Below are 56039 nucleotides of genomic sequence, written 5' to 3'. Positions count from 1 at the left end.
TGAAGGCCGCGCCATCTGCGGTGCGCTCACCGCAATCATGACCGGCGTTTCCTACGCGACCTCGGCCGAGATCGCCTCCGAACTCGGTCCGTTCCCGGGCTATGCGCCGAACCGCGACAACATGCTGCGCGTCATCCGCAACCATCGCCGGGCCGCCCATGGCGAAACCTCGGGCTATGAAGGCCTGTCGGTTGATCCGGTCGCGCTCATCCACGCCGATTGCTCCGATCCGGCCCTGATCGCCCATGCAACGGCTGCTTGGGACAAGGCGCTGGAACTCGGCGAGAAGCACGGCTACCGCAACGCGCAGGTCTCGGTTATCGCCCCGACCGGCACGATCGGTCTGGTCATGGATTGCGACACGACCGGCATCGAGCCCGATTTCGCTCTGGTGAAGTTCAAGAAGCTCGCCGGCGGCGGCTACTTCAAGATCATCAACGCTGCCGTTCCGGAAGCGCTGCGCACCCTCGGCTACACCGAGAGCCAGATCGCCGAGATCGACGCCTATGCCGTCGGCCATGGCAACCTGAACCAGGCGCCGGCCATCAATCCGTCGACGCTGAAGGCCAAGGGCTTCACCGACGAGAAGATCGAAGCCGTCAACGGCGCGCTGAAGGCCGCCTTCGACATCAAGTTCGTGTTCAACCAGTGGACGCTCGGCGCCGACTTCCTGAAGGGTACGCTCAAGGTTTCCGACGAGCAGCTCTCCGACATGAGCTTCAACCTGCTTGAGCATGTCGGCTTCACGAAGAAGGAAATCGAGGCTGCGAACATCCACGTCTGCGGTGCGATGACGCTGGAAGGCGCTCCCTTCCTCAAGCCAGAGCATCTGGCCGTGTTCGATTGCGCCAATCCCTGCGGCAAGATCGGCAAGCGCTACCTCTCGGTCGAAAGCCATATCCGCATGATGGCAGCGGCCCAGCCGTTCATCTCGGGTGCGATCTCCAAGACGATCAACATGCCGAACGAGGCAACGGTCGAGGATTGCGGTGCAGCCTACATGCTGTCGTGGCGTCTGGCGCTCAAGGCCAACGCGCTCTATCGCGACGGCTCCAAGCTCTCCCAGCCGCTCAACGCCGCGCTGATCGAGGACGAGGATGAAGAAGATGCACTCGAAGACCTGATCCAGCAGCCGGTTGCCGCGCAGGCGGTCACCGTCACCGAGAAGATCATCGAACGGGTGATCGAGCGGGTCGTGCGCGAGCGGGAAAAGCTTCCGAACCGCCGTCAGGGTTACACCCAGAAGGCCACCGTCGGCGGTCACAAGGTTTATCTCCGCACCGGCGAATTCGGCGACGGTCGCCTCGGCGAAATCTTCATCGACATGCACAAGGAAGGCGCTGCCTTCCGTGCGATGATGAATAACTTCGCCATCGCCATCTCGCTCGGCCTGCAATACGGCGTTCCGCTCGAGGAATATGTGGAGGCCTTCACCTTCACCAAGTTCGAGCCGGCCGGCATGGTTCAGGGCAATGACGCAATCAAGAACGCCACGTCGATCCTCGACTACGTGTTCCGCGAACTCGCCGTCTCTTATCTCGGCCGTCACGACCTCGCTCATGTCGATACGTCGGACTTCTCCAACACCGCGCTCGGCAAGGGCATCCAGGAGGGCAAGACCAACCTGATCTCCACCGGCTGGACCCGCGGCTACAAGCCGACGCTGGTTTCCAACGGCAATGTCGACCGCTCGCTGGCCGAGCCGAAGGGTGCGGCGACCGCCTCCCCCGCCAAGGCTTCCGGCGGCGCGACGGTGACGGCATTTTCCGGCAACGCAGCCCGCAAGCTGGAAGTGACGACCGCCATCTCGACCTCTGAAATCGTCGCCTTCAAGCGTGATTACGAGGAACGTGCAGTGGAACTGGCCGAGGAGATCGCCGAGGACGTGGCGGACGAGAAGGCTCAGGACAAGACCGCGCTCTTCTCCGACAAGGCCGCCGCCGACGCCGCTGCCGCCAAGGCGGAAGCCAAGAAGCTCGAGGCCGACCGCCGCATGCGCTCGATCGCCCAGGGCTACACCGGCAACATGTGCTCCGAGTGCCAGAACTTCACCATGGTCCGCAACGGCACCTGCGAGAAGTGCGACACCTGCGGCGCAACGAGCGGGTGCAGCTGATCTCTAGGTTCGATTGAGCAGATTTCGACTGACAAAGCCCGGAAACATGGTTTCCGGGCTTTGTTCTATCTACCTCTTTGTAAGAACGCGTCGACGGTTTCGCTATCTCTCCGTCATTCCTGTGCTTGTCACAGGAATCCAGCCGGCGAGCGTCGGCGAGCCGAGAAGACAATAGCCTTCATCCAGCCATATCTTGAGGTGTCTTTCACGCGATGGACATCGCGCTGCTGGATCCCGGAACAAGTCCGGGATGACGGGAAACGTTGGCACGGCAGACACTGCCTTTGCGTATTCGGCCGGTCGTGCCATCGTGCCCGCATGCGTCAGGGCTATGTCTATATCCTTGCTTCCAGACGGAACGGCACGCTCTACACCGGCGTGACGAGCGACCTCGCGCGCCGCCTTTACGAACACAAGCATGACCTCACGCCGGGCTTCACGAGCCGATATGGCGTCAAGACGCTTGTCTGGTTCGAGGTCCATGACCTGATTACCTCAGCCCTGACGCGGGAAAAGACCATCAAGAAATGGCCAAGGGCATGGAAACTCAATCTGATCGAGAGCGTGAATCCCGACTGGGATGACATCTCCCACTATCTGCTGTGATCCAGTTTCCGCGATAACAGCCGAAGTCGAACGGGACAATGAGGGGGTGCCGGAAATCAGTGCAGATCCGACAATAGCGGAGTTCCATACGTCATCGCCGTTAGCCGCGTGCGAAAATCCGCCACGAATTCGTCGGTGTCGGTTATGCGAAGATCGCCTCCACAACCGTCATTCCTGTGCTCGTCACAGGAATCCAGCCGGCGAGCGTCTGCGAGCCGAGAAGACAACTGTCCCGTCGCTACGAGCGGCCAAACATTCTCCAACGCGATGGACATCGCGTTGCTGGATCCCGGAACAAGTCCCAGATGACGGGGAAACGTGAGCTCATGTCCTTACCGGGTTCCCCCTCGCCACCCCCTCCGCAAAGGAGGTGGCGCTTGGCTCCCATCACCCCGGCGTCATGCGACGTTGCGGGATGCTTCCATCTTGTGGATGGCCTTCTTGATTTCCTGGCGGAATGCGGGGGTGTCGTGTTCGCCATGAACGGAGACGGCATGCTGCACGGCGGCGTTGACGAGTTCCTCCGTGGTGTCTGCCGAGATGGCGACGGTGCATTTCATTTCGCTCGGGAATTCACGGCAATCGATGTATTGGCGTGACATTTTTTCCTCCTCACGAAGCTCCGGTCGGAGCGGCCGGAAGGTGGAAATTATACGCCCGTTATCGGAGACCGGCAAACGACAAACGCTGCCCGCCGGCCCCGCCAAGCCTTTCGCAATCGGGAGAAAAGCCCCTCAGCCGAAGGTCACATTCAGGCTGATCGGCACGGCGGCGAGCGCCTTGGAGACAGGGCAGCCGGCCTTGGCCTTTTCGGCAATGCCCCGGAAGGTCGCCTCGTCCGTACCGGGTACCTTGCCACGCAGGCTGAGTTCGATCGCGGTGATCGCAAAGCCGCCGCCAACCTGATCGAGCGTCACCTTGGCCGTGGTATCAAGGGCTTCCGCGGTGAAGCCGGCATCCCCGAGTTCCTTGGAGAGCGCCATGGTGAAGCAGGCAGCGTGCGCCGCGCCGATCAGTTCTTCCGGATTGCTGCCCGGAACGCCCTCGAAACGGGTCTTGAAGCCATAGGGGTGTTCCTTCAATGCGCCGCTTTCGGTGGAAACCGTTCCGCGCCCGTCCCTCAATCCGCCGCTCCAGTGGGCGGAACCACGCTTTTCAATCGCCATTCTCTCTCTCCTCAGGGGCCGATCAGCATTTTGACCCACAAGGTAATGCGCGAAAACGACATCTGTTCCGACAGTAGTGATTATTTCGGCATCTCGTCCTCGGTCGCGTAGCCGCGCTCTGGTCTTTGCCGCAGAGGACCAATGTGTCTGCACCATCCGCCAGCTTCCGCCCTTTCGAGATAGACTTAAAATCGATGAGAGAAGCCCACAGGGCCGGTTCGCTCGGCTTTTCCGCCGGGGAACATATCGCACAAAGGTGTGCGACGGTTTGCGGCAACGGCATGAGAGGAAACAGGGACCAAAGCGTATGGAGCGATCCTGAAAGATCGCGACACCCTCCACCCGCGCCCTTCCCCGTTTTTCCTCCGAATCCCCGCCCCTTGCGTCCGTGCCTACAATCCATCCGTCCCGTCGCGGTTACACCGGTTTGCGTTGCCGGCGAGGCGGGACCGGTGATCCGGGTGTCTGTTCGAAACGCGGAACAGGCTCCGGGGGCTGGATGAGAATGGTCTCCCTCTCGCCTGAAACAGGGCGGGGCGTGCCTGCAGGGCACACATGACTGGACCGGCGACTGGCCGCCAAAACGGCCTTTCGTGGCGTCACGAACGAAAATGTTCGCGAGCGCAACCCTGGAAGGGTGCCGTCATCCGCGCAGAGAGATCGAGTTCGTCCGGAAAAATACACCGAACGGGGCGCCGGAAGGTGTCACTTATTTTTATTTTACGAGGCAGCTTCCAGCGCCCCGACCGACCCTTCCGCAGGGGGGGACATCGAAATCCAGCACGACACGGGGCCTCCGGCTCGCGTGAAGGAGAAGTCATGCCCACGGAAACACGACCGGATATGCCGGAGCCGCCAGACGGCGAAGGCGGACGAGCCGGCCGGAAGCCCGTGCTACAGCATCGAACCACCCTGCGCGGCGAACCGTTCCTTAACCCGGATGCGGCATATTGCGGAGTTGAATTGAAGGGCATGGAGAATACGAGGAGCCGAATGTCCAAGCCGAGCTTCCGCTTTAGCCACTACGATCTGCAGGAATTGCGCGCCGGGACGATCATCGAAGTGACGCTTTCCGCAGTCAACAACGTGCGGCTGATGACACCGGGCAATTTTCAGCGCTTCAAGGAAACGCTCGATTTCAAGTATCTCGGCGGCGTGGCGAAAAAATCTCCGATCAAGCTCACCATTCCGGAAAGCGGCCACTGGCATCTGATCGTCGACATGGAAGGCCATCACGGTCTTGCCGATTCCTCGGTGAAGACGATCGTTGCCCCGCATGCGCCGAGGATGAGCAAGGCGTCCTGAGGTTCAGGCTTCAGCCGCCGCTGCCGCGCTCGCGACGCAGCTTGGACCACCAGTCCAGCCGCTTGCGGATCTCCCGCTCGAAACCGCGCTCCGGCGGGTCGTAGAAGGTCTTGCGCCCCATCTTCTCGGGAAAATAGTCCTGACCGGAAAAGGCGTCCGGCTCGTCATGGTCGTAGCGGTAGCCTTCGTTATAGCCCTCGGCCTTCATCAGCTTGGTCGGCGCGTTGAGGATATGCTTCGGCGGCAGCAGCGAGCCGTTCTCCTTGGCCGCCCGCATCGCCGCCTTGTAGGCGACATAGACGCCATTCGATTTCGGTGCGGTGGCGAGATAGACGCAGGCCTGCGCCAGCGCCAGTTCCCCCTCGGGCGAACCGAGATAGTCGTAGGCATCCTTGGCGGCATTGCAGATGACCAGCGCCTGAGGATCGGCGAGGCCGATATCCTCGACCGCCATCCTGACCAGCCGGCGTCCGAGATAAAGCGGATCTTCGCCGGCATCGAACATGCGGCAGAGGTAATAGAGCGCAGCATCGGGATCGGAGCCGCGCACGGATTTATGCAGGGCCGAGATCAGGTTGTAATGGCCGTCCTGCCCCTTGTCATAGACCGGCGCCCGGCGCTGGACGATCCGCGCCAGGCCGTCAGTGTCGAAAACCTCGTCCTTGCGGGCGGCGCGCCAGACTTCTTCGGCAAGCGTCAGCGCGGCGCGACCGTCGCCATCCGCCATGCGGATCAGGGCCGCACGAGCATCCTCATCCAGCGGCAACGGCCGGTGCTCCGTTTCCTCCGCCCGGTTCAGCAGCGTGCCGAGGCTCTGTTCGTCATGGGACTTGAAGGTCAGCACCCTCGCCCGGGACAGAAGAGCGGCATTGAGTTCGAAGGACGGGTTTTCTGTGGTGGCGCCCACCAGGATCACCGTGCCGTCTTCCATCACGGGAAGGAAACTGTCCTGCTGGGCGCGGTTGAAACGATGGATCTCGTCGACGAAAAGCAGCGTCTGACGTCCCTCCATCCGGCGCAGGCGCGCGGTCTCGAACACCTTCTTCAGGTCCGCGACGCCGGAAAAAATCGCCGAGATCTGCTCGAAAGCAAGCCCGGCCTGCCCGGAGAGCAGCCGGGCAATCGTAGTCTTGCCGGTGCCGGGAGGGCCCCAGAAGATCATGGAGCCGAGCGAGCCTGAATCGATCATGCGGGCGAGGACACCATCCTCGCCCGTCAGATGTTCCTGGCCCGTCACCTCGGCGAGCGTCTTCGGCCGCAGGCGGTCGGCCAGCGGTCGGCGGGCCTCCACTTCCTGCGGGACCTGCGGCGCGAAGAGATCGCTCATCTGAAAACCTGTCTTATGCGCTGACCGTCACGCTCGATTTCGACGCGCCAGAAGCCGGGATCTCCAGCCGCGATTTTGGCCATGTCCGCGCTAGAGCTGACCGCAACCCCATTGACGGAAATGATGATGTCGTGGGGCGCAAAGCCGAGGCGTGCGGCAGGCGAGCCTTGAACGACATCGGTGATGACCACGCCCATGACTTCCGACGGCATCTGCAGCTCATAGGCCAGCTTCGGAGAAAGGTTGGCGACCTTGACGCCGGCGAAGGGATTACGGCCCTCGATCAACCGTTCGTCGCGCGGTGTTGTCTCGGGCGCACCGGCCAGCGTGATGGAGATCTGCTTCTCGGCACCGTTTTCACGAACCGTCAGCTTGACCACCTTGCCGAGGCCTGCCGTGGTAAGACGATAACCGAGTGCATCCGGATGTTCGACTGGAACGCCATCGACAGCCGTCACCACCTGCCCGGCTTTCAGACCGGCCTTGGCGGCGGGGCCTCCATCGACGACGCGAACGACCAGTGCTCCGCGCACCTTGTCGAGACCGAGCGCTTCGGCCACGTCGGAGGTCACCGGGTCGAAGCTTGCGCCGACATAGGGACGCTCGAAGCTGGTCGCACCACGGTCCGCGGCACCGAGGAACACCTTGACCAGATTGGCGGGAATGGCAAAGCCAACGCCGTTCGAGCCGCCACCCTTGGAAAAGATGGCCGAATTGATGCCGATCAGCTCGCCCTTCATGTTCATCAGCGCGCCGCCCGAATTGCCGGGATTGATCGCAGCATCCGTCTGGATGAAAAAGCCGAAATCGCCTTCGGTTACCTGATTGCGCGCCAGCGCGGAAACGATGCCCGAGGTGACCGTCTGGCCGACACCGAAGGGATTGCCGATCGCCAGCACGAGATCGCCGACCTCGATCGCATCCGAATTGCCGATCGGCAGGGTCGGCAGCTTTTCATGGGCGTCGATGCGCAGCACCGCCAGATCGAGCCGCTCGTCCTTCAGCACGACCTTGACCGGAAATTCGCGACCATCGGCCAGCGCCACCTTGATGTCGTCAGCGCCTTCGATGACATGATTATTGGTGACGACGGTGCCGTTTTCCTCGACGATCACGCCGGAGCCGAGCGACGACTGCTTCTCGGTACGGTTCGGCATCTGCTGGCCGAAAAACTGTTCGAAGAAGGGGTCGCCGGCAAAGGGTGATGCGCGCCTCTGCACGATCCGCTCGGCATAGACATTCACCACAGCGCCATGAGTCTGCTTGACCAGCGGCGCAAAGGACGTCTGCATCTCAAGCTGCGTCTGCGGAACGGTCTTGGCATCCTGGGCAAATGCCACGCCAGGCCCGGCCAAAGACAGCGCCAGCAGCGTAGTCGCCGCGTACCGAACAATCCCTTGCATGAAAGTCTCCTGATGTTCTCGATCGTGTTTTAGTGCGGCCGACGGACGAATGGAATTGAAATATGGCCGCATGTGTCCTGCGCTGATGATTTAGACGTGAATCGAACAAAACCAAGGCATTGACCGTTACAAGTCGGTAATGTCCAAAGCCCTGCCAGGAGAAAAGAGATGCGCCCTGTTACCGCCGCCATGATCCTGACTATTGCAGCCAGTTTCCTGACCGCCACCACCGCAAGCCTTGCTGCCAGCTTCGACTGCGACCGCAAGGACCTTGCCGCCGACGAACGCGCCATCTGCGATAACCGTGCACTCAACGATCTCGACGTGAAGATGGCGACGAGCTTCGAGCTGATTGCAGGACTGCTCGCCATGGGCAATCGCGGGGAACTGCAGGACCAGCAGTCCGCATGGCTGAAGAAACGGCAGGCCTGTGAGGGCGATACGCTATGCCTGCGCAACGCCTATGACGAGCGGATGAAGCAGCTCGAAAACACCTACAACAATCTCGGCAGACCTCTGTAAGTACGAATACATCTACATATGGACGAAATATTGGAAACATGGCGCAATAGGTAGATTGTCGAGTCAAAATTAACCCTTACTTAACATTTGACCATCGTGATGGAGAGTATGGGGTTCAGGGGCTGTGCAACATCGAGGCCAGACCATGACTGATACGATCTATCTGCCGGAAAATGCCACCGACAAGGACATCGCGACAGCCATCGCGAGCCTGACATCGGGAGGAACCGTGGTCCTCCCCGAAAATGCCGACATAACCGTCACGACACCCATCGTTGTGCGCATTGATGCGCAGGACATCACAATCGACCTCAACGGCAGTACGTTGACGACAACCGGCAACTTTGCCGCCATCGATGTGTACGGGCAGGAAAGATCACTCGACGGCGTGACGCTCGGAACAGACACTGCCGGGAATGCGACCATTACCTATGATAGCCTGCCGGAAGGGGTTGAGGTCGGGAGTTGGCTGAAGGTCGTCTCGGACGATGCGCTTCCCGGCGACCATGTCGATGGCAGTGACAACGGCCTTTACACCAATCTCGGTCAGGCAGCCCAGGTCATCGCCATCGACGGAAATACGGTTGTCCTCGACGGCTCGCTGCTAGAGCAGGAACTCTACACGACAAACGTCCGGGCAGGCCTCTATGCGGAAGGCAGCATCTCGATCACGAACGGTCATGTGGCCGGACAATTTGCCGAAGTCACCACGGGTCAACCCCTGCTTCGGGTGCGATCACTAACCGACACGTCGATTAGCGATATCAGCGTGCAAAATGCCGGAAACGGCATAACGCTGGTCAACAACGTCAATGCCGAGGTGACGGATGTTTCCGGCTCATATGTCCATTCCGTCGTCCAGTCGGCCACCTCGCTGAACACCTCGATCAACGGCCTCTTCGCCGAACACGTCAATCACGGCGTACTCGTTCATACGACGGGCACCGCGACAAACGCGGCATCGACCTCGAACTACGGGGCGGACATCCAGCTCGTTGCGACGAACTCCGTGGTTTATGATGCAGCGCTCGCGGCCTACGACTTCCACTCGGAAAGCCGCAACGGGACCTATACCGATGTGCTCGCCTTCGAATCCCGGATGTTCGGAGACCTTCGGGGCATCGGCAACACATTTTCAGACAGCGCAGGCGCCGGCAACACGTACGGCGTACAGTTCTACGAGTATGGTGACGGCGACGGACGCAATGCGACGGTCGACAATCTGACGCTGCGTGAGACGACCAAATACAGCTTCATCATCAGCGGCAAGCCTCTCGGCAATGTCGTGACTGACAGCAGCTTCGAAAGCTACGGCAAGGGTTACAGTATCTCACCCAGCGCGGTCGAGTTCATCAATACGACACTCAAGGAGAACGTCGTCGGAGACGACGACACGCTCACCGGAACCAGCCAAGATGACAAGCTTCTCGGCGGAGATGGTCTCGACTCCCTCTTTGGTGGAGGCGGCAACGACTATCTCTGGGGCGGCACCGGTGCGGATACCCTCGAGGGCGGCGACGGGCGCGACCGGTTCGCCTATAACGCGCTTAATGAAGGCGGAGATCTGATCGCCGACTTCAAGACCGGTGACGGCGGCGACGTGATAGACGTTTCCGTGCTCGGTCTCCGGCTTGGGTGGGATCAGGGCGATTATCTTGCCGGAGGTCTGATACAGGTGGTGCAATCAGGCACGGACGCGTTGGTTCAGGCCCGCGATGGCGACAATGGCTGGACGACACTCGCAACACTCGACAACGTGTTGGCCAGCTCCTTCACCGCGGCAAATCTGCAGGTAAAGTTGTCCGATCCGTTGCCGGAGGTCGAAACGCCTTCGACACACGTCTACGGCACATCCGCCGCCGAATGGCTCTATGGATCAGCCGGAGCGGATATCTTTCACGGGTCCGCGGGCAACGACTCCTACGTTTTCAACAATGAAATGGATCGAGTGGCAGGCGACACGGACGACGGGATCGATTCCGTCTGGGCTTACGTCGGCGTCGATTTGCGCGGCTATAACGAGATCGAGAACATACGTCTCAAGGAAGAGGCGGGAGAGGCAACGGTGTTCGGCAACGACGCGGCAAACCTCATCACCGGGAACAGCCATTCCAACACCATCGTCGGCGGTCTCGGCGTGGATAGTCTCTACGGCAAGGGCGGAGCCGATACCTTCGTCTTCGCGGAAGCCGGCAAGGACAATGCCGACAGTGTCTGGGACTACAGCGACGACGACCGCATAGCACTCGAAAGCCGCTTCTTCACCGGGCTGGACAAGGATGGCGACGGAGTGCTGGACCAGGATGCCTTCACATTCGGCACGACAGCCACGATCGATGGCCCCCAGATGATCTACAACAACACAACCGGCAAGCTCTATTACGACAGTGATGGCACCGGCGGAAACGCCCCCGAGTTGGTGGTCAATCTGCCTACCGCCAAGAGCTACTTCGATATCGGGCACATCATATTGCTGTAGGCCTGCCCTACCCGATCCGGCATGACAAGGCCCTCCGGATCGGGAACAAAACGACCTGCCACAACACCAAGCAAGCGGTTCGTCACCTCTTCGAGAGAGGCACGCCACAGCCCATACGCCGGCAAGAAGCAACTGATTCTTATTCAGTAGGTCGAGGGTTCGAAACTCAGAAAACACGAACGCCGGCAACACTGGTTACCGGCGTTCTTAATTTCAGCGGTATTTGCGCTCGTCTTATTCCGGCAGGATGCGCACAGCGCCGTTGTCGGCCGAGCTTGCAAAGGCTGCGTAGGCCTTGAGCGCGGTGGTGACGTTGCGCTTGCGGGGATGTTCCGGCTTCCAGCCGGCCTTGTCCTGAGCTGCGCGACGGTTTGCCAGTTCGCCCTCTTCCACCATCAGCTTGATCGTCCGGTTCGGGATATCGATCTCGATAGTATCGCCCGCGCGGACGAGGCCGATGGTGCCGCCGTTTGCGGCTTCCGGCGAAACGTGGCCGATGGAGAGACCCGAGGTGCCGCCGGAGAAGCGGCCGTCGGTGATCAGCGCGCAGGCCTTGCCGAGGCCCTTCGACTTCAGGTAGCTCGTCGGATAGAGCATTTCCTGCATGCCGGGGCCGCCCTTCGGACCTTCGTAGCGAATGACCACGACGTCGCCGGCCTTGACCTCGTTGTTGAGGATGCCCTTGACGGCAGCGTCCTGGCTCTCGAACACGACGGCCGGGCCAGTGAACTTCAGGATCGACTCGTCAACGCCAGCCGTCTTCACGATGCAGCCGTCGACCGCGATGTTGCCCCGCAGGACAGCGAGACCGCCATCCTTGGAGAAGGGATGCTCGACCGAACGGATGACACCGGTTTCGCCATCGATATCCAGATCTTCCCAGCGGGCATTCTGCGAGAAGGCGACCTGGGTCGGAACACCGCCGGGCGCCGCCTTGAAGAAATCGCGGACAGCCTCGGAATTGGTGCGGGTGATGTCCCAACGGTCGATAGCATCGCCAAGCGTTGCAGCATGAACCGTCGGGCAATCGCGATTGATGAGGTTGCCGCGGTCGAGTTCGCCAAGGATGCGCATGATGCCGCCGGCGCGATGCACGTCTTCCATGTGAACATCGTTCTTGGCAGGAGCGACCTTCGACAGGCACGGAACCTTGCGCGAGAGACGATCGATATCGTCAAGAGTGAAATCGACTTCCGCTTCATGAGCGGCGGCCAGAATATGCAGCACCGTATTGGTGGAACCGCCCATGGCGATGTCGAGCGCCATGGCGTTCTCGAAGGCAGCCTTGGAAGCGATGGTGCGCGGCAGCGCGTTGACGTCATCCTGCTCGTAATAGCGGCGAGCGAGATCAACGATCAGGTGGCCTGCCTCAACGAAAAGCCGTTTGCGATCGCCATGGGTGGCGAGCGTGGAGCCGTTGCCCGGCAGCGAGAGACCGAGTGCTTCAGTCAGACAGTTCATGGAATTGGCTGTGAACATGCCCGAGCAGGAGCCGCAGGTCGGGCAGGCCGAACGTTCGATGGCCTGAACGTCTTCGTCGGACACCTTGTCATCGGCCGCGGCGACCATGGCGTCGACGAGATCGAGCGCATGCTTCTTGCCGTGCAGCACGACCTTACCGGCTTCCATCGGACCACCGGAAACGAAGACCACAGGGATATTGAGGCGCAGTGCCGCCATCAGCATGCCGGGAGTGATCTTGTCGCAATTGGAAATGCAGACCATGGCGTCGGCGCAATGGGCATTGACCATGTACTCGACAGAATCGGCAATGAGTTCGCGCGAGGGCAGCGAATAGAGCATGCCGTCATGACCCATGGCGATGCCGTCGTCCACAGCGATCGTGTTGAATTCCTTGGCAACGCCACCGGCGGCCTCAATCTCGCGGGCTACGAGCTGGCCGAGGTCCTTCAGGTGCACGTGACCCGGAACGAACTGGGTGAACGAATTCACCACGGCAATGATCGGCTTGCCGAAATCGCCGTCCTTCATGCCCGTGGCGCGCCAAAGGCCGCGCGCACCGGCCATGTTGCGGCCATGGGTCGTGGTTCTTGAACGATAGGCTGGCATCTTGTGGTCTCTTGCTTGTTTCTATGAAAAACTGCCACCGGCAGGACTTTGGGCGTCTCTTCTAGCCGATTTCCCGCGGAACGACACTATCACAAGCCGAAAAAGTGGTACGGTTCACTTCCAACACTCGCGCAAGCGTTTCCCCGCCTGCGACCGCAGGCACGGAACTTGAACTGCCCATATTCACATTATCAAATTTATCCCGGCCGGAGAAGTTATCCTCATGACAGGTATCAGGAAACCGATTGCTCTTTGCCTCGCCGCCGTTCTTGGCGCGGGCGCCGCACTTGCCGAAGACCTCCCGAAAGATCCCGTAGCCATCAAGAATGGCGCCAGCGGATTGTGCCTCGACATATCGCAGGAAAGTCAGGCGGAGGGAGCGGGCATCGTCCAGTCGGAATGCAAGGACGGCGACAGCCGGCTCTGGCGCATCGAGCAGACCGATAACGGCTACCGCATCGTCAACAAGAACAGCAGCATGTGCCTAGACGTTCGCGGCGGCAGTCGCGCAAACGGCACCCCGGTCATTCAGGCCACCTGCAACGACACCGCTGACCAGCTCTGGCGCATCGCGCCGTCGAGCAGCGGCAATTCTCTCGCCAATGTGAAGAGCAATCTTTGCCTGAACGTTCCCAATTCCGTCCGCCGCCCTGGCATCGCGATCGTGCAGTGGCCCTGCCGCACGAGCGCCGGACAGAGCTGGAGCTGGTAACCTCCCGCCCCCATCAGCATTCCACATAGCACCCGAAGGTCATCCCCAGCGGCGGCGACAAAACATGAAGCCGCGGGGCCTCCAGTCACGGGGCGAACACGAAAATGTGCCGAGCGAGATTATTTTCAGTCACATGAAACTCTAATGCGCGGCGCAACGTAGTGCTAAAATGAACGCCGATGGTCAAAGCGAAGGACCCGCATCATGCCAAGCTACCGCCCCCCGCACATTGCAAGCTCCGAAATCACGCCCCAGAAACTCTACCTGAACCGACGCACCTTCCTCGGCGCTACCGCGGCAGGGCTGGCGATGGCCGCAGCGCCTGAAGCTTACGCGGCCGCGCTCGAAGCCAAGCCGGGCAAATACACGCTGACCGAGAAACTGACCACCAAGCAGGACGCCACGACCTACAACAACTTCTATGAATTCGGGACGGGCAAGGCCGATCCCGCCGCCAACTCCGGCGACTTCAAGCCGCATCCATGGACGGTCGAGATCGGCGGGCTTGTCGCCAAGCCGCAAACCATCGACATCGAAACGATCATGAAGGACTTCGTCATGGAAGAGCGCGTCTACCGGATGCGCTGCGTCGAGGCGTGGTCGATGGTGATCCCGTGGATCGGCTTCCCACTTTCCGCCCTGCTGGACCGGGTCGAGCCGCTTGGCAGCGCGAAATATGTCGCCTTCGAAACCGTGGTCAGGCCGAAGGAAATGCCGGGACAGAGCGGTTTCTTCCAGCCCCTGCCGTGGCCCTATGTCGATGGCTTGCGCCTCGACGAAGCGCGTCATCCGCTGGCGATCCTCGCCACCGGTCTTTACGGCGAGACGCTGCCCAATCAGAACGGCGCGCCGCTGAGGCTCGTCACGCCGTGGAAGTACGGCTTCAAGGGCATCAAGTCGATCGTGAAGATCACCCTGACGGAGAAGCAACCACCCTGCACCTGGAACCTCGCCGCCTCCAACGAATATGGCTTCTACGCCAATGTGAATCCTGAGGTCGACCACCCGCGCTGGAGCCAGGCGACTGAACGCCGGATCGGGGAGGCTGAAGGCCTGTTCGGTGGCGCGAGGATCAACACCCTGCCCTTCAACGGCTATGCCGATGAGGTCGCCGGTCTCTATTCCGGCATGGACCTGACGAAGTTCTTCTGACATGGCCACATCGGTAGTTTCCGCCCGGTTGAAACCGGCGTCCGTCTGGGCGCTTTATGCCATCGGCCTTGTTCCCGGTCTCTATGCCTTCTATCTCGGCATCTATGGCGGGCTGGGAGCCGACCCGGTACGCGCCTTCGAACACATGCTCGGCCTCTGGGCCCTGCGCTTCCTCTGCCTCGGCCTTCTGGTCACACCAGTTCGCGACCTATTAGGCATTAACCTAATTAGCTACAGGCGAGCACTGGGGTTGCTAGCCTTCTATTATGTGCTGGCCCACTTCACCGTCTACCTGACGCTCGACCGGGGATTGATCTTCTCATCGATCCTCGGCGACATCGCCAAGCGACCCTACATCATGCTCGGCATGGCGGCGCTTCTCATGATCATCCCGCTGGCGCTAACCTCGAACAAATGGTCGATCCGCAGGCTCGGAAGCCGCTGGAACACACTGCATAAACTTGTCTACGTAATCGCGGCCGCGGCCGTTTTGCATTACGCCCTGTCGTTGAAGGCTATTACGGCCGAACCGGCCCTCTATCTTGGCGCAGTAACGCTGCTGCTAGCCTATCGCATCATCCGACGGCACATCATGGACTGGAAACGGAGCAGGAAGGGCGCCGGCGTACGCCCGCCGCGTTCCGCCGGCGCCTGACAGAACCTCGACAACGGAAAAGGGCTTGTCCTTGCGGACAAGCCCCAAACCATCCCTCTCAGGCAGCGCAGATCAGAATTGCTTCTTGAGGAGCAAGCGATCCAGCGACAGATAACCACCGCCGAAAGCGGCATAGAGAAATGCGCCGCCCATCCAGTAAAGAGAAGCATATTCGGCTTTTCCCTGAACCAACTCCAGAAACTTCACGCCACCATCGGCCAGGCGAACCTTGGCGGGATCGGTGAAGAAGGTACTGCCGGCCTTCAGCGCTTCAATGCCCTCAGGTGTCAGGAACGCATGCCCGAACGGATGACTGATGTGAAAATAGAGCGTCACGCCCAGCATGACCGCATTCGCCAATGCCGCCGGCCTGGTGAAAAGGCCGACAACCAGCAGCATCCCCCCGAAGAACTGCATGACCGCCAGCATCGGCGACCACAGCCAGCCGGGATAAAAGCCCAGATTTTCAACGAAACCGACCTGCCCCAAGGGCGCCGTGATCTTTGGCCAGCCTTCCAGAACCAGGATACCGCCGACGGCGATCCGGAATATGGCCCAAGCCATTGGCTGGGCTACCTTGTCATAGAACGGCCCCAGCGCCGAAATAAATAGCCTTTCTTTTTTATTATCAAAGACTTCAATAGACATTTCAAGCCTCATATTTTGCTCGTTGCAATGGTTGGAAGGTAGGCTCGGCTGGCGAAAAACGCTTGACTCAGGTCAAGTTCAAAGCGCTAAAATCGCCCTTGAAATTGAACAGTCCGTTCAATCTCCAGCATTCACATCTGCGTGATTCCGCCTTTTGTCAGCCCTGGAGAAACGTTGTATTGCGAGGCGTGAAGATTATTTGCTTCGCCAAACCGCCGGAATTGCTCCCTCGCGGACCGGTTGCCAACAGCTTCCAGGCAGATGTTTCGATGCATGACGAAAGAAATTTCATGCCCTTGTCGATTCCGTCGTCTTTCATTCGTCGTAAGATCACGCACCCGGGTGGAAGAAGCCGTGTGCAACTCACAAGAGGAGAATGAACGATGCGTGTAGTGGTATTCGTCAAGGCAACGGAAGATAGCGAAGCGGGCATCATGCCTTCCAACGAGCTGGGCGAGGCGATGGGGAAGTTCAATGAGGAACTGGTCAGTGCCGGCATCATGCTCGGTGGCGATGGGTTGAAGCCCTCGTCCAAGGGCAAACGGATCGCGTTCGATGGCGCAAGCCGCCGGGTGATCGACGGCCCCTTTGCCGAAACGAGGGAACTCGTCGCCGGTTACTGGCTCTGGGAGGTCAAAGACATGGACGAAGCCGTCGAATGGGTGAAGCGCTGTCCGAACCCGATGCCCGGGCCGAGCGAGATCGAGATCCGCCCCGTCTACGAGCTTTCCGATTTCGCTGATGCCTTGACGCCAGATGTCATCGCGCTGCACGAACGCACGGGCGAGAAGCTTGCAGAAAGAAACGGCAAGGAAGACTGAGACCGCGTAACGACAAGGGAGGAACGACCTTGACCAAAATGATCTTCATCAACCTGCCGGTGCGCAATCTTGCGGCGGCGGAGGGGTTCTATCACGCCATCGGCGGTACGAAGAATCCGAACTTCTCCGACGAGCGGGCAAGCTGCATGCTGTTCTCCGATGCGATCGGCGTGATGTTGCTGACCCATGATCGCTATTCCGGCTTCACCAGCCGAAAGATCGGCGACGCCCGCAAGGAGAGCCAGGCCTTGATTGCACTCAGCGTCGAGACCCGCGACGATGTGGACCGGACACTGGAAAAAGCCGTCGCGGCTGGCGGTCAGGCTGATCCCAATCCCGTTCAGGAGCATGGCTTCATGTACAGTCGCAGTGTCGAGGATCCGGATGGATATGTCTGGGAGATCATGTGGATGGATCCGGCATTCGTCGCCGGTGAGAAGCCGACATCCTGACGATCATCTCACAATGACTGCCACCAGAGCGCCTTCATAGTCCTACCGATGAAGGCTTCCGAGACACACAGGACGGTCGAAACCGTCTACCGCATGGAGCGTGCCCGGTTGATTGCCGGGCTCGCAGCAATGTTGCGCGATATTGGGCTGGCCGAGGAATTGGCGCAGGACGCGCTTGTCAGCGCACTTGCCATCTGGCCGAAGAGCGGAGTTCCCGCCAAACCCGGCGCGTGGCTGATGGCCACAGCCAAGCGGCGCGCCATCGATCTCTTTCGCCGCCGCCGGATGATGGAGCGTAAACATTCGGAAATCGAGCGCGAGCTTGAGAGCGAGCACATCGATGCGGTCGCGGAGATCGAAGCACGGATGGACAACGATATAGGCGACGAACGCCTGAGCCTTATCTTCACGGCCTGCCATCCCGTTCTCTCCACCGATGCACGGGTGGCGCTGACCCTGCGCCTGATCGGCGGCCTGACCACCGGAGAAATCGCCCGCGCCTTTCTGACCAGCGAACAGACGATCGCCCAACGCATCGTCCGGGCCAAGAAGACGCTGGGCAATTCAGGCGTTGGCTATGAGGTGCCGCGCGGCAGCGAACGGGAGCCAAGGCTCGGTTCCGTTCTGGAAGTGATCTATCTCATCTTCAACGAAGGCTATGCGGCAAGCGCAGGCGACCACGCCATCCGACCGCAGCTATGTCACGAGGCCATGCGCCTTGGCCGCATTCTGGCAGCGCTGATGTCGGACGAGCCGGAAGTACACGGGTTGCTTGCCCTGATGGAGATCCAGGCGTCGCGCTTTGCGGCGCGCACCGCGGCGGACGGCACTCCGATCCCCCTCACCCACCAGAACCGCGCACGCTGGGACCGGCTGCTGATCCAGCGCGGACTTGCAAATCTTGAGCGCGCTGTGAGCCTTGGCGGCATGAATGGCGTCTACGTTCTGCAGGCCGCGCTCGCCGCCTGCCATGCCCGGGCCATGCATTACGAGGATACGGACTGGAATCAGATCGCAAAACTCTACGACAGCTTGCTCGCGACATGGCCTTCTCCGATCGTCGCCCTCAACCGAGCCATCGCACATTCCATGGCCAACGGCCCGGAAGCCGGTTTGGCTCTGCTCGCCGAACTGGAGGATGAAACGTCTCTGGAAGAGTACGCGCCATTTCATGCGGCAAGAGGCGACTTCCTGCAGCGCGCGGGAAGAAGGGCCGAGGCACGCACTGCCTTCCAACGGGCAGCGGCGCTTTCGGGAAATGCGCAGGAAAAGGCATTTCTTTCAGCACGCGCCGCCGAGGCGACCGATGCTCCGACGGTTTCGTCACCCAGGCAATAAACCTCAACTCTCGGCTCCACTACGGGAACGTCATAAGCCTTGGTTGCTTATTGCCTTAACGCTCCCGTTCCGCGCGCCGCCATAATTTCCTCCACGTCTTTCCCCTAGCTCACGTCGAACGTAGACATGTGTAACGCGGCCCCTCGAGCATTGCCCGCGTTTGAAGTTCCTATTTGCATTCATTTCGTTTCCGCCGATCGCCACGAGTTTCAGGCAGCGCATTTCCATAAGGCTTCAGACAACGATGACCATCTTGCGACCCGACAGGACCGGACCGGTCCTTAGTTCCCTCGACCGACATCTGACAGCAGTTCCATATGCGCCCGCCCTTACCGGAGCCGCTCGCTTCGCCGTCGAATTTCTGTATTTCGGAGTGAAAGAAGCCCGAGCCTGCCTGTTCGCCGGCTTGTTCTTCCTTGCTATATTCATCGTGCCGCGCGGCGGCGCGCTCGGCATTCCACGCTACGACCTTCTTCTGATCATTGCGCTGGCTATCCAGTGCTGGATGCTCTGGGCTAAGCTCGAGACGCTCGATGAGCTGAAGGCGATATGCCTGTTTCATGCTGTCGGCTTCGCCCTCGAGCTTTTCAAGACATCGGGTAGCATCCAGTCATGGTCCTATCCAGACTTTGCCTACACGAAACTCTATGGCGTGCCGTTGTTCTCGGGCTTCATGTACGCCGCTGTCGGAAGCTACATCATTCAGGCTTGGCGGCTGTTCGATCTCAGGATCAGGCATCACCCGCCCTACTGGATGGCAACGGGTGTCGCGCTTGCGATCTATATCAACTTTTTCACCCACCACTATATCGGGGACTATCGCTGGTATATCGCAGCGCTGGTTGTGGGGCTCTATGCCCGCGCATCGGTGGTTTACCGACCTTACGACCGCGAAAGGGAAATGCCGCTGACGCTCGCCTTCGTGCTCATCGGCTTCTTCATCTGGCTCGCCGAGAACATCAGCACATTCTTCGGCGTATGGCAGTACCCGAATCAGATCGGGGCATGGTCGACGGTCCATCTGGGAAAATGGAGTTCGTGGTGCCTTCTGGTCATAATGACCTTCACCATCGTTGCTCACCTGAAGCACATCCGCCACCATATCGATGTGCCGAAATGATCGACAGGGAACGGGCTCCGAGCCGCCAACACATGGAACGCAAAAAGCCGGGTGATCGCTCACCCGGCTTTTTCGATTCTGCCCCTGTCGGGAAGAAATTATGCGGCTTCGGCAGCTTCGGCTTCGGCGGCGACGCGAGCCTTATCGGCTGCGCCCTTGGCATCGACGTCGCGCTCGACGAATTCAATGACAGCCATGGCAGCGTTGTCGCCCTGACGGAAACCAGCCTTCATGATGCGCAGGTAGCCACCGTTACGGTTGGCATAACGCGAAGCGATGGCGTCGAAGAGCTTCTTGACGGCATCCTGGTCCTGGATCTGCGAGATCGCCTGACGACGAGCGTGCAGGTCGCCGCGCTTGCCGAGGGTGACGAGCTTTTCGACGATCGGGCGAATTTCCTTCGCCTTCGGCAGGGTAGTTACGATCTGCTCATGGGTGATGAGCGAAGCAGCCATGTTGGCGAACATCGCCTTGCGGTGGCTGGCGGTACGGTTCAGCTTGCGACCGGCTTTCTGGTGGCGCATTGCTATTCTCCTTTAATGCAGGCTTCGCTTCGCACTTCGAGCGGCCCGCCGTTTCCTGACACATACAGGCATCCGCCTGCAGTTTGACTGGAAAGGCAGAGGTTGAGCCTGCCTTTTTATGACGCTTAGTACTGGTCTTCGTAGCGCTTGGCGAGATCTTCGATGTTCTCGGGCGGCCATGCCGGCACTTCCATGCCGAGGTGCAGGCCCATGGAAGCGAGAACCTCCTTGATTTCGTTCAGCGACTTGCGACCAAAGTTCGGAGTACGGAGCATCTCTGCTTCCGTCTTCTGAATGAGGTCGCCGATGTAGACGATGTTGTCGTTCTTCAGGCAGTTGGCCGAACGGACCGAAAGTTCGAGTTCGTCGACCTTCTTGAGAAGAGCCGGGTTGAACGCGAGTTCGGTAACGGCTTCCTCTTGGACTTCCTTCTGCGGCTCGTCGAAGTTGACGAAGACCGAGAGCTGGTCCTGAAGGATACGGGCAGCGAAAGCGACCGCGTCTTCACCGGTAACCGAACCATCGGTTTCGATGGTCATCGTCAGCTTGTCGTAGTCGAGAACCTGTCCTTCGCGGGTGTTTTCCACCTTGTAGGACACCTTCTTGACCGGCGAGTAAAGGCTGTCGACCGGGATGAGGCCGATCGGCGCATCTTCCGCGCGGTTACGCTCGGCCGGGACATAGCCCTTACCGTTGTTGACCGTGAACTCCATGCGGATCTCGGCGCCCTCGTCGAGGGTGCAGATCACATGAGCGGGGTTCAGGATCTCGATGTCGCCAACCGTCTGGATGTCTCCGGCGGTGACAACGCCCGGGCCCTGCTTGCGCACGACCATACGCTTTGCGTCGTCGCCATCCATCTTGATGGCGATTTCCTTGATGTTGAGCACGATGTCGGTCACGTCTTCCCGGACGCCCGGGATGGACGAGAACTCATGCAGCACGCCATCGATCTGCACAGCCGTGACGGCCGCACCGCGAAGCGAAGACAAAAGAACGCGACGAAGCGCGTTGCCGAGTGTCAGACCGAAGCCACGTTCCAGCGGCTCTGCAACAAGCGTTGCCTTGGTGCGGCCCGACGAGGTGAACTCCACCTTGTTCGGCTTGATCAGTTCCTGCCAATTCTTCTGGATCATGATTTTACCTTCCGTTCGTCGCCACCATCCAATCGTGACGACCGAGCATTAGAAGCACCAAAACGAGCGCATGCGCACTCGTTGGCGGGGTGAAAGATGATCAGACGCGGCGCTTCTTGCGCGGACGGCAGCCATTGTGCGGGATCGGGGTCACATCGCGGATCGAGGTGATCATGAAGCCGGCAGCCTGGAGAGCACGAAGAGCGGACTCACGACCGGAACCCGGACCGCAAACTTCCACTTCCAGAGACTTCATGCCATGTTCCTGAGCCTTCTTGGCGCAATCTTCAGCAGCGATCTGGGCAGCAAACGGGGTCGACTTGCGCGAACCCTTGAAGCCCTTTGCGCCAGCCGACGACCAGGCAATGGCGTTGCCCTGTGCGTCGGTGATGGTGATCATCGTGTTGTTGAACGTCGAGTTGACGTGAGCAACGCCCGACGAAATGTTTTTGCGCTCGCGACGGCGAACGCGGGTGGCTTCCTTGGCCATAACTTCCCTTTCATTGATCTTGACACCGCCGTAACACCAGCGGCTACACCCAGGAAGGGCCAGAGACAGCCCTTGCCAAACTCAAAGAAGGCCGGCACTGATGCGCCAGCCTTCCCTCCGGACAATGCCGGAAAATTACTTCTTCTTACCGGCGATAGCCTTTGCCGGACCCTTGCGGGTACGAGCATTGGTGTGCGTGCGCTGACCACGAACCGGAAGACCGCGGCGATGACGCAGGCCACGATAGCAGCCGAGGTCCATCAGACGCTTGATGTTCATTGCGGTTTCGCGACGCAGATCGCCCTCAACCTGATAATCACGGTCGATGGTTTCGCGGATTGCGAGGATTTCCGCATCCGTAAGCTGATGAACGCGGCGATCAGCCGGAATACCGACCTTTTCGATGATCTCCTGCGCAAATTTCGGACCGATCCCGTGAATGTAACGGAGCGCGATTACTACGCGCTTCGCGGTCGGGATGTTGACGCCAGCGATACGTGCCACGCCTATTCTCCTTGCTTCCAGTTGCCATCCGGCAAGTGGTGTCTCGTTACACGGCCCTTATGGGCCGCAATTACAAATCAGGTTCTCAACAAGTCAAAACGATCGAACCCGGTCTTCCACTATGGAAGAACGCGCCGACCGCTTAAATGTCGCGAGTTGGCGCGCTGTTTAACGGAATCAGCTGCCAAAAGCAACCGGCTCCGTAAAGATTCTTGCACCCGCCAGACTCAGAGTCCGGCGAGAATAGCCTCGATATCCGACGTAACGTTATCAATCTCGCCCATGCCGTCGACGGAATGCAGCTTACCCTTGGCATAGTAGTAGCCGATGAGCGGCGAGGTTTCCTTATAGTAGGCCTGCAGGCGGGTACGAACCGTATCCCGATTGTCATCCGGACGACGCTTGAAATGAGTCGAACCGCACTTGTCGCACACGCCTTCAACCTTGGGCTTCAGGTTCGTGTCGTGATAGCCGGTGCCGCAGTTGGCACAGGTGTAACGACCGGCGATTCGATCCGCCAGGATCTCGTCATCAACCCGGATCTCGATAACCGCCGAAAGATCGAGCCCCTTGTCGGAGAGCATCTTTTCGGTCGCGTCGGCCTGAACCAGCGTACGCGGAAAGCCATCAAGGATGAACCCGTTGGCACAGTCCGGCGCGTCGATTCGCTCCGAGACGATGGCAATCACGATCTCGTCGGAAACCAGCTTGCCGGCGTCCATGACGGCCTTAGCTCGCTTGCCTACCTCCGTGCCGGCACTTACTGCCGCACGAAGCATATCCCCGGTCGAAAGCTGCGGAATGCCATGCTTCTCAACGATTCTCTGGGCCTGCGTCCCCTTGCCCGCTCCGGGCGGACCCAAAAGGATAAGTCTCATCGTCCCCTCTTTCCTCCACGCAATTTCGACTTCTTGATCAGGCCCTCATACTGCTGCGCGATCAGATGACCTTGAATCTGTGCTACAGTATCGAGGGTAACGCTGACAACAATCAAAAGCGACGTACCACCAAGGGATAATGGCACACCAGTCTGGGAAACCAGAATCTCGGGAAGGATGCAGACGAAGACGAGGTAAATTGCGCCGATAACCGTGATTCGGGTCAGCACGTAATCGATGTATTCCGCAGTACGCTCGCCGGGACGAATGCCCGGAATGAAGCCGCCGTGCTTCTTCAGGTTATCGGCCGTGTCCTTCGGATTGAAGACGATAGCCGTATAGAAGAAGGCGAAGAAGGCGATCAGCGCGGCATAGAGCACCATATATAGCGGCTGGCCGTGGCCAAGCGCGGAAATGATGGACGTCGCCCAGGCCGGAAGCGTGGTAGTTCCTGCAAAACCCGCAGCCGTAGCCGGCAGAAGCAGCAGCGAGGACGCGAAAATTGCCGGAATAACGCCTGAGGTGTTGAGCTTCAGCGGCAGGTGCGAGGTGTCGCCCTGGAACATGCGGTTGCCGACCTGGCGCTTGGGATACTGGATCAACAGACGACGCTGGGCGCGCTCGACGAAGACGATCAGGGCGATAACGCCAATAGCAACGACGATAACGGTCAGGATCAGCGCAGTCGAAAGCGCGCCGGTGCGGCCGAGGTCGAGAGTGTGGGCCAGTGCCGTCGGAAGACCGGCGGCGATACCAGCGAAGATAATCAGCGAGATACCGTTGCCGATGCCGCGCGAGGTGATCTGCTCACCGAGCCACATCAGGAACATCGTGCCGCCAAGCAGGGTGATGACGGTCGAAATACGGAAGAACCAGCCCGGATCGATCACAAGGCCGTTGCCGCTTTCGAGGCCCACCGCAATGCCATAGGCCTGCAGCGTGCCGAGCAGCACGGTACCGTAACGGGTGTACTGGTTGATGATCTTGCGGCCCTGCTCACCCTCTTTCTTGAGGTTTTCAAGAGCTGGCACGACCGAGGTCATGAGCTGCACGATGATCGAGGCGGAAATGTACGGCATGATGCCGAGGGCGAAGATCGCCATGCGCTCAACGGCGCCACCCGAAAACATGTTGAACAGGCCGAGGATACCTCCGGACTGCCCCTGGAAAGCGGCGGCATAGGCCTCCGGGTTGAGGCCGGGCAGCGGAATGTGAGTGCCCAGGCGATAGACCAGCAAGGCGGCCAGAGTGAACCACAGGCGCTTCTTCAGATCCTCCGCCTTGGCGAAGGTCGAGAAGTTGAGGTTCGAGGCCAATTGTTCCGCTGCAGAAGCCATGAAATTCTCCGCAAAAACCAAATCCGGCTGAGCTTTGTCAGACCGGAGGTCATTCGTCCAATTGTTTTAAAGAAAACCGGGCGTGGGAGAGATTGCGGTGCAATCGCATGCCTCACCCTTGTTTTCCAGAATGTCCCGGAAGACGGACGAAAGCCCGCCCATGGGCAGTGAGGCTCACATATGGGAGCAACATCGCCCGGTGTGAAGCACCCCGGGCGATCTGTCTATCACTTATTCAGCGGTTTCCGCAGCAGCCTCGAGCAACTTGATGGTGCCGCCGGCCTTTTCGATCTTCTCGACGGCTGCCTTGGAGGCACCGGCGACTTCGATCGTCAGCTTCACCTTCAGTTCGCCGTCGGACAGGACGCGAACGCCGTCCTTCGGGCGACGGATCACGCCGGCTGCCTTGAGAGCCGCAGCGTCGACAGTTGCCTTTGCGTCGAGCTTGCCAGCATCAATCGCGGTCTGAATCCGGCCGAGCGAAACGGTAACGTATTCAGATGCGAAGATGTTGTTGAAGCCGCGCTTCGGCAGGCGACGATAGATCGGCATCTGACCGCCTTCGAAGCCGTTGATCGCAACGCCCGAACGAGCCTTCTGACCCTTGACGCCACGACCGCCGGTCTTGCCCTTACCGGAACCGATACCGCGTCCTACGCGGATACGGTCCTTGGAGGCGCCTTCGTTGTCCTTGATTTCATTCAGTTTCATGATGACTTCCTCCGTCTCACTTCTCGTCGACGACGCGAACGAGATGCTGGACAGCACGGATCATGCCGCGAACCGAAGGAGTATCCTCCAGGGTGCGGACCCGGTGCATCTTGTTGAGGCCCAGACCAACCAGCGTTGCACGCTGAACTGCCGGACGGCGAATAGGCGAACCGATCTGCTCGACCGTGATCGTCTTTGCTTCAGTCTTCTTCGTAGCCTTAGCCATGGATCAGACTCCTCTTATTCTTCAGACGCGTTGCCGGAAGCGGCACGGCGAGCCTGCAGCGTTGCATACTTGATGCCGCGCTGAGCTGCGATGTCCTTCGGATGCACCTGATGCTTCAGGGCGTCGAACGTGGCGCGAACCATGTTGTAGGGGTTCGACGAACCAGTCGACTTGGCGACAACGTCGTGCATGCCGAGCGTTTCGAAGACAGCGCGCATCGGACCACCGGCGATGATACCGGTACCGGCCTTGGCGGAGCGCAGCAGAACCTTGCCGGCGCCATGACGGCCGTTGACGTCGTGATGCAGCGTACGACCGTCACGCAGCGGAACGAAAATCAGTTCGCGCTTGGCGGCTTCGGTTGCCTTGCGGATAGCTTCCGGCACTTCGCGAGCCTTGCCATGGCCGAAACCGACCCGGCCCTTCTGGTCACCAACGACGACGAGAGCAGCAAAGCCGAAACGACGGCCGCCCTTCACCACCTTGGCGACGCGATTGATGGCGACCAGCTTGTCAACAAACTCGCTGTCGCGCTCTTCACGGTTCTGGCGATCTTCGCGAGAACCACGCTTTTCCTGTGCCATTGTCCTTTTCCTTTTTCTTTTCCGGGTGCAATCGGCAGATTACGAAAAATTCCGCCCTGCCCTTTTAAGGGGTCAGCGGCGAAATCCGGGAAACCGGCAAACGCCGGAAATCCGCCCGGGAGTAAGCCCGGACGGATATTCGAGATCAGAAGTTCAGACCGCCTTCGCGAGCTGCTTCCGCCAGGGCCTTGATACGGCCGTGATAGATGAAGGCACCACGGTCGAATACGACTTCCTTGACGCCAGCCTTCACAGCGCGTTCTGCAACGAGCTTGCCGACGGCTGCTGCGGCTGCAATGTCCGCACCGGTCTTCAGCGACGAGCGCAGATCCGAATCGAGGGTCGATGCGGCAGCGAGCGTGCGACCAGCGACATCGTCGATGACCTGAACGTAGATGTTCTTCGACGAGCGATGTACCGACAGACGCGGACGACCATTGGCCACCGCCTTGATCTGACGCCGTACGCGATTGGCACGACGTACAAGTGCTTCTTTCCTGCTTGCCATTTCGCGCGTTCCTTACTTCTTCTTGCCTTCTTTGCGGACAATCCGCTCTTCGGCATACTTGACGCCCTTGCCCTTGTAGGGCTCGGGGCCGCGATATTCGCGGATCTCAGCAGCGACCTGACCGACCTGCTGCTTGTTGATACCGGATACCACGATTTCCGTCGGCTTCGGAACGGCAATGGTGATGCCGACCGGCGGCTCATAAACCACGTCGTGGCTGAAGCCGAGTGCGAGCTGCAGGTTCTTGCCCTGCATGGCAGCGCGATAACCGACGCCGTTGATTTCGAGCTTACGCTCATAGCCGTCCTTCACACCCTTGAAGATGTTCTCGACCATCGTGCGGGACATGCCCCACTTGGAACGAGCATCCTTGGTTGCGCTGCGCGGCTGGACGACAACGGCGTTGTCTTCGAGCGTTACGGAGATCTCGTCATTCGCGACGAAGAAAAGTTCACCCTTGGGGCCCTTGGCAGTAACCTTCTGGCCATCAACAGTGGCCGTGATCCCTGCAGGAACCTGAACGGGCTTTTTACCGATACGAGACATTGTTTAATCCTGTCTGTTCGTTCTGGAGATCCCTACCCTGTCTTAGAAGACAGAGCAGAGAACCTCGCCACCAACGTTCTGTTCGCGAGCCTGGTGATCGGCCATCACGCCCTTCGGAGTCGAAAGGATGGTGATGCCGAGGCCGTTCGCGACCTGCGGGATGGACTTGACCGAGACATAAACCCGGCGGCCCGGCTTGGAGACACGGCCGATTTCGCGGATCACCGAAGCACCTTCGTAGTACTTCAGTTCGATCTGCAGTTCGGACTTGCCATTGTCATAATCGACCTGGGAATAGCCGCGGATATAACCTTCGGCTTGCAGGACATCGAGAACGCGTGCGCGCAGCTTGGAAGCCGGAGTGGATACCGAGCTCTTGCGGCGGGCGGCGCCGTTACGGATACGGGTGAGCATATCGCCCAACGGATCAGTCATCGTCATTTGCCCGTCTCCTTACCAGCTCGACTTCACAACGCCCGGCACCTTGCCGAGGTTGCCCAGCTCGCGAAGCGCGATACGCGACATCTTGAGCTTGCGGTAGAATGCGCGCGGACGACCGGTGACTTCGCAACGGTTGCGAATACGGGTCTTGGATCCATCGCGCGGCAGATCTGCCAGCTTCAGGGTTGCCTTGAACCGCTCCTCGATCGAAAGGGACTGGTTCATGATCACTGCCTTCAGCGCGGCGCGCTTGGCGGCCTGCTGGGCAACTGTCTTGCGGCGGCGCTTGTTCTTTTCAACTGCGCTTGTCTTCGCCATATCGAAGTTCCTCTTCTACGCTCGTCGTTACGGTTACGTACGGAACGGGAAGTTGAACTCTTTCAGAAGAGCCCGAGCTTCGTCGTCCGTGTTTGCCGTCGTGCAAACGATGATGTCCATGCCCCACATCTGATCAACCTTGTCGTAGTTGATCTCAGGGAACACAATGTGCTCCTTGATGCCCATAGCAAAGTTGCCACGGCCGTCAAAGCTCTTCGGGTTCAGGCCACGAAAGTCGCGAACGCGCGGAAGCGCGATGTAGACCAGGCGATCCAGGAATTCATACATCCGGGCGCCACGCAGAGTGACCTTTGCGCCGATCGGCATACCTTCGCGGACCTTGAAGCCAGCGATGGAGTTACGTGCACGGGTGATGACCGGCTTCTGGCCAGCAATGGCAGCCAGGTCGGCGGCAGCAACGGTAGGCTTCTTCGAATCAGCCGTCGCTTCGCCAACACCCATGTTGATCACGATCTTTTCAAGCTTCGGGATCTGCATCTCGTTAGCGTAGGAGAACTGCTCCTGCATAGCGGCGCGAATCCGGGAAACGTAGTCTTTCTTGAGCCGCGGCTCATACTTTGCCTCAGCCATCGATCACATCTCCCGAACGCTTGGCCACACGAACCTTCTTGCCGTCAACGACCTTGAAACCGACGCGGGTCGGCTTGCCGTCCTTGTCAGCAACAGCAAGGTTCGAAAGATGAATCGAAGCTTCCTTGTTGATGATGCCGGCTTCCTGGGTCTGCGTCTGGCGCTGGTGGCGCTTCACGACGTTGATGCCACGGACGACAGCACGGTCTTCCTTCGGCATAACCTGGATAACTTCACCGGAACGACCCTTGTCCTTGCCGGTCAGTACGACGACCTTGTCGCCCTTACGAATCTTTTGCATCGTCGTCGCTCCCTTACAGAACTTCCGGAGCCAGCGAGATGATCTTCATGTGGTTCTTGGCGCGAAGTTCGCGCGGAACCGGTCCGAAGATACGGGTGCCGATCGGCTCTTTCTTGTTATCGATAAGAACGGCTGCGTTGTTATCGAAGCGGATGACGCTGCCGTCCGGACGACGGATGTCCTTAGCGGTACGCACAACAACCGCCTTCATAACATCGCCCTTCTTGACGCGGCCGCGCGGAATGGCTTCCTTGATCGAGACGACGATGATGTCGCCGATTGAAGCGTACTTGCGCTTGGAGCCGCCCAGCACCTTGATGCACATGACACGACGTGCGCCGGAATTATCCGCCACGTCGAGGTTAGTCTGCATCTGAATCATGTCAGGTCGCCTTCTTGTTGTAACCGGAACGGTTGGGCACTACGGCCCCCTATCCCGGCTTATGATAAATTTCGATTGTCGCGCGGAAGGATGTTGTCAGGGTGGTTTCCCGTGGAGGGACCTTCCGTGCGCTCAAAGCAAAAGAACGCCCGTTACCCGAGCGTTCTTGCGCCAATGGCCTGCTTCATACAGATTTCTGCGCAAGGTGCAAGCCCTCGCGCAAAACTCTATGAAAATTAAGCCTGGGCGGCGATAACCGTCCAGCGCTTGTCCTTGGAGATCGGTGCGCATTCCTCGATGGAAACAACATCACCAACCTTGTACTGGTTGTTTTCGTCGTGAGCCTTGTACTTCTTGGAACGACGAACGGTCTTCTGAAGAAGCGGGTGGGCGAAACGGCGCTCGACGCGTACAACGACGGTCTTTTCGTTCTTGTCGCTAACGACAACGCCCTGCAGAATGCGTTTAGGCATGTTCTTCTGGTCCTTAGGCCTTGGCTTCTGCCGCCTTCTGGCGGGCGATTGTTTTGACGCGAGCGATATCCTTGCGGACTTCGTTGATTCGCGAAGACTTCTCGAGCTGGCCGGTAGCCTTCTGGAAGCGCAGGTTGAACTGCTCCTTCTTCAGCTTGGCAAGCTCGTCATTCAGCTGATCGGCGCTCATGGCGCGAACGTCTGCGGCTTTCATGGGCGTGATCCTTACTCTGCAATGCGCTGAACGAAGCGCGTCTTGACCGAGAGCTTGGCCGAGCCGAGACGAAGCGCCTCACGGGCGATCTCCTCAGAAACACCGTCGATCTCGAACATCATACGGCCGGGCTTGACCTTGCATGCCCAGTATTCGACGGAGCCCTTACCCTTACCCATACGGACTTCGGTAGGCTTTGCCGTTACCGGAACATCGGGGAACACCCGGATCCAGACGCGACCAGCGCGCTTCATGTAACGCGTGATTGCACGACGAGCAGCTTCGATTTCGCGGGCGTTGACGCGGTTCGGCTCAAGAGACTTGAGACCGAACTCGCCGAATGCCAGGTCGAAACCGCCCTTGGCTACACCCTTGATGCGGCCCTTGAACTGCTTGCGATATTTTGTACGCTTTGGCTGCAACATTTTCTTGTTTCTCCGAACTTATCTTTCGCCAGCGACAATCAAGCGTTCTCGCGGCGGCGTTCGCCACGTTCGCGGCTTGCCGGACCCTGCGCATCGCCCTCAAGAGCGCGACGCTCGGAAGCCATCGGATCGTGCTCAAGGATTTCGCCCTTGAAGATCCAGACCTTCACGCCGCAGATACCGTAAGCGGTTTCGGCTTCAGCCGTACCATAGTCGATGTCCGCACGCAGCGTGTGCAGCGGAACGCGACCTTCGCGGTACCATTCGGTACGGGCGATTTCCGCGCCGCCGAGACGGCCTGCGCAGGTGATCTTGATGCCTTCGGCGCCAAGACGCATGGCCGACTGAACGGCACGCTTCATCGCACGGCGGAAAGCAATACGACGCTCGAGCTGCTGGGCAATCGACTGAGCAACGAGGGTTGCGTCGACTTCCGGCTTACGAACCTCAACGATGTTGAGGTGCGTTTCGGAGCTGGTCATTTCGGAAAGCTTCTTGCGGAGCTTTTCGATGTCTGCGCCCTTCTTGCCGATGATCAGACCCGGACGAGCCGAGTGGATCGTGACGCGGCACTTCTTGTGCGGACGCTCGATGACCACCTTGGCGATACCGGCCTGCTTCAGTTCTTCCATCAGGTAAGCGCGGATCTTCAGATCCTCGTGGAGCAGCTTGCCATATTCAGCGTTGTCGGCGAACCAACGGCTATCCCACGTGCGATTGATGCCCAGACGGAAACCGATCGGATTGATTTTCTGACCCATTATGCGGCCTCCACTTTGGCTTCGACTTCGCGCACGACGATAGTGAGGTGTGCGAACGGCTTTTCGATGCGCGATGCGCGGCCGCGGCCACGAGCGTGGAAACGCTTCATGACGATCGACTTGCCGACGTAGGCTTCCGCGACGATGAGCTGGTCAACGTCGAGGTCGTGGTTGTTTTCGGCGTTTGCGATTGCAGACTCGAGCGTCTTCTTGACGCTGCCGGCGATCCGCTTGCGCGAAAACTCGAGGTCGGCCAGAGCGCGGTCAACCTTCTTGCCGCGGATCAGCGCGGCAACCAGGTTGAGCTTCTGGGGGCTGACGCGGAGCGTGCGCGCAACTGCCTGCGCCTCGTTGTCCTTCAGCCGGCGTTCGGCTTTTGCCTTGCCCATGATTACTTCCTCTTCGCCTTCTTGTCCGCACCGTGACCATAGTAGGTCCGGGTGGGAGCGAATTCACCGAACTTGTGTCCGACCATGTCTTCGTTGACGCTGACCGGTACATGCTTGCTGCCGTTGTAGACACCGAAGGTGAGACCGACGAACTGCGGCAGGATGGTGGAGCGACGGCTCCACATCTTGATCACTTCGCTACGGCCGCCTTCGCGAACCTTCTCAGCCTTCTTGAGAAGATAGCCATCGACGAACGGGCCTTTCCATACTGAACGAGCCATTTCTGACTAACCTCTCTTACTTCTTCTTCAGGTGGCGCGAGCGCATGATGAACTTGTCTGTCGACTTGTTCGAACGGGTGCGCTTGCCCTTGGTCGGCTTGCCCCACGGCGAAACCGGGTGACGACCACCGGAGGTGCGACCTTCACCACCACCGTGCGGGTGGTCGACCGGGTTCATGACAACGCCGCGGTTATGCGGACGCTTGCCGCGCCATACGGTACGACCAGCCTTACCGTCGTTGATGTTGCCGTGATCCGGGTTGGAAACGGCGCCAACGGTGGCGAGGCACGAACCCGGGACGAGACGCTGCTCGCCAGAGTTCAGACGAAGGATTGCCATGCCGGCATCGCGGCCGACGAGCTGTACGTAGGTGCCAGCAGAACGAGCGATCTGACCGCCCTTGCCCGGCTTCATCTCGACGTTATGCACGATCGAGCCGACCGGGATGTACTGCAGCGGCATGGTGTTGCCGGGCTTGACATCGACGGCCTTGTCGGAGGCGATGACCTTGTCGCCGGCAGCCAGGCGCTGCGGAGCCAGGATGTAGGCCTGCTCGCCGTCTGCGTAGGTGACGAGAGCGATGAACGCGGTGCGGTTCGGGTCGTATTCCAGACGCTCTACCGTGCCTTCAACGTCAAACTTACGACGCTTGAAGTCAACGAGACGGTAGGTGCGCTTGTGACCGCCGCCGATGAAACGAGCGGTGATGCGACCGAGGTTGTTACGGCCGCCGCTCTTGGAGAGACCTTCCGTCAGCGCCTTGACCGGCTTGCCCTTGTAAAGGCCCGAACGGTCGACGATGACCAGCTGACGCTGGCTCGGGGTCGTCGGATTGTAGCTTTTCAATGCCATTTTTCTTGTTCCCTACCTCAGACGCCCGTCGACACGTCGATGGACTGACCTTCGGCGAGCGTTACGATCGCCTTCTTGACGTCCTTCTGCTTGCCGGCGAAGCCGCGGAAACGCTTGACCTTGCCCTTGCGCAGAAGCGTGTTCACGGCAGTGACCTTGACACCGAAGAGAGCTTCGACAGCAGCCTTGATTTCCGGCTTGCTTGCACCCTTGGCGACGTTGAAGACGACCTGGTTCTGTTCGGATACCATGGTCGACTTTTCGGTGATCGACGGAGATACGATCACGTCGTAGTGGCGAAGATCAGTCATTTGAACCGCTCCTCCAGAGCTTCAACCGCAGCCTTGGAAAGCACCAGCTTGCCGCGACGCAGGATGTCATAAACGTTGATGCCCTGAACCGGCAGAACATCGACGTTCGGGATGTTTGCGGCAGCGAGCTTGAAATTGCCATCGATCTCGGCGCCGCCGATTACGAGTGCATTGGTGAGGCCGAGCGAAGCGAAGCTGCCGATCAGAGCCTTGGTCTTTGCCTCAGCAGCGACGAGCTGGTCGACGATGATGAGGTCTTCAGACTTCAGCTTGGCGGACAGAGCGTGACGCAGAGCGAGAGCACGGACCTTCTTCGGCAGGTCATGGGCGTGGCTGCGAACAACCGGGCCATGTGCCTTACCACCGCCGCGGAACTGCGGAGCGCGAGCCGAATGGTGACGAGCGCGGCCCGTACCCTTCTGCTTGTACATCTTGGAGCCGGTGCGGGAGACTTCGCCACGGGTCTTGATCTTATGGGTGCCCTGGCGCTTGTTTGCCAGCTGCCAACGGATCACACGGGCAATGATATCTTCGCGCGGCTCAAGGCCGAAAATCGCATCCGACAGAGAAACCTTGCCGGCGTCCTTGCCCTCGAGGGTCTTGACGTTCAATTCCATTGGTTTGGCTCCTTACTTCGCCGACTTTACGGCGTCGCGCACGATGATCCAGGAACCCTTCGAACCGGGAACAGCGCCCTTCACAAGGATCAGACCACGATCTTCATCGGTCGAAACGACTTCAAGATTCTGGGTAGTGACGCGAGTCTGGCCCATGTGACCAGCCATGCGCTTGCCCTTCCAGACCTTACCCGGATCCTGGTTGTTACCGGTCGAACCATGCGAACGGTGCGAAACCGAAACGCCGTGGGTTGCACGCAGACCACCGAAGTTGTGGCGCTTCATGGCACCAGCAAAACCCTTACCGATGGTCGTGCCGGTAACATCAACCAGCTGGCCGGCCGAAAAATGACCTGCGGTGAGCTGGGAGCCGACATCGATCAAATTTTCTTCCGAAACGCGAAACTCGACAAGCTTCGCCTTCGGTTCAACGCTGGCAGCAGCGAAGTTACCACGCATGGCCTTCGAAGTATTCTTAACCTTCGCCTGACCAGCGCCGAGCTGCACGGCGGTGTAGCCGTTCTTCTCGACAGTGCGCTGAGCAACGACCTGCACGTTATCCAAACGCAGAACTGTTACCGGGACATGCTCGCCGGCGTCGTTGTAGACGCGGGTCATTCCCACTTTCTGTGCAATCACACCTGAACGCATTGGTTCATTCCTCTTGAGAGTCGAGTCAGAGCCCGAAAGCCCCTTCCCTTGCCTCTTTGTTTAAGGATTCCGTTCCGGCCCTTCCGAACCTTGAGGTTTCCCGTTTCGAGAAGTCGTTGGCAGGTCTTGCCACGTACCTTCCTTGTTATTTCGGCTCTCGCCGGAATTACTTCTTAGAGCTTGATCTCGACGTCAACGCCTGCAGCAAGGTCGAGCTTCATCAGAGCATCAACGGTCTGCGGGGTCGGATCAACGATATCGAGAAGACGCTTATGCGTGCGCATCTCAAACTGTTCGCGGCTCTTCTTGTCGACGTGAGGCGAACGGTTAACAGTAAATTTTTCAATGCGAGTCGGAAGCGGTACCGGGCCGCGAACGCTTGCACCGGTGCGCTTTGCGGTCGAAACAATCTCCCGCGTAGAGGCATCGAGAACCCGGTGATCAAACGCCTTGAGGCGGATGCGGATATTCTGGCCGTTCATTCGACTTGTCCTTGTTCGTTTTCTTGCGTCCCGCATACGCAGAGACAGTGAATTACCAATTACTGGTCGGCCCCGGATTATCAAAAATCACAGGGACACCGGAGGGCGCCCCTGTCACTTGCTATTCTCAGAAACCTGCCAGGTCTCGATCTTCAAGAGATCGACTCAACGCAGCGATAAACGGACGACGAAATCACCGTCCGTTTTCTTCGTGGCCGGCACATACAATGCCGGTGGAGATTCGTCAACCGATTATTGATAAACGAAGCGGCGATCTCTCGCCGCTCCGTTCATCAATCACTCGATGATGGATGCGACGATGCCGGCGCCGACGGTACGGCCGCCTTCGCGGATAGCGAAGCGCAGCTTTTCTTCCATCGCGATCGGAACGATCAGCTCAACCTGAACAGTGACGTTGTCGCCAGGCATAACCATTTCCGTGCCTTCCGGCAGAGAAACGATACCCGTCACGTCCGTCGTGCGGAAGTAGAACTGCGGACGGTAGTTCGTGAAGAACGGCGTATGACGGCCGCCTTCTTCCTTCGTCAGGATGTAGGCTTCAGCCATGAACTTCTTGTGCGGCTTGACAGAGCCCGGCTTGCACAGGATCTGGCCACGCTCGACGCCGTCACGGTTAACACCGCGAACCAGTGCGCCGATGTTGTCGCCGGCCTGGCCCTGGTCGAGCAGCTTGCGGAACATTTCAACGCCGGTAACAGTCGTCTTCGAGGTCGGGCGGATGCCGACGATTTCGACTTCTTCACCAACCTTGACGATACCACGCTCGACGCGGCCGGTCACAACCGTACCACGGCCCGAGATCGAGAACACGTCTTCGATCGGCATCAGGAACGGCTGGTCGATCGGACGTTCCGGGGTCGGAATGTATGCGTCGACTTCTTCCATCAGCTTGCGGATGGCGTTTTCGCCGATTTCCTTGTTGGAGTCTTCCAGAGCGGCAAGAGCAGAGCCCTTGACGACCGGGATGTCGTCGCCCGGGAAGTCGTACGAGGACAGAAGTTCGCGAACTTCAAGCTCGACGAGTTCCAGAAGTTCTGCGTCGTCAACCTGGTCGACCTTGTTCAGGAACACAACGATCGCCGGAACGCCAACCTGGCGGGCCAGCAGGATGTGTTCGCGGGTCTGCGGCATCGGGCCGTCAGCGGCCGAGCAAACCAGGATCGCGCCGTCCATCTGCGCAGCACCGGTGATCATGTTCTTGACGTAGTCGGCGTGGCCGGGGCAGTCAACGTGTGCATAGTGGCGGTTGGCCGTCTCGTACTCAACGTGCGCCGTCGAGATGGTGATGCCGCGGGCCTTCTCTTCCGGCGCTGCGTCGATCTGGTCATAGGCCTTGAATTCGCCGAAAAACTTCGTGATCGCTGCCGTCAGAGACGTCTTGCCATGGTCGACGTGGCCAATCGTGCCGATGTTAACGTGCGGCTTCGTGCGCTCAAACTTACTCTTTGCCATTTCGGGCTCTCCATTCTTCTTGAGCCCAGAGGGCTCCAATTCGTGTGATCGCCCCGGCCCGAGGCCGAGGCGTATTTCAGGTGAGTATTCCGATTACTTCTGACCGGAATACTTTGCCTGGATTTCGGTCGCGACGTTCGACGGAACCGGAGCATAGTGATCGAAGGTCATCGAATACTGCGCGCGGCCCTGCGACATGGAGCGCAGGTTGTCGACGTACTTGAACATGTTCGCCAGCGGTACGTGAGCGTTGATGACGATCGCGATGCCGCGCTGTTCCTGACCCTGGATCTGACCACGGCGGGAGTTCAGGTCACCGATAACGTCACCGACGTAGTCTTCCGGGGTTACAACTTCGACCTTCATCATCGGCTCAAGCAGCTGAGCGCCGGCCTTCTTGGCTGCTTCACGGAAGCAGGCACGCGATGCGATTTCGAAGGCGAGAACCGAGGAGTCGACGTCATGGAAGGCACCGTCGATGAGGGTGGCCTTTACGCCAAGCATCGGGAAGCCAGCGAGCGGACCGGAAGACAGAACGCTTTCGATACCCTTCTGAACGCCCGGGATGTATTCCTTCGGAACAGCACCGCCAACGATCTTGGATTCGAAGACGAAATCTTCGCCATCCGGGTTCGGTTCGAAGACGATCTTGACGCGCGCGAACTGGCCGGTACCACCGGACTGCTTCTTGTGCGTGTAGTCTTCTTCGTGCTGACGCGTGATGGTTTCGCGGTAGGCAACCTGCGGAGCACCGACGTTGGCTTCAACCTTGAACTCGCGACGCATGCGGTCGACGATGATGTCGAGATGAAGTTCACCCATGCCTGCGATGATGGTCTGACCCGATTCCTGGTCAGTCTTCACGCGGAAGGACGGGTCTTCGGCAGCCAGACGGTTGAGCGCGAGGCCCATCTTTTCCTGGTCGCCCTTGGACTTCGGCTCGATCGCGATCTGGATGACCGGCTCGGGGAATTCCATGCGCTCGAGGATAACCGGCTTCAGCGGATCGCAGAGCGTGTCACCCGTCGTGGTTTCCTTCAGGCCGGCGAGAGCAACGATATCGCCTGCAAAGGCTTCTTCGATGTCTTCACGGCTGTTGGAGTGCATCTGAAGCATACGGCCGACGCGCTCGCGCTTGTCCTTTACCGTGTTCAGGACCGACGAACCCTTTTCGAGCTTGCCGGAGTAGATGCGCGCAAAGGTCAGCGAACCAACGAAGGGGTCGTTCATGATCTTGAACGCGAGCATCGAGAGAGGCTCGCTATCGTCGGCATGACGCTCGATTTCGGCTTCGGTCTTGAAGTCAATGCCCTTGATCGCCGGAATGTCGAGCGGCGACGGCAGGTAGTCGACAACTGCGTCGAGAAGCGGCTGAACGCCCTTGTTCTTGAACGCGGTACCGCAGAACATCGGGTGGAACTTCACGTCGATGGTGCCGCGACGAACCAACTGACGGATCTTTTCGTTGTCCGGCATCTCGCCATTCAGATAAGCTTCCATCGCTTCTTCGTCGATCTCGACAACCGTCTCGATCAGCTTTTCGCGATATTCTTCAGCCTTGGCCTTCAGGTCTTCCGGGATCTCGACGACGTCCCAGGCAGCGCCCAGCGACTCATCGCGCCATACGAGCGCGTTCATCTCGATGAGGTCGACAACGCCCTTGAATTCGGTTTCCGCACCGATCGGGAGCTGCATGACGACAGCGGTTGCGCCAAGACGGGTCTTGATCATCTCGACCGAGCGGTAGAAGTCCGCACCGGTCTTGTCCATCTTGTTGCAGAAGATCATGCGCGGAACGTTGTACTTCTCAGCCTGACGCCAGACGGTTTCCGTCTGCGGCTCTACGCCGGCGTTGGCATCGAGAAGGGCGATCGCACCATCGAGAACGCGCAGCGAACGCTCAACTTCAATGGTGAAGTCAACGTGGCCGGGGGTGTCGATGATGTTGAAGCGGCGCATCTTGCCGTCGCGACCCTTCCAGAAGGTCGTGGTAGCAGCGGACGTGATGGTGATGCCGCGTTCCTGCTCCTGCTCCATCCAGTCCATGGTAGCAGCGCCGTCGTGCACTTCGCCGATCTTGTGAGACTTACCGGTGTAGTAAAGAATACGCTCGGTGGTCGTGGTCTTGCCGGCATCAATGTGGGCCATGATGCCGAAATTGCGGTAGTCTTCGATTTTATATTCGCGAGCCATACGGACTGCCTTTCAATATTCGATCGGTTGATTACCAGCGGTAATGCGAGAAGGCGCGGTTCGCGTCTGCCATCTTGTGCGTGTCTTCACGCTTCTTGACGGCGGAGCCACGGTTGTTGGCGGCATCCATGAGTTCGCCGCAGAGGCGATCAATCATGGTGGTCTCGTTGCGCTTGCGGGCAGCAGCGATGAGCCAACGGATAGCAAGAGCCTGACGACGCTCGGGGCGAACGTCTACCGGAACCTGATAGGTCGCACCACCAACGCGGCGGGAACGCACTTCAACATGCGGCGCGATGTTATCGAGCGCCTGATGGAAGACGCCAAGCGGCTCCTGCTTCAGCTTGCCCTGAACGGAATCAAACGCACCGTAAACGATGCTTTCAGCCACGGACTTCTTGCCGTGAAGCATGATGGCGTTCATGAACTTGGTAACTACGAGATCGCCGAACTTCGGATCCGGATTGATTTCGCGCTTTTCTGCACTATGGCGACGGGACATACTAGTTTGTCTCTCAACAGTTGGGACGCTTTATCACGCGGAGAACCTCGCGCAGCGCCGGGAAAATCTGAAATCCGAATTACTTCGGACGCTTTGCACCGTACTTCGAACGACGCTGCTTACGGTTCTTGACACCCTGGGTATCGAGAACGCCGCGGATGATGTGGTAACGCACACCCGGCAAGTCCTTTACACGACCGCCACGGATCATGACGACGGAGTGTTCCTGCAGGTTATGACCTTCACCCGGAATGTAGCCGATGACTTCGAAGCCATTGGTCAGGCGAATCTTGGCGACCTTACGCAGAGCCGAGTTCGGCTTCTTCGGGGTCGTGGTGTAAACGCGGGTGCAAACGCCACGCTTCTGCGGATTTTCCTGCAGAGCAGGAACCTTGTTGCGCTTTACCTGTGCCTGACGCGGCTTGCGGATAAGCTGGTTTACGGTAGGCATATAACCATCCCTTGCAATATCTTGTCTCTAAAGCCCTCTCGGACCCCATTTAGCCGTTTCCGGCGGTGATCGCACAATTTCCTTCATGCGCAAAATGTGGCCCGATCCGCTCTTCGCGGATGGACCACAAAAGGCAGAGGACGCACACTTCGCGCGTCTTGCGTGCAGCATTTGTGTTCGTCAACGTGCGAAAAGGACCCTGTTTGAGGTGAACTTCAGAACAAGACGTTCCGAAAAGCCTAACCTCACATAGGCTCCGATGGCCGGCGTACTACTGTTTTCACCCCGTTCCGTCAAGTCTCAATCGTAAATTAATGCCGGAACGCAGGGCCTTCGGGCCGCTCCGACCCCCGTTCTGCACCCAAAACGGATCGCATGCAATAAATTGGCTTTAGCATTCGATCAAAACGCCATAGATAATGGCCAAAGCCTAATGGCGCGCACCCTCCTTCCTCCTCTCGATTCGACCGGGGGAATCAACCAGGCCGGAAAAGACCGACACCATGATCTCCACGCCAGACAACGACAACAATTTCGATGATCCGATGGTATTCATCATTATCGCCAAGGCCTATGAGGTCGAGGGCGGCGAAGGCATCGACCTACATATCATGCTTACGGCGGCGGATGACGATTCCGCCGTGCGTGCGGCTCTCAATGCGCTGTCGGAAGAAGGTTTTCTCGAAGCGGACCTCGACCAGATCGGCATGGTCACGTCCCCCCCGGATGAGGAACCTCATGCCTCCGCCTACCAGGGCGCCCTTGAGGGCGAAGTGGCGATCATCCGCTTCAATTGAGTTCTTTCCCAGAATGCGGAAGGGCCGTCGGATTTCCGGCGGCCCTTCTCTTTTCGACACTCAGGCCGGATCAGTTCTTCACTACTTCGCCGCTTGGCCTGGGTGTGCTATCCGTTTCAGCCGGCAGCACGGGATAGGAGACCTCCGGCATCTTGCCGGTCAGGGTGTTGAGGAATGCAACGATCAGGGTGACCTCTTCGTCGTTCAGTTCCTCACCCAGCTGGGCCGTACCCATGATGGCGACTGCCTGCTTGAGGTTCCAGACCTTGCCGGAATGGAAATAAGGGGCAGTCAGGGCAACGTTGCGCAGAGGTGCGGCGCGGAAAACGTAGGAATCATCGGCCGTGTTGGTGACGGCAAAGCGACCCTTGTCATTTTCAGGCAGCACGTCAGCGCCGGGCTTCTCAATCAGGCCGAAAGGATAATATCCTTCACCGCCGACGTTGATACCCGAGTGGCAGGATGAGCACCCCTTGTCTATGAAGAGCGCGAGACCCTGCTTCTGCTCAATGGTCATGGCGGCATCATCACCGTTCAGATAGGCATCGAACGGTGCGGGCGTGATCAGAGTTGCTTCGAATGCCTCAATCGCCTTGGCAAAATTGTCGAAGGTGACCGGATCTTCCTCGCCCAGGAAGGCCGCCTTAAACCATTCGACATATTGCGGCATCGACTTCAGCGTCGCCACGACCTGGGTCGGAGTATTCGCCATCTCCACGCCAGCCTGCACCGGCCCCTTGGCCTGAGCCTTCAGATCTTCGGCGCGACCATCCCAGAACTGGGCAATATTGAAGACCGCATTGAGCGCCGTCGGGGCGTTGCGCGGGCCTTTCTGCCAGCCATGACCGATCGAGGTCTCCAGGTTGTCGTCGCCACCAGTTGCGAGGTTGTGGCAGGAATTACACGAGAACACGCCAGACGCCGACATGCGCGGATCGAAAAACAGTGCCTTGCCAAGCGCGATCTTGTCGGGAGTGATCGGATTGTTGGCTACCGCCGGGATGGTGGACGGCAAAGGTTTGAAAGTGCTGAGCGCAGTTTCCCTGAGGTCCGCGGGGACGGGATCGGCGGAAAACGCCGTGGTTGCCAGAAGCAACGCTGCGACCGAAATCAGTAGTCTTTTCATAATAGCCTCCGTTCGTTTTGAACGGGACTCATATTAGAATAATTCTAAATCGCAGCTTTGCGCTCGATCAATGCTTAAAGCGCTGGGTTGTGGGGTGCAACGAAAAAAGGCGCCCGGAAGCCCCGCGCGCCTTTCAATCGTCAAAGGTGCGGTGCGACAAAAGAGCACCGCCCGATTTGCCTTATTCCGCAGCCGGAGCGTTCTCGACCGAAGCGAGATCCTGCAGCATCGGGGTTGCGACATCCGCACCCGTACCCCTCTTGCGCTCCTCAAGGATGAGCTCGTCGCGGTTCGTCGCAATGCGGCGGATCTGCGTCATTGTACCGCCGGTACCAGCCGGGATGAGGCGGCCGACGATGACGTTTTCCTTCAGGCCCTGCAGCGTGTCGGTCTTTCCGGCGATCGCAGCTTCCGTGAGAACCTTGGTGGTTTCCTGGAAGGATGCGGCCGAAATGAACGACGGGGTCTGCAGCGAGGCCTTGGTGATACCGAGAAGGACCGGATCGCCGTAAGCTGGCTTCTTGCCTTCCTCGATCAGACGCTCGTTGACGTCATCCAGTTCGATCCGGTCGACGTTGTCGCCGACGATGTACTGGCTGTCGCCGGAATCAGTGATCTCGACCTTCTGCAGCATCTGGCGAACGATCACCTCGATGTGCTTGTCGTTGATCACAACGCCCTGCAGTCGGTAGACTTCCTGGATTTCGTTGACCAGGTAGGAAGCGAGTGCTTCCACGCCCTTGATCGCCAGGATGTCGTGCGGAGCCGGGTTACCGTCGAGGATGTAGTCGCCCTTTTCGATGTAGTCGCCATCCTGAAGATGGAAGGGCTTGCCCTTCGGGATCAGGTATTCGACCGGCTCGACACCGTCTTCCGCCGGCTCGATGATGACGCGACGCTTGTTCTTGTAGTCGCGGCCGAGGCGGATCGTACCATCGATCTCAGCGATGATGGCGTGATCCTTCGGACGACGGGCTTCGAACAGTTCGGCAACGCGCGGCAGACCACCGGTGATGTCCTTGGTCTTGGCGCTTTCCAGCGGCGAACGGGCAAGAACGTCACCCTGGGAGACCTTCTGGCCGGGTTCGACCGACAGAATTGCGTCAACCGACAGCTGGAAGCGGGCTTCGCCACCGCGGGAAAGCTTCAGGACATTGCCCGCAGCATCCTTGATGACGATCGCCGGCTTGAGGTCGGCGCCACGCGGCGTCGAACGCCAGTCGATAACCTGACGCTTGGTGATACCAGTCGACTCGTCGGTCGCTTCCAAAACGGAGAGACCGTCGACCACGTCCTCGAAGTGCACGATACCTTCCACTTCCGTCATCATCGGACGGGTGTAGGCATCCCACTCAGCAAGACGCTGACCGCGGCGGACCTTATCGCCGTCGTCCACGAAGACCTTCGAACCGTAGGCGACACGCTGGGAGGAACGCTCAACGCCGCGCTCATCCAGAATGGTGATCGCCATGTTGCGGCCCATGGCAATAAGATTGCCTTCCGAGTTCCGCAGCAGGTTACGGTTCTTGATCGCGATCGTACCTTCATACGATGCTTCAAGGAACGACTGGTCGACCACGTTGGCGGTGCCGCCAAGGTGGAAGGTACGCATGGTAAGCTGAGTACCCGGCTCACCGATCGACTGCGCAGCGATAACACCTACGGCTTCGCCCATGTTGACCGGCGTACCGCGGGCGAGGTCTCGACCGTAGCAAACCGAGCAAACGCCCGTCTGTACCGCGCACGTCAGTGCAGAACGGATACGGATGGACTGAATACCAGCCTTTTCGATCTCGATAACATCGGCCTCGAGAATCATGCGGCCTGCATCAACGATACGGGCACCCGTGACCGGATGATCGATGTCATCCAGAGCGGTACGACCCAGAACGCGGGCGCCGATGGAGGCAACCACCTGACCGGCATCGACGATTGCCGTCATGGTGAGGCCCTTGTCGGTGCCGCAATCCACGAGGTTGACGATGCAATCCTGCGCGACGTCGACGAGACGACGGGTCAGGTAACCCGAGTTCGCGGTCTTCAGAGCGGTGTCTGCAAGGCCCTTACGGGCACCGTGGGTCGAGTTGAAGTACTCGTTAACGGTCAGGCCTTCCTTGAAGTTCGAGATGATCGGGGTCTCGATGATTTCGCCCGACGGCTTGGCCATGAGGCCGCGCATGCCGCCCAGCTGACGCATCTGGTTCGGAGAACCACGAGCACCCGAGTGCGACATCATGTAGATGGCGTTCATCGGCTTCTGGCGGTTGGTTTCCGGGTCGAACTCGACGGCCTTAATGCGGGCCATCATGTCTTCGGCGACCTTTTCGGTGGCCTTGCCCCATGCGTCAACGACCTTGTTGTACTTCTCGCCCTGAGTGATCAGGCCGTCGTTGTACTGCTGCTCGTATTCCTTCACCAGAGCTTCGGTATCGCCGACGATCTTGGCCTTGCTGTCCGGAATGACCATGTCGTCCTTGCCGAACGAAATGCCGGCGCGGCAAGCATGGGCAAAGCCGAGCTGCATGATGCGGTCGCAGAAAATGACCGTGTCCTTCTGGCCGCAATGGCGGTAGACCGTATCGATCATCTTGGAGATGTTCTTCTTGGTCATTTCCTGGTTGCAGATGTCGAACGGCACGTTGACGTTCTTCGGCAGCAGTTCGCCGATGATCAGACGACCCGGAGTGGTGTCGAAGATCTTCGAAACCGGGTTGCCATCGGCGTCCACGGTCTTGAAGCGGCCCTTGATCTTGGCATGAAGCGTGACGACCTTGTTTTCCAGAGCGTGCTGCAGCTCGCCCATGTCGGAGAAGGCCATGCCTTCGCCCGGCTCGTTCTGGTTCAGGATCGACAGGTAATACAGGCCGAGAACCATGTCCTGCGAAGGAACGATGATCGGGGCGCCGTTTGCCGGATGCAGGATGTTGTTCGTCGACATCATCAGCACGCGGGCTTCAAGCTGGGCTTCAAGCGACAGCGGCACGTGAACGGCCATCTGGTCGCCGTCGAAGTCGGCGTTGAAGGCAGTGCAGACGAGCGGATGCAGCTGGATGGCCTTGCCTTCGACCAGAGTCGGTTCGAAGGCCTGGATGCCCAGGCGGTGCAGCGTCGGTGCGCGGTTCAGGAGAACCGGATGCTCGCGGATAACCTCGTCAAGGATATCCCAGACTTCCGGTTTTTCCTTTTCAACCAGCTTCTTGGCCTGCTTGACGGTCGAGGAGTAACCCTTGGCATCGAGGCGGGCGTAGATGAACGGCTTGAACAGTTCGAGCGCCATCTTCTTCGGCAGGCCGCACTGGTGCAGCTTGAGTTCCGGGCCTGTCACGATAACCGAACGGCCGGAATAGTCGACGCGCTTGCCGAGAAGGTTCTGACGGAAGCGGCCCTGCTTGCCCTTGAGCATGTCGGACAGCGACTTCAACGGACGCTTGTTGGCACCCGTGATGACGCGGCCACGACGGCCGTTATCGAACAACGCGTCTACAGATTCCTGCAGCATGCGCTTTTCGTTGCGGATGATGATGCCAGGAGCGCGAAGTTCGATCAGGCGCTTCAGACGGTTGTTACGGTTGATGACGCGACGATAGAGATCGTTGAGGTCAGAGGTCGCGAAGCGGCCGCCATCGAGCGGAACCAGCGGGCGCAGGTCCGGCGGGATGACCGGGACGACCTTCATGATCATCCATTCAGGGCGATTGCCGGATTCCATGAAGTTCTCGACGATCTTCAGGCGCTTCATCAGCTTCTTCTGCTTGAGATCCGACGTGGTGTCGGCAAGCTCGGAGCGCAGATCGCCAGCGATCTTCTCGAGGTTCATCGAAGCGAGCATTTCGTAGATGGCTTCAGCACCGATCATGGCGGTGAACTGGTCTTCGCCGAACTCGTCGACGGCCATCATGTATTCTTCTTCGCTGAGAAGCTGGTTTTCCTTGAGCGAGGTCAGGCCCGGCTCAGTCACGATGTAGTTCTCGAAATAGAGAACGCGTTCGACATCCTTCAGCGTCATGTCGAGCAGCGTCGAAATACGCGAGGGAAGCGACTTCAGGAACCAGATGTGGGCAACCGGCGCTGCGAGCTCGATATGGCCCATGCGCTCGCGGCGAACGCGCGACAGAGTGACTTCGACGCCGCACTTTTCGCAGATGATGCCCTTGTACTTCATGCGCTTGTACTTGCCGCACAGGCACTCGTAGTCCTTGATCGGTCCGAAGATGCGCGCGCAGAAGAGACCGTCACGCTCCGGCTTGAACGTACGGTAGTTGATGGTCTCGGGCTTCTTGATCTCGCCATAGGACCAGGACAGGATCTTTTCCGGGCTCGCGATCGAGATCCGGATGGAATCGAAGTGCTGTGCCGGCACCTGCGGGTTGAAAAGGTTCATGACCTCTTGGTTCATGCCTATCTCCTTAACGGGCGATGTGCCCTTGCTTGGCACTGAAAGCGGCGATTTCCCGGGCCACCGCATCAGGCCTTAGAATGACAATAACCGCAAAATGCGGCGAAACTCCCTGCCCTTCCGAACGTTCCGAAGGGCGGGATACGTGCGCTGCCTCGCGACAGCGCACGCCTTGTCAAAACATCATTCCGCCGCGTCGGGCAGGCTGGCCTCGGCTGCAGCATCGATCTTGGAGTTTTCAAGCTCGACGCTAAGACCCAGCGACCGCATTTCCTTGACGAGAACGTTGAAGCTCTCCGGAATGCCGGCCTCGAAGGTGTCGTCGCCGCGGACGATCGCTTCGTAGACCTTGGTACGACCGGCCACGTCGTCCGACTTCACCGTCAGCATTTCCTGCAAGGTGTAGGCGGCGCCGTAAGCTTCCAGAGCCCAGACTTCCATTTCCCCGAAGCGCTGACCGCCGAACTGCGCCTTGCCGCCCAGCGGCTGCTGGGTAACGAGCGAGTAAGGACCGATCGAACGGGCGTGGATCTTGTCGTCAACCAAGTGGTTGAGCTTGATCATGTACATGTACCCGACGGTGACCTTGCGATCGAAGGGCTCACCGGTACGACCATCGTACAGAACCGACTGACCCGACGAATGCAGGCCGGCGCGCGTCAGCATGGACGCAACGTCGGGCTCATGCGCACCGTCAAAGACCGGTGTCGCGATGGAGACACCCCTGCGGGACTGTTCCGCCAGCTTGACAAGCGAATCATCGTCGAAGTTGGAGACTTCATCCTTGGCCTGCGACGCGTAGACTTCCGTCAACTCCGTCTTCAGGTCGGTAATGTCCATCGTCTTCCGATACTCGTCGAGCAGCTCGCCGATCTTCTTGCCCATGCCTGCGCAAGCCCAGGCAAGGTGGGTCTCGAGGATCTGGCCAACGTTCATTCGCGAAGGAACGCCGAGCGGGTTCAAGCAGATATCGACATGCGTACCGTCTTCAAGGAACGGCATGTCTTCGATGGGCACGATACGCGAGACAACACCCTTGTTGCCGTGACGGCCGGCCATCTTGTCGCCCGGCTGGATCTTGCGCTTAACAGCTACGAAGACCTTGACCATCTTCATGACGCCCGGAGGCATTTCGTCGCCGCGCTGGACCTTTTCGACCTTGTCCATGAAGCGCTGCTCAAGGCGCGACTTGGATTCGTCGTACTGGCCACGCAGGGCTTCGATCTCGCCCTGGACCTTCTCGTCCTCGACGGCGAACATCCACCACTGCGAACGCGGGTATTCGGAAACGACCGCATTCGAGAGCTCGACGCCCTTCTTGAAGCCCTTCGGACCTGCAACCGAAACCTGACCACGCAGCATGTCGAGCAGACGGCCGTAGACGTTACGGTCGAGGATCGCCTGTTCGTCGTCGCGGTCCTTGGCAAGGCGTTCGATTTCCTCGCGCTCGATCGCCATCGCACGTTCGTCCTTCTCAACGCCATGGCGGTTGAAGACGCGAACTTCGACGATGGTGCCGAACGTGCCCGGAGGCATACGCATGGAGGTATCGCGAACGTCAGAAGCCTTTTCACCGAAGATGGCGCGCAGAAGCTTCTCTTCAGGCGTCATCGGGCTTTCGCCCTTCGGCGTGATCTTGCCGACGAGAATGTCGCCCGGAGCGACTTCCGCACCGATGTAGACGATACCGGCTTCGTCGAGGTTCTTCAGCGCTTCTTCCGAAACGTTCGGAATGTCGCGCGTGATTTCTTCCGGACCAAGCTTGGTGTCACGCGCCATCACTTCGAATTCCTCGATGTGGATGGAGGTGAACACGTCGTCGGCTACGATACGCTCGGACATCAGGATCGAGTCTTCGTAGTTGTAACCGTTCCACGGCATGAACGCGACGAGCGCGTTGCGGCCGAGAGCCAGGTCGCCCAGATCGGTCGACGGGCCGTCAGCGATGATGTCGCCCTTGTTCAGAACGTCACCGACTGAAACCAGCGGGCGCTGGTTGACGCAGGTGTTCTGGTTCGAACGCTGGAACTTCATCAGGCGGTAGATATCGACGCCGGACTTCGACGGATCGAGGTCTTCGGTTGCGCGGATAACGATACGGGTCGCATCGACCTGGTCGACAACACCGCCACGACGGGCAGCGATAGCTGCGCCGGAGTCACGGGCAACGACCGGCTCCATGCCGGTACCGACGAACGGAGCTTCCGCACGCAGGAGCGGAACGGCCTGACGCTGCATGTTCGAGCCCATGAGAGCGCGGTTGGCGTCATCGTTTTCGAGGAACGGGATCAGAGCCGCTGCGACGGAGACAAGCTGCTTCGGCGAAACGTCCATCAGGTTGATGTTGTCGCGCGGGGCAAGCATAACTTCGCCGGCGTGACGGCAAACGACGAACTCTTCGACGAACTGGCCGTCGGAGGTGAGCTCCGAATTGGCCTGCGCGACGTAGTATTTCGCCTCTTCCATTGCCGAGAGGTAGACAACGTCAGTCGTTACCTTGCCGTCCACGATCTTGCGGTACGGGCTTTCGATGAAGCCGTACTTGTTGACGCGTGCGAAGGTGGCCAGCGAGTTGATAAGACCGATGTTCGGGCCTTCCGGCGTTTCGATCGGGCAAATTCGGCCGTAGTGGGTCGGATGAACGTCGCGGACTTCGAAGCCTGCGCGCTCGCGGGTCAGACCACCCGGGCCAAGAGCCGAAAGACGACGCTTGTGGGTGATTTCCGAAAGCGGGTTCACCTGGTCCATGAACTGCGACAGCTGCGAGGAGCCGAAGAATTCGCGGACGGCAGCAGCAGCCGGCTTGGCATTGATCAGGTCCTGCGGCATGACGGTGTCGATCTCGATCGACGACATGCGTTCCTTGATCGCGCGCTCCATGCGGAGCAGGCCGAGGCGGTACTGGTTTTCCATCAGTTCGCCGACAGAACGAACACGGCGGTTGCCGAGGTTGTCGATGTCGTCGATCTCGCCCTTGCCGTCGCGCAGTTCGACCAGCATCTTGACCACAGCCAGGATGTCGTCCTTGCGCAGAACGCGAACGGTATCTTCCACCTGCAGGTCAAGACGCATGTTCATCTTGACGCGACCGACGGCCGAAAGGTCGTAGCGCTCGGCGTCGAAGAACAGCGAATTGAACATGGCTTCAGCGGAATCCATGGTCGGCGGCTCACCCGGACGCATGACACGGTAGATATCGAACAGGGCGTCCTGACGATTTTCGTTCTTGTCGGCGGCAAGCGTGTTGCGGATATAGGCGCCGACATTGATGTGGTCGATGCCCAGAACCGGGATCTCGTCGAAACCGGCACCCAGAAGGTGCGCGAGGCTCTTCTCGTCGATCTCGTCGCCGGCTTCCATGTAGATCTCACCGGTCGACATGTTGACCATGTCCTCGGCGAGATAGTTGCCATAGAGATCCTCGTCGGACGCCTTGAGGGCCTTGAGGCCCTTGTCGGTCAACTGGCGAAGGAGACGCGGAGTAAGCTTCTTGCCACCTTCGACAACGACTTCACCGGTATCGGCGTCGATCATGTCGGAAATGGTCTTGGCGCCCTTCAGCGTTTCCGGCTGGAAGGGAATGCGCCAGCCCTTGCCGTCACGGGCGTAGGACGACTTGGTGTAGAAGGTCGAGAGGATTTCCTCGCCGTCCATTCCGAGCGCCATCAGTAGCGACGTCACCGGAATCTTGCGGCGACGGTCGATACGGGCGTGAACGATGTCCTTGGCGTCGAACTCGATGTCGAGCCAGGAACCACGATACGGAATGACGCGGGCAGCAAACAGCAGCTTACCCGAAGAATGGCTCTTGCCCTTGTCGTGGTCGAAGAACACGCCCGGAGAGCGGTGCATCTGGGACACGATAACACGTTCGGTACCGTTGACGATGAACGTACCGTTGTTGGTCATCAGCGGCATGTCGCCCATATAGACCGACTGTTCCTTGATGTCCTTGATCGACCGGGCACCGGTATCCTCGTCGATATCGAACACGATAAGGCGCAGCGTCACCTTGAGCGGCGCTGCGTAGGTCAGATCGCGCTGACGGCATTCGTCCACGTCGAACTTCGGCGGCTCGAATTCGTAGGATACGAATTCCAGCATGGAAGCGCCGGAGAAGTCGGTGATCGGGAATACGGACTTGAAAACAGCTTGAAGTCCCTCGTCGGGGCGGCCGCCTTGCGGCTCGTCAACCATGAGGAACTGATCATAAGAGGCCTTCTGAACCTCGATGAGGTTCGGCATTTCCGCGACTTCTGGGATTTTACCAAAAAACTTGCGTACGCGCCTGCGACCGTTAAACGATAGGGTCTGAGCCATCGTCGCTCCTTGTCAATTTTGCATCCGGGCCTGCAACAGACGGACACCGCTGGCCAGTCGGCTCCGTCAATCAATGGATCGTTCAATCTCGTCTCGCTTGCCAGAACCTGCGGCCGGATTGCCGGAAGCCCTGGTGGAGACCATCCTCTTGAAGAACCCATTACCCAAGAGCCGTTTTACCGGCTCTTGGGTAATAGTTTCAGAGGAACAAGCGGTTGGGAGAGAGCGATACCGCCCTCTCCCAACAACCATTTCCGATATTACTTAACGTCGACCTTAGCGCCGGCGTCCTCAAGCTTCTTCTTGAGGTCAGCGGCTTCAGCCTTGGAAACGGCTTCCTTGACCGGCTTCGGAGCGCCTTCGACGAGGTCCTTGGCTTCCTTGAGGCCGAGGCCGGTGATGCCGCGAACTTCCTTGATGACGTTGATCTTGTTGGCGCCGGCGTCGACGAGGATAACGTCGAATTCGGTCTTTTCTTCTTCAGCAGCAGCAGCAGCACCGCCGCCGGCAGCAACGGCAGCAACAGCTACCGGAGCTGCAGCAGAAACGCCCCACTTTTCTTCGAGCAGCTTGGAAAGCTCAGCAGCTTCCAGAACGGTCAGAGCAGAGAGGTCTTCTACGATCTTTGCGAGATCAGCCATTTTACTAGTTCCTTTTGTGTTCGGTTCGAACTGGTTTGATTATGAACAGCGAAAAACCGCCTTAAGCGGCTTCGTCCTTCTTGGCATAGGCTGCGAAAACGCGAGCCAGCTGACCGGCCGGAGCCTGGACAACGCCTGCAATGCGAGTAGCCGGGGTCTGAATCATACCCAGCAGCTTTGCACGCAGCTCGTCCAGCGAAGGCAGGGTCGCAAGCGACTTGACTGCATCCGCGTTCAACGTGGTCGTACCCATGGCGCCACCGAGAACAACGAGCTTGTCGTTGGTCTTGGCGAAATCCATGACGACCTTCGGAGCGGTGATCGGGTCATTGCTGTAAGCAATGAGCGTCTGACCCTTGAACAGGTCCGACATCCCTTCCGACTCCGTGCCCTGAAGAGCGATCTTGGCCAGGCGGTTCTTCGCGACTTTGACGGTGCCGCCAGCAGCGCGCATCTTCGAACGAAAATCGTTCATCTGCGCAACTGTGACACCAGCATAGTGGGCCACAACAACCGAACCGGAAGCCTTGAAGACTTCGTTCAGTTCTGTGACGAATTCGCGTTTTTCCGCTCTTTCCACTGTCTGTCTCCAGTAGACGGGACCGCAATCCTGCAGGCCCCATCGGGTTTGCCTTTTGCCTCAAGGGATCTTCTTAAAAAGATCCCGAGCGACGCTTGAGGATCCTGTCCCCTCGCACTGTTACCTCAAGGGCTCCAGGCACAAGGCACACTAGGCTCGAACCGACACTTCAGCGGCGCCTCGGGCACCTTAGTGAAATCTCGGGTCTTACCCGTCTCATGCCGGCATATATTAAGGCCGAAGCCGCCAGCAATCTCGGACAGGAAATCCGGGTTTCCCCGGATACTCCCGGCCCCGAAGGACCGGGAATTCTTTAAAACCGGGATCCGCGGGATCCCGGAAAAATTCAGGCCGTGACCGTCGACGGGTCGATCTTGACGCCCGGCCCCATGGTCGAGGAGATCGCTACGCGCTTGACGTAGTTACCCTTGGCGCCAGCCGGCTTTGCCTTGACGACAGCGTCAGCGAAGGCCTTGATGTTTTCTTCGAGCGCCTTTGCGTCGAAGGAAGCCTTGCCGATACCGGCATGAATGATACCGGCCTTTTCGACGCGGAACTCAACAGCGCCGCCCTTGGAAGCCTTGACAGCTCCGGCGACATCCATGGTTACCGTACCAACCTTAGGGTTCGGCATCATGCCACGCGGGCCGAGAACCTTACCAAGGCGACCGACGAGCGGCATCATGTCCGGGGTCGCGATGCAACGATCGAAGTCGATCTTGCCGCCCTGAACGATTTCCACCAGTTCTTCAGCACCGACGATGTCTGCACCAGCAGCCTTGGCTTCATCAGCCTTGGCGCCACGAGCGAAGACAGCAACGCGAACGTCGCGGCCCGTGCCGTTCGGCAGGTTGACAACGCCGCGAACCATCTGGTCAGCGTGACGCGGGTCAACGCCGAGGTTCATAGCGATTTCGATGGTCTCATCGAACTTGGCGACAGCGCGTTCCTTGACCATGACGATAGCGTCGGTCAGGGCAACGAGCTTGGTCGGATCGACGCCTTCGCGGATCTTCTGAATGCGCTTTGCGAGCTTAGCCATGATCAACCTACCACTTCCAGGCCCATGGAGCGGGCAGAACCCTCAACCATTGCCATTGCGCCTTCGACGTCAGCAGCGTTCAGGTCCTTCATCTTGCCTTCGGCGATCGCACGGACCTGAGCCTTGGTGATGGTACCGACCTTCGCACCCTTGCCCGGAGTCTTGGAACCGGAGGTGATCTTTGCTTCCTTCTTCAGCCAGTAGGTAACCGGCGGCTGCTTCATTGCGAAGGTGAAGGACTTGTCCTGGTAATAGGTGATGACGACCGGGATCGGCATACCCTTTTCCATTTCCTGCGTGGCGGCATTGAACGCCTTGCAGAATTCCATGATGTTAATGCCACGCTGACCAAGTGCCGGGCCGATCGGCGGGGACGGGTTAGCCGATCCTGCCTTGACCTGGAGCTTGAGCTGGCCTGCAACTTTCTTAGCCATATCTCTCTGCCTTTCATTGCGAACCGGTTGCCCGGCTCAATATGCCGAAACAAGTCCGGCGGCTGCGGTTGCGTGGTGCGTCTGGAAAGCCCGGCTTACTAGGCCACCATCCTCCCACGCGGGTCAGGGAGTTACCTCCCCTTGTCCGATCAGACCTTTTCGACCTGACCGTATTCCAGCTCGACAGGGGTCGCACGACCGAAGATCGAAACCTCGACCTTGAGGCGCGACCGCTCCTCGTCGACATCCTGAACAATGCCGTTGAACGAGGCGAACGGACCATCGGAAACACGGACCTGCTCACCGATCTCGAAGGAGACGGACGACTTCGGCCGTTCGACACCTTCCTGAACCTGACCAAGAATACGGTCAGCTTCATAATCCGGAATCGGAACGGGCTTATTGTCGGAACCGAGGAAGCCCGTAACCTTCGGAGTATTCTTGATCAGATGATAGGCCTCATCCGTCAGGTTCGCCCGCACCAGCACATAGCCGGGGAAGAACTTGCGCTCGCTATCGACCTTGCGACCGCGACGGACCTCAACAACCTTCTCGGTCGGAACGAGGATCTTCTCAAAGAGATGCTCAAGACCCTTCTGCCGAGCCTTGTTCTCGATGTCTTCCGCGACCTTCTTCTCAAAATTCGAATACGCGTGGACGATATACCAACGTGCCGCCATGTCCGTGTCCGCCCTTAATTAGTTGCCGAGGCTCAGAACGAGTCTGAGCAGCCAACCGATCAGCTGGTCGGCAGCAAAGAAAAACAGCGAGGCAAAGACAACCATGGCAAGAACCATAGCGGTCGAAATCATGGTCTCGCGACGCGACGGCCACGTAACCTTGGACGTCTCGGAGCGGACCTGCTGCAGAAACGCGAATGGATTTGCCTTGGATGCCATTTAATGCCCACGCATTTACGGCGCGTAAAGCCGAACTGATCAGCCCCACGCACCGCGTGTCTGTTTAAACCCTACATAAAGATCGATTCCCGATTTAACAAGAGGGAATCCGACCTTCAGCGACATTTCGGCCAATGCCCATCCGCAGACTTATAGCCTATCGTCGCTGAAATACTAGCGCCGAACCGGACATGGCAGGGGCAGAGGGGCTCGAACCCCCGACCTGCGGTTTTGGAGACCGCCGCTCTACCAACTGAGCTATACCCCTAAGCCGTTCCCGATAAGCTTCGATTCTGAACCGCCGCTTTCGAGCTTGGCGCTCTTTAAGGTGCCCCGACGAGAATGGCAAGTATCTTTTTCGCCTTTTTCAATCAGCCCCTACCAACACGCCGCGAAGCTCACCATTTGCGGGCAAGTCTGGCCCTAAATGTTGCCTCCGCACCACCCGAGACGCCCTTGACGGAAGCCGAGACGCTGGCTCCTGAAGCGAGCGATTTGCGCAATGCAAGCGAGACCGCGTTATTGCCAACGGTCTCAACGGACGCAGCCGCGACGACAGCCGCATCAAGGTTGGCGAATGAAAGAGTGACTGATTGAAGCGCCACGAGATTGGTTACCCCCTCCCCGAGACCGTCCGCCTTTAAGCTGCGGGTCGTGGTCAGGTCCAGCGAGCCCATTGGAACGGAGGACCTTGTCTGATCCAGGCCGATGCTGCCCTTTCCTATTCGTGCATCGAACCCGCCTCGCAAAATGGAAGTGTTCGATTCGGCAGAGGCGAGGCTCACCTCGCCCCACAAGCGCACCGGTGCAACGCTCGTTCCGGAGAGCTCCGCGCTAGCCACCGTCATATTGGATTCCACCCCGAAGCTCGGACGCCCCGAGCTATCGAGCGCGACGCCCGAACGAAATGCGAAATCACGTCCGCCCGATTTGGTGACATTCCAGACAAGCGGACGGTCCTCGGCAAGAGCCATCCCGGCTTGAAGGCCCAGGACAATTTCGGCAATAGCGGCGGCGCATGCTGCACCCTTCGAGATCATCATCCGCGTCGTTCCGTTAGTTTGAGCGGCGGGGAAGGTGCCGCGCTGCACTAAGACGGCGACCAGTTCGTTTCTAACTATAATAGTTACAATTGAATTGACAAACGACAAAATTCGCATGCCAGCCGTGCGACGCGACCGCAGGGCGTCTGCGGCAAATATCACCGGCTCCTCACCCTCCCCCTTCGACAACAACAAAAAACCCCGCCGAATACGGCGGGGCTTCTTTCCATCCCTTACGGGAGCAGAACCTGTTGGTCATGAAGGCGACGACGCTTACGCCGACGTTGAGATCGCGCCTGAGCGCCATCTCCACTTTACCAGAGCCGTCGACAGCTTACGCCATCGCCTCCGTTCATCAATCACTCGATGATGGATGCGACGATGCCGGCGCCGACGGTACGGCCGCCTTCGCGGATAGCGAAGCGCAGCTTTTCTTCCATCGCGATCGGAACGATCAGCTCAACCTGAACAGTGACGTTGTCGCCAGGCATAACCATTTCCGTGCCTTCCGGCAGAGAAACGATACCCGTCACGTCCGTCGTGCGGAAGTAGAACTGCGGACGGTAGTTCGTGAAGAACGGCGTATGACGGCCGCCTTCTTCCTTCGTCAGGATGTAGGCTTCAGCCATGAACTTCTTGTGCGGCTTGACAGAGCCCGGCTTGCACAGGATCTGGCCACGCTCGACGCCGTCACGGTTAACACCGCGAACCAGTGCGCCGATGTTGTCGCCGGCCTGGCCCTGGTCGAGCAGCTTGCGGAACATTTCAACGCCGGTAACAGTCGTCTTCGAGGTCGGGCGGATGCCGACGATTTCGACTTCTTCACCAACCTTGACGATACCACGCTCGACGCGGCCGGTCACAACCGTACCACGGCCCGAGATCGAGAACACGTCTTCGATCGGCATCAGGAACGGCTGGTCGATCGGACGTTCCGGGGTCGGAATGTATGCGTCGACTTCTTCCATCAGCTTGCGGATGGCGTTTTCGCCGATTTCCTTGTTGGAGTCTTCCAGAGCGGCAAGAGCAGAGCCCTTGACGACCGGGATGTCGTCGCCCGGGAAGTCGTACGAGGACAGAAGTTCGCGAACTTCAAGCTCGACGAGTTCCAGAAGTTCTGCGTCGTCAACCTGGTCGACCTTGTTCAGGAACACAACGATCGCCGGAACGCCAACCTGGCGGGCCAGCAGGATGTGTTCGCGGGTCTGCGGCATCGGGCCGTCAGCGGCCGAGCAAACCAGGATCGCGCCGTCCATCTGCGCAGCACCGGTGATCATGTTCTTGACGTAGTCGGCGTGGCCGGGGCAGTCAACGTG

At 59.0% G+C, this 56039-nt stretch carries 61 protein-coding genes and 1 tRNA gene (1 of these 62 running past the window's edge); 13 read left to right on the top strand and 49 right to left on the bottom strand.

Annotated elements, in window-relative coordinates:
- Window positions 1-2116, top strand: the 3' portion of a protein-coding gene (locus H4I99_RS12720; RefSeq protein WP_163905030.1) for a vitamin B12-dependent ribonucleotide reductase. 1697 nt of this gene lie to the left of the window's left edge; only the last 2116 of its 3813 coding nucleotides appear in the window; its start codon lies beyond the left edge, outside the window; it ends in the stop codon at window positions 2114-2116.
- Between the two features lie 318 nt (window positions 2117-2434).
- Window positions 2435-2722: a GIY-YIG nuclease family protein gene (locus H4I99_RS12715; protein ID WP_163905028.1), complete on the top strand. Its 288-nt coding sequence runs from the start codon at window positions 2435-2437 to the stop codon at window positions 2720-2722.
- A 398-nt stretch (window positions 2723-3120) separates the two neighbouring features.
- On the opposite strand, the gene H4I99_RS12710 is transcribed toward H4I99_RS12715, so the two are convergent.
- Together H4I99_RS12710 and H4I99_RS12705 are read right to left on the bottom strand one after the other, a co-directional pair.
- Window positions 3121-3324, bottom strand: a complete 204-nt coding sequence (locus H4I99_RS12710; RefSeq protein WP_163905026.1) for a DUF1059 domain-containing protein — start codon at window positions 3322-3324, stop codon at window positions 3121-3123.
- Between the two features lie 132 nt (window positions 3325-3456).
- Window positions 3457-3888, bottom strand: a complete 432-nt coding sequence (locus tag H4I99_RS12705; protein WP_112830248.1) for an OsmC family protein — start codon at window positions 3886-3888, stop codon at window positions 3457-3459.
- Between the two features lie 993 nt (window positions 3889-4881).
- Between H4I99_RS12705 and H4I99_RS12700 the strand changes: the two genes are divergently transcribed.
- Window positions 4882-5193 (top strand): DUF1883 domain-containing protein, encoded by a 312-nt coding sequence (locus H4I99_RS12700; protein ID WP_163905025.1) that lies wholly within the window; start codon window positions 4882-4884, stop codon window positions 5191-5193.
- 10 nt (window positions 5194-5203) lie between these two features.
- On the opposite strand, the gene H4I99_RS12695 is transcribed toward H4I99_RS12700, so the two are convergent.
- The gene (locus tag H4I99_RS12695) at window positions 5204-6520 is read right to left on the bottom strand and encodes a replication-associated recombination protein A (protein ID WP_163905023.1); all 1317 of its coding nucleotides are present in this window, start codon (window positions 6518-6520) and stop codon (window positions 5204-5206) included.
- Window positions 6517-7923 carry a DegQ family serine endoprotease gene (locus tag H4I99_RS12690; RefSeq protein WP_163905020.1) on the bottom strand — a complete coding sequence of 469 codons (1407 nt, stop codon included), beginning with the start codon at window positions 7921-7923 and terminating at the stop codon, window positions 6517-6519. The genes H4I99_RS12695 and H4I99_RS12690 overlap by 4 nt, the downstream gene beginning before the upstream one ends.
- Window positions 7924-8091: 168 nt before the next feature.
- Between H4I99_RS12690 and H4I99_RS12685 the strand changes: the two genes are divergently transcribed.
- Window positions 8092-8445: a lysozyme inhibitor LprI family protein gene (locus H4I99_RS12685; RefSeq protein ID WP_163905018.1), complete on the top strand. Its 354-nt coding sequence runs from the start codon at window positions 8092-8094 to the stop codon at window positions 8443-8445.
- Window positions 8446-8590: 145 nt separating this feature from the next.
- On the top strand, window positions 8591-10924 hold the full coding sequence (locus H4I99_RS12680) for a calcium-binding protein (RefSeq protein ID WP_163905016.1): 2334 nt from the start codon (window positions 8591-8593) through the stop codon (window positions 10922-10924).
- Between the two features lie 234 nt (window positions 10925-11158).
- On the opposite strand, the gene ilvD is transcribed toward H4I99_RS12680, so the two are convergent.
- Window positions 11159-12994 carry a dihydroxy-acid dehydratase gene (gene ilvD / locus H4I99_RS12675; RefSeq protein ID WP_163905014.1) on the bottom strand — a complete coding sequence of 612 codons (1836 nt, stop codon included), beginning with the start codon at window positions 12992-12994 and terminating at the stop codon, window positions 11159-11161.
- Between the two features lie 223 nt (window positions 12995-13217).
- Between ilvD and H4I99_RS12670 the strand changes: the two genes are divergently transcribed.
- The 3 genes from H4I99_RS12670 (at window position 13218) to msrQ (ending at window position 15513) form a co-directional block, all read left to right on the top strand.
- On the top strand, window positions 13218-13706 hold the full coding sequence (locus tag H4I99_RS12670) for an RICIN domain-containing protein (RefSeq protein WP_163905012.1): 489 nt from the start codon (window positions 13218-13220) through the stop codon (window positions 13704-13706).
- A 204-nt stretch (window positions 13707-13910) separates the two neighbouring features.
- Window positions 13911-14858: a protein-methionine-sulfoxide reductase catalytic subunit MsrP gene (gene msrP, locus H4I99_RS12665; RefSeq protein ID WP_163905010.1), complete on the top strand. Its 948-nt coding sequence runs from the start codon at window positions 13911-13913 to the stop codon at window positions 14856-14858.
- Window position 14859: 1 nt separating this feature from the next.
- Window positions 14860-15513, top strand: a complete 654-nt coding sequence (gene msrQ, locus H4I99_RS12660; RefSeq protein ID WP_163905008.1) for a protein-methionine-sulfoxide reductase heme-binding subunit MsrQ — start codon at window positions 14860-14862, stop codon at window positions 15511-15513.
- A 72-nt stretch (window positions 15514-15585) separates the two neighbouring features.
- On the opposite strand, the gene H4I99_RS12655 is transcribed toward msrQ, so the two are convergent.
- Window positions 15586-16161: a DoxX family protein gene (locus H4I99_RS12655; protein WP_163905006.1), complete on the bottom strand. Its 576-nt coding sequence runs from the start codon at window positions 16159-16161 to the stop codon at window positions 15586-15588.
- Between the two features lie 383 nt (window positions 16162-16544).
- Between H4I99_RS12655 and H4I99_RS12650 the strand changes: the two genes are divergently transcribed.
- The 4 genes from H4I99_RS12650 (at window position 16545) to H4I99_RS12635 (ending at window position 19892) form a co-directional block, all read left to right on the top strand.
- Complete coding sequence (locus tag H4I99_RS12650) at window positions 16545-16982, top strand: YciI family protein (protein ID WP_163905005.1); 438 nt, start codon at window positions 16545-16547, stop codon at window positions 16980-16982.
- Window positions 16983-17011: 29 nt separating this feature from the next.
- The gene (locus H4I99_RS12645; RefSeq protein ID WP_163905003.1) at window positions 17012-17434 is read left to right on the top strand and encodes a VOC family protein; all 423 of its coding nucleotides are present in this window, start codon (window positions 17012-17014) and stop codon (window positions 17432-17434) included.
- 48 nt (window positions 17435-17482) lie between these two features.
- Entirely contained in the window at window positions 17483-18772 is a 1290-nt protein-coding gene (locus H4I99_RS12640; protein WP_163905001.1) for an RNA polymerase sigma factor, read from the top strand.
- 244 nt (window positions 18773-19016) lie between these two features.
- Window positions 19017-19892: a DUF817 domain-containing protein gene (locus H4I99_RS12635; protein ID WP_163905000.1), complete on the top strand. Its 876-nt coding sequence runs from the start codon at window positions 19017-19019 to the stop codon at window positions 19890-19892.
- A gap of 98 nt (window positions 19893-19990) precedes the next feature.
- Here H4I99_RS12635 and rplQ read toward each other — a convergent pair whose 3' ends face one another.
- From rplQ to rpsL, 31 genes are all read right to left on the bottom strand, one after another.
- Entirely contained in the window at window positions 19991-20416 is a 426-nt protein-coding gene (gene rplQ / locus H4I99_RS12630; protein WP_099057576.1) for a 50S ribosomal protein L17, read from the bottom strand.
- Between the two features lie 125 nt (window positions 20417-20541).
- Window positions 20542-21552, bottom strand: coding sequence for a DNA-directed RNA polymerase subunit alpha (locus H4I99_RS12625; RefSeq protein WP_163904998.1), 1011 nt, complete (start codon window positions 21550-21552; stop codon window positions 20542-20544).
- Between the two features lie 100 nt (window positions 21553-21652).
- Window positions 21653-22042, bottom strand: a complete 390-nt coding sequence (gene rpsK, locus H4I99_RS12620; RefSeq protein WP_015915761.1) for a 30S ribosomal protein S11 — start codon at window positions 22040-22042, stop codon at window positions 21653-21655.
- Window positions 22043-22177: 135 nt separating this feature from the next.
- Window positions 22178-22546, bottom strand: coding sequence for a 30S ribosomal protein S13 (rpsM, locus tag H4I99_RS12615; RefSeq protein WP_163904996.1), 369 nt, complete (start codon window positions 22544-22546; stop codon window positions 22178-22180).
- Window positions 22547-22773: 227 nt separating this feature from the next.
- Window positions 22774-23424 carry an adenylate kinase gene (locus tag H4I99_RS12610; protein ID WP_163904994.1) on the bottom strand — a complete coding sequence of 217 codons (651 nt, stop codon included), beginning with the start codon at window positions 23422-23424 and terminating at the stop codon, window positions 22774-22776.
- On the bottom strand, window positions 23421-24761 hold the full coding sequence (gene secY / locus H4I99_RS12605; RefSeq protein ID WP_163904992.1) for a preprotein translocase subunit SecY: 1341 nt from the start codon (window positions 24759-24761) through the stop codon (window positions 23421-23423). Before secY ends, H4I99_RS12610 begins: the two co-directional genes overlap by 4 nt.
- Before the next feature lie 231 nt (window positions 24762-24992).
- Window positions 24993-25472 (bottom strand): 50S ribosomal protein L15, encoded by a 480-nt coding sequence (rplO, locus tag H4I99_RS12600; protein ID WP_163904990.1) that lies wholly within the window; start codon window positions 25470-25472, stop codon window positions 24993-24995.
- Window positions 25473-25488: 16 nt separating this feature from the next.
- Entirely contained in the window at window positions 25489-25698 is a 210-nt protein-coding gene (gene rpmD, locus H4I99_RS12595) for a 50S ribosomal protein L30 (protein WP_006728669.1), read from the bottom strand.
- Between the two features lie 14 nt (window positions 25699-25712).
- Window positions 25713-26282: a 30S ribosomal protein S5 gene (gene rpsE / locus H4I99_RS12590; RefSeq protein WP_099057569.1), complete on the bottom strand. Its 570-nt coding sequence runs from the start codon at window positions 26280-26282 to the stop codon at window positions 25713-25715.
- Between the two features lie 145 nt (window positions 26283-26427).
- Window positions 26428-26790, bottom strand: coding sequence for a 50S ribosomal protein L18 (gene rplR, locus H4I99_RS12585; protein WP_163904988.1), 363 nt, complete (start codon window positions 26788-26790; stop codon window positions 26428-26430).
- Window positions 26791-26802: 12 nt separating this feature from the next.
- Complete coding sequence (gene rplF, locus H4I99_RS12580) at window positions 26803-27336, bottom strand: 50S ribosomal protein L6 (protein WP_163904986.1); 534 nt, start codon at window positions 27334-27336, stop codon at window positions 26803-26805.
- Window positions 27337-27378: 42 nt separating this feature from the next.
- A complete protein-coding gene (gene rpsH, locus H4I99_RS12575) occupies window positions 27379-27777 on the bottom strand; it encodes a 30S ribosomal protein S8 (RefSeq protein ID WP_099057566.1) in 399 nt (132 codons plus the stop codon).
- A 12-nt stretch (window positions 27778-27789) separates the two neighbouring features.
- Complete coding sequence (rpsN, locus tag H4I99_RS12570) at window positions 27790-28095, bottom strand: 30S ribosomal protein S14 (protein WP_099057565.1); 306 nt, start codon at window positions 28093-28095, stop codon at window positions 27790-27792.
- 33 nt (window positions 28096-28128) lie between these two features.
- On the bottom strand, window positions 28129-28686 hold the full coding sequence (gene rplE / locus H4I99_RS12565) for a 50S ribosomal protein L5 (RefSeq protein ID WP_099057564.1): 558 nt from the start codon (window positions 28684-28686) through the stop codon (window positions 28129-28131).
- On the bottom strand, window positions 28679-28987 hold the full coding sequence (gene rplX / locus H4I99_RS12560) for a 50S ribosomal protein L24 (RefSeq protein WP_163904984.1): 309 nt from the start codon (window positions 28985-28987) through the stop codon (window positions 28679-28681). The genes rplE and rplX overlap by 8 nt, the downstream gene beginning before the upstream one ends.
- A gap of 13 nt (window positions 28988-29000) precedes the next feature.
- The gene (gene rplN / locus H4I99_RS12555; RefSeq protein ID WP_007770138.1) at window positions 29001-29369 is read right to left on the bottom strand and encodes a 50S ribosomal protein L14; all 369 of its coding nucleotides are present in this window, start codon (window positions 29367-29369) and stop codon (window positions 29001-29003) included.
- A gap of 236 nt (window positions 29370-29605) precedes the next feature.
- Entirely contained in the window at window positions 29606-29842 is a 237-nt protein-coding gene (rpsQ, locus tag H4I99_RS12550) for a 30S ribosomal protein S17 (RefSeq protein WP_046792687.1), read from the bottom strand.
- Window positions 29843-29855: 13 nt separating this feature from the next.
- Window positions 29856-30056: a 50S ribosomal protein L29 gene (gene rpmC, locus H4I99_RS12545; RefSeq protein ID WP_099057562.1), complete on the bottom strand. Its 201-nt coding sequence runs from the start codon at window positions 30054-30056 to the stop codon at window positions 29856-29858.
- An 11-nt stretch (window positions 30057-30067) separates the two neighbouring features.
- On the bottom strand, window positions 30068-30481 hold the full coding sequence (rplP, locus tag H4I99_RS12540; protein WP_009109534.1) for a 50S ribosomal protein L16: 414 nt from the start codon (window positions 30479-30481) through the stop codon (window positions 30068-30070).
- Between the two features lie 38 nt (window positions 30482-30519).
- Window positions 30520-31242, bottom strand: coding sequence for a 30S ribosomal protein S3 (rpsC, locus tag H4I99_RS12535; RefSeq protein ID WP_099057561.1), 723 nt, complete (start codon window positions 31240-31242; stop codon window positions 30520-30522).
- A complete protein-coding gene (gene rplV, locus H4I99_RS12530; RefSeq protein ID WP_099057560.1) occupies window positions 31242-31631 on the bottom strand; it encodes a 50S ribosomal protein L22 in 390 nt (129 codons plus the stop codon). Before rplV ends, rpsC begins: the two co-directional genes overlap by 1 nt.
- Before the next feature lie 2 nt (window positions 31632-31633).
- Entirely contained in the window at window positions 31634-31912 is a 279-nt protein-coding gene (gene rpsS / locus H4I99_RS12525; protein WP_062282885.1) for a 30S ribosomal protein S19, read from the bottom strand.
- A 16-nt stretch (window positions 31913-31928) separates the two neighbouring features.
- The gene (rplB, locus tag H4I99_RS12520; RefSeq protein WP_163904982.1) at window positions 31929-32765 is read right to left on the bottom strand and encodes a 50S ribosomal protein L2; all 837 of its coding nucleotides are present in this window, start codon (window positions 32763-32765) and stop codon (window positions 31929-31931) included.
- 17 nt (window positions 32766-32782) lie between these two features.
- A complete protein-coding gene (locus tag H4I99_RS12515) occupies window positions 32783-33076 on the bottom strand; it encodes a 50S ribosomal protein L23 (RefSeq protein ID WP_163904980.1) in 294 nt (97 codons plus the stop codon).
- Window positions 33073-33693 (bottom strand): 50S ribosomal protein L4, encoded by a 621-nt coding sequence (gene rplD, locus H4I99_RS12510; protein WP_099057556.1) that lies wholly within the window; start codon window positions 33691-33693, stop codon window positions 33073-33075. The genes H4I99_RS12515 and rplD overlap by 4 nt, the downstream gene beginning before the upstream one ends.
- Before the next feature lie 12 nt (window positions 33694-33705).
- Window positions 33706-34344, bottom strand: coding sequence for a 50S ribosomal protein L3 (gene rplC / locus H4I99_RS12505; protein WP_163904978.1), 639 nt, complete (start codon window positions 34342-34344; stop codon window positions 33706-33708).
- A 173-nt stretch (window positions 34345-34517) separates the two neighbouring features.
- Entirely contained in the window at window positions 34518-34826 is a 309-nt protein-coding gene (gene rpsJ / locus H4I99_RS12500) for a 30S ribosomal protein S10 (protein ID WP_006728688.1), read from the bottom strand.
- A 297-nt stretch (window positions 34827-35123) separates the two neighbouring features.
- Window positions 35124-36299 (bottom strand): elongation factor Tu, encoded by a 1176-nt coding sequence (tuf, locus tag H4I99_RS12495; protein WP_163904961.1) that lies wholly within the window; start codon window positions 36297-36299, stop codon window positions 35124-35126.
- A 93-nt stretch (window positions 36300-36392) separates the two neighbouring features.
- Entirely contained in the window at window positions 36393-38492 is a 2100-nt protein-coding gene (gene fusA, locus H4I99_RS12490; RefSeq protein WP_163904976.1) for an elongation factor G, read from the bottom strand.
- A gap of 31 nt (window positions 38493-38523) precedes the next feature.
- Window positions 38524-38994 carry a 30S ribosomal protein S7 gene (rpsG, locus tag H4I99_RS12485; RefSeq protein WP_099057553.1) on the bottom strand — a complete coding sequence of 157 codons (471 nt, stop codon included), beginning with the start codon at window positions 38992-38994 and terminating at the stop codon, window positions 38524-38526.
- A 79-nt stretch (window positions 38995-39073) separates the two neighbouring features.
- Window positions 39074-39445: a 30S ribosomal protein S12 gene (rpsL, locus tag H4I99_RS12480; RefSeq protein WP_003507760.1), complete on the bottom strand. Its 372-nt coding sequence runs from the start codon at window positions 39443-39445 to the stop codon at window positions 39074-39076.
- A 503-nt stretch (window positions 39446-39948) separates the two neighbouring features.
- Here rpsL and H4I99_RS12475 point away from each other — a divergent pair.
- Window positions 39949-40242 carry a transcriptional regulator gene (locus H4I99_RS12475; RefSeq protein ID WP_163904974.1) on the top strand — a complete coding sequence of 98 codons (294 nt, stop codon included), beginning with the start codon at window positions 39949-39951 and terminating at the stop codon, window positions 40240-40242.
- A 70-nt stretch (window positions 40243-40312) separates the two neighbouring features.
- Here the strand turns inward: H4I99_RS12475 and H4I99_RS12470 are convergent, their stop codons facing one another.
- The 12 genes from H4I99_RS12470 to tuf (H4I99_RS12415) form a co-directional block, all read right to left on the bottom strand.
- A complete protein-coding gene (locus H4I99_RS12470; RefSeq protein ID WP_163904972.1) occupies window positions 40313-41368 on the bottom strand; it encodes a cytochrome-c peroxidase in 1056 nt (351 codons plus the stop codon).
- 181 nt (window positions 41369-41549) lie between these two features.
- The gene (gene rpoC, locus H4I99_RS12465; RefSeq protein WP_163904970.1) at window positions 41550-45764 is read right to left on the bottom strand and encodes a DNA-directed RNA polymerase subunit beta'; all 4215 of its coding nucleotides are present in this window, start codon (window positions 45762-45764) and stop codon (window positions 41550-41552) included.
- Between the two features lie 183 nt (window positions 45765-45947).
- A complete protein-coding gene (gene rpoB, locus H4I99_RS12460) occupies window positions 45948-50084 on the bottom strand; it encodes a DNA-directed RNA polymerase subunit beta (protein ID WP_163904968.1) in 4137 nt (1378 codons plus the stop codon).
- Between the two features lie 260 nt (window positions 50085-50344).
- On the bottom strand, window positions 50345-50725 hold the full coding sequence (gene rplL / locus H4I99_RS12455; protein WP_163904966.1) for a 50S ribosomal protein L7/L12: 381 nt from the start codon (window positions 50723-50725) through the stop codon (window positions 50345-50347).
- Window positions 50726-50786: 61 nt separating this feature from the next.
- Window positions 50787-51305, bottom strand: a complete 519-nt coding sequence (gene rplJ / locus H4I99_RS12450; protein ID WP_099057547.1) for a 50S ribosomal protein L10 — start codon at window positions 51303-51305, stop codon at window positions 50787-50789.
- Window positions 51306-51651: 346 nt separating this feature from the next.
- Window positions 51652-52347 carry a 50S ribosomal protein L1 gene (rplA, locus tag H4I99_RS12445; RefSeq protein WP_163904965.1) on the bottom strand — a complete coding sequence of 232 codons (696 nt, stop codon included), beginning with the start codon at window positions 52345-52347 and terminating at the stop codon, window positions 51652-51654.
- 2 nt (window positions 52348-52349) lie between these two features.
- Window positions 52350-52781, bottom strand: a complete 432-nt coding sequence (rplK, locus tag H4I99_RS12440; RefSeq protein ID WP_099057545.1) for a 50S ribosomal protein L11 — start codon at window positions 52779-52781, stop codon at window positions 52350-52352.
- Between the two features lie 149 nt (window positions 52782-52930).
- Entirely contained in the window at window positions 52931-53461 is a 531-nt protein-coding gene (nusG, locus tag H4I99_RS12435; RefSeq protein ID WP_099057544.1) for a transcription termination/antitermination protein NusG, read from the bottom strand.
- 18 nt (window positions 53462-53479) lie between these two features.
- The gene (secE, locus tag H4I99_RS12430; protein WP_112831869.1) at window positions 53480-53680 is read right to left on the bottom strand and encodes a preprotein translocase subunit SecE; all 201 of its coding nucleotides are present in this window, start codon (window positions 53678-53680) and stop codon (window positions 53480-53482) included.
- A gap of 192 nt (window positions 53681-53872) precedes the next feature.
- Window positions 53873-53948 (bottom strand) — tRNA-Trp (locus H4I99_RS12425).
- A gap of 130 nt (window positions 53949-54078) precedes the next feature.
- Complete coding sequence (locus H4I99_RS12420) at window positions 54079-54885, bottom strand: hypothetical protein (protein ID WP_163904963.1); 807 nt, start codon at window positions 54883-54885, stop codon at window positions 54079-54081.
- Between the two features lie 197 nt (window positions 54886-55082).
- Window positions 55083-56039, bottom strand: a 957-nt coding sequence (gene tuf, locus H4I99_RS12415; RefSeq protein WP_186663313.1) for an elongation factor Tu, incomplete at its 5' end; no start/stop codon positions are given.

The organism is Paenirhizobium daejeonense, from assembly GCF_014280875.1.
GTDB classification, from domain to species: Bacteria; Pseudomonadota; Alphaproteobacteria; order Rhizobiales; family Rhizobiaceae; genus Allorhizobium; species Allorhizobium daejeonense.
This window is presented reverse-complemented; position numbering and strand designations above follow the sequence as displayed.

What these genes read in the sequence shown, in the direction of transcription:
- H4I99_RS12715 (WP_163905028.1), top strand. Translation starts at nt 2,435, where the DNA reads ATGCGTCAGGGCTATGTCTATATCCTTGCTTCCAGACGGAACGGCACG.
- H4I99_RS12710 (WP_163905026.1), bottom strand. Translation starts at nt 3,324, where the DNA reads ATGTCACGCCAATACATCGATTGCCGTGAATTCCCGAGCGAAATGAAA.
- H4I99_RS12705 (WP_112830248.1), bottom strand. Translation starts at nt 3,888, where the DNA reads ATGGCGATTGAAAAGCGTGGTTCCGCCCACTGGAGCGGCGGATTGAGG.
- H4I99_RS12700 (WP_163905025.1), top strand. Translation starts at nt 4,882, where the DNA reads ATGTCCAAGCCGAGCTTCCGCTTTAGCCACTACGATCTGCAGGAATTG.
- H4I99_RS12695 (WP_163905023.1), bottom strand. Translation starts at nt 6,520, where the DNA reads ATGAGCGATCTCTTCGCGCCGCAGGTCCCGCAGGAAGTGGAGGCCCGC.
- H4I99_RS12690 (WP_163905020.1), bottom strand. Translation starts at nt 7,923, where the DNA reads ATGCAAGGGATTGTTCGGTACGCGGCGACTACGCTGCTGGCGCTGTCT.
- H4I99_RS12685 (WP_163905018.1), top strand. Translation starts at nt 8,092, where the DNA reads ATGCGCCCTGTTACCGCCGCCATGATCCTGACTATTGCAGCCAGTTTC.
- H4I99_RS12680 (WP_163905016.1), top strand. Translation starts at nt 8,591, where the DNA reads ATGACTGATACGATCTATCTGCCGGAAAATGCCACCGACAAGGACATC.
- ilvD (WP_163905014.1), bottom strand. Translation starts at nt 12,994, where the DNA reads ATGCCAGCCTATCGTTCAAGAACCACGACCCATGGCCGCAACATGGCC.
- H4I99_RS12670 (WP_163905012.1), top strand. Translation starts at nt 13,218, where the DNA reads ATGACAGGTATCAGGAAACCGATTGCTCTTTGCCTCGCCGCCGTTCTT.
- msrP (WP_163905010.1), top strand. Translation starts at nt 13,911, where the DNA reads ATGCCAAGCTACCGCCCCCCGCACATTGCAAGCTCCGAAATCACGCCC.
- msrQ (WP_163905008.1), top strand. Translation starts at nt 14,860, where the DNA reads ATGGCCACATCGGTAGTTTCCGCCCGGTTGAAACCGGCGTCCGTCTGG.
- H4I99_RS12655 (WP_163905006.1), bottom strand. Translation starts at nt 16,161, where the DNA reads ATGTCTATTGAAGTCTTTGATAATAAAAAAGAAAGGCTATTTATTTCG.
- H4I99_RS12650 (WP_163905005.1), top strand. Translation starts at nt 16,545, where the DNA reads ATGCGTGTAGTGGTATTCGTCAAGGCAACGGAAGATAGCGAAGCGGGC.
- H4I99_RS12640 (WP_163905001.1), top strand. Translation starts at nt 17,483, where the DNA reads ATGAAGGCTTCCGAGACACACAGGACGGTCGAAACCGTCTACCGCATG.
- H4I99_RS12635 (WP_163905000.1), top strand. Translation starts at nt 19,017, where the DNA reads ATGACCATCTTGCGACCCGACAGGACCGGACCGGTCCTTAGTTCCCTC.
- rplQ (WP_099057576.1), bottom strand. Translation starts at nt 20,416, where the DNA reads ATGCGCCACCAGAAAGCCGGTCGCAAGCTGAACCGTACCGCCAGCCAC.
- H4I99_RS12625 (WP_163904998.1), bottom strand. Translation starts at nt 21,552, where the DNA reads ATGATCCAGAAGAATTGGCAGGAACTGATCAAGCCGAACAAGGTGGAG.
- rpsK (WP_015915761.1), bottom strand. Translation starts at nt 22,042, where the DNA reads ATGGCCAAGGAAGCCACCCGCGTTCGCCGTCGCGAGCGCAAAAACATT.
- H4I99_RS12610 (WP_163904994.1), bottom strand. Translation starts at nt 23,424, where the DNA reads ATGAGACTTATCCTTTTGGGTCCGCCCGGAGCGGGCAAGGGGACGCAG.
- secY (WP_163904992.1), bottom strand. Translation starts at nt 24,761, where the DNA reads ATGGCTTCTGCAGCGGAACAATTGGCCTCGAACCTCAACTTCTCGACC.
- rplO (WP_163904990.1), bottom strand. Translation starts at nt 25,472, where the DNA reads ATGAAACTGAATGAAATCAAGGACAACGAAGGCGCCTCCAAGGACCGT.
- rpmD (WP_006728669.1), bottom strand. Translation starts at nt 25,698, where the DNA reads ATGGCTAAGGCTACGAAGAAGACTGAAGCAAAGACGATCACGGTCGAG.
- rpsE (WP_099057569.1), bottom strand. Translation starts at nt 26,282, where the DNA reads ATGGCACAGGAAAAGCGTGGTTCTCGCGAAGATCGCCAGAACCGTGAA.
- rplR (WP_163904988.1), bottom strand. Translation starts at nt 26,790, where the DNA reads ATGGCAAGCAGGAAAGAAGCACTTGTACGTCGTGCCAATCGCGTACGG.
- rplF (WP_163904986.1), bottom strand. Translation starts at nt 27,336, where the DNA reads ATGTCTCGTATCGGTAAAAAGCCCGTTCAGGTTCCTGCAGGGATCACG.
- rpsH (WP_099057566.1), bottom strand. Translation starts at nt 27,777, where the DNA reads ATGACGATGACTGATCCGTTGGGCGATATGCTCACCCGTATCCGTAAC.
- rpsN (WP_099057565.1), bottom strand. Translation starts at nt 28,095, where the DNA reads ATGGCGAAGACAAGCGCAGTTGAAAAGAACAAGCGCCGCCGCAAGACA.
- rplE (WP_099057564.1), bottom strand. Translation starts at nt 28,686, where the DNA reads ATGGCTGAGGCAAAGTATGAGCCGCGGCTCAAGAAAGACTACGTTTCC.
- rplX (WP_163904984.1), bottom strand. Translation starts at nt 28,987, where the DNA reads ATGCAAAAGATTCGTAAGGGCGACAAGGTCGTCGTACTGACCGGCAAG.
- rplN (WP_007770138.1), bottom strand. Translation starts at nt 29,369, where the DNA reads ATGATTCAGATGCAGACTAACCTCGACGTGGCGGATAATTCCGGCGCA.
- rpsQ (WP_046792687.1), bottom strand. Translation starts at nt 29,842, where the DNA reads ATGCCTAAACGCATTCTGCAGGGCGTTGTCGTTAGCGACAAGAACGAA.
- rpmC (WP_099057562.1), bottom strand. Translation starts at nt 30,056, where the DNA reads ATGAAAGCCGCAGACGTTCGCGCCATGAGCGCCGATCAGCTGAATGAC.
- rplP (WP_009109534.1), bottom strand. Translation starts at nt 30,481, where the DNA reads ATGTTGCAGCCAAAGCGTACAAAATATCGCAAGCAGTTCAAGGGCCGC.
- rpsC (WP_099057561.1), bottom strand. Translation starts at nt 31,242, where the DNA reads ATGGGTCAGAAAATCAATCCGATCGGTTTCCGTCTGGGCATCAATCGC.
- rplV (WP_099057560.1), bottom strand. Translation starts at nt 31,631, where the DNA reads ATGGGCAAGGCAAAAGCCGAACGCCGGCTGAAGGACAACGAGGCGCAG.
- rpsS (WP_062282885.1), bottom strand. Translation starts at nt 31,912, where the DNA reads ATGGCTCGTTCAGTATGGAAAGGCCCGTTCGTCGATGGCTATCTTCTC.
- rplB (WP_163904982.1), bottom strand. Translation starts at nt 32,765, where the DNA reads ATGGCATTGAAAAGCTACAATCCGACGACCCCGAGCCAGCGTCAGCTG.
- H4I99_RS12515 (WP_163904980.1), bottom strand. Translation starts at nt 33,076, where the DNA reads ATGACTGATCTTCGCCACTACGACGTGATCGTATCTCCGTCGATCACC.
- rplD (WP_099057556.1), bottom strand. Translation starts at nt 33,693, where the DNA reads ATGGAATTGAACGTCAAGACCCTCGAGGGCAAGGACGCCGGCAAGGTT.
- rplC (WP_163904978.1), bottom strand. Translation starts at nt 34,344, where the DNA reads ATGCGTTCAGGTGTGATTGCACAGAAAGTGGGAATGACCCGCGTCTAC.
- rpsJ (WP_006728688.1), bottom strand. Translation starts at nt 34,826, where the DNA reads ATGAACGGCCAGAATATCCGCATCCGCCTCAAGGCGTTTGATCACCGG.
- tuf (WP_163904961.1), bottom strand. Translation starts at nt 36,299, where the DNA reads ATGGCAAAGAGTAAGTTTGAGCGCACGAAGCCGCACGTTAACATCGGC.
- fusA (WP_163904976.1), bottom strand. Translation starts at nt 38,492, where the DNA reads ATGGCTCGCGAATATAAAATCGAAGACTACCGCAATTTCGGCATCATG.
- rpsG (WP_099057553.1), bottom strand. Translation starts at nt 38,994, where the DNA reads ATGTCCCGTCGCCATAGTGCAGAAAAGCGCGAAATCAATCCGGATCCG.
- rpsL (WP_003507760.1), bottom strand. Translation starts at nt 39,445, where the DNA reads ATGCCTACCGTAAACCAGCTTATCCGCAAGCCGCGTCAGGCACAGGTA.
- H4I99_RS12475 (WP_163904974.1), top strand. Translation starts at nt 39,949, where the DNA reads ATGATCTCCACGCCAGACAACGACAACAATTTCGATGATCCGATGGTA.
- H4I99_RS12470 (WP_163904972.1), bottom strand. Translation starts at nt 41,368, where the DNA reads ATGAAAAGACTACTGATTTCGGTCGCAGCGTTGCTTCTGGCAACCACG.
- rpoC (WP_163904970.1), bottom strand. Translation starts at nt 45,764, where the DNA reads ATGAACCAAGAGGTCATGAACCTTTTCAACCCGCAGGTGCCGGCACAG.
- rpoB (WP_163904968.1), bottom strand. Translation starts at nt 50,084, where the DNA reads ATGGCTCAGACCCTATCGTTTAACGGTCGCAGGCGCGTACGCAAGTTT.
- rplL (WP_163904966.1), bottom strand. Translation starts at nt 50,725, where the DNA reads ATGGCTGATCTCGCAAAGATCGTAGAAGACCTCTCTGCTCTGACCGTT.
- rplA (WP_163904965.1), bottom strand. Translation starts at nt 52,347, where the DNA reads ATGGCTAAGCTCGCAAAGCGCATTCAGAAGATCCGCGAAGGCGTCGAT.
- rplK (WP_099057545.1), bottom strand. Translation starts at nt 52,781, where the DNA reads ATGGCTAAGAAAGTTGCAGGCCAGCTCAAGCTCCAGGTCAAGGCAGGA.
- nusG (WP_099057544.1), bottom strand. Translation starts at nt 53,461, where the DNA reads ATGGCGGCACGTTGGTATATCGTCCACGCGTATTCGAATTTTGAGAAG.
- secE (WP_112831869.1), bottom strand. Translation starts at nt 53,680, where the DNA reads ATGGCATCCAAGGCAAATCCATTCGCGTTTCTGCAGCAGGTCCGCTCC.